This is a genomic window from Streptomyces sp. NBC_00433 (assembly GCA_036015235.1).
In the GTDB taxonomy this organism is placed as follows: Bacteria; Actinomycetota; Actinomycetes; order Streptomycetales; family Streptomycetaceae; genus Actinacidiphila.
On sequence record CP107926.1, the window covers coordinates 8,214,202 to 8,271,235 of the forward strand.

The window sequence follows — 57,034 nt, forward strand, 5'->3', positions numbered from 1 at the left end:
CTGGGCTGGTCCGACGTCCCCTTCGACATGCTGCTGCGCCCGCACGTGCCCGCGCCCCTGCACCTGGACAACTGCGCCCGCACCCTCGGCCAGGCCGAGATGTGGCGCGGCGCGGGGCGCGGCGCCCAGCGGGCCATCGTCGGCCTGCTCGCGGTCGGCGTCGGCGCCGCGGTCGCCACCGGCTCGCCCGGCGGGGTGACCAGCACCACCAGCGAGTGGGGCCACACGGTCGTGGAGGCCGGCGGAGCGCTGTGCCGCTGCGGTTCGCACGGCTGCCTGGAGGCCTACGTCGGCGCGGACGCGATCCTGGAGCGCTACGGGCGGCTGGCCGGCCTGCCGGAAACCCCCGCCGCCCCGCGAGGGTCCGGCCGCGGCGCCGACACCGAGGCGCGGCTGGCCGCGCTGGTCGCCGAGGCGGCCCGGCCGGGCCCGGCGGCCGACACGGTACGCGCCACCGCCGAATACCTCGGCATCGGGATCGCGAACCTGATCAACCTGCTCGGCCCGGACCGGGTGATCCTGTCCGGGTGGGTCAGTGCCGCCATGGGCCCGGCGATGCTGCCCGCCGTCCGCGACGCGACCCGCCGGCACACCCTGGACTACCTGGAGAAGCACACGGTGCTCGAACTGGGCAGGCTCGGCCCCGAGCAGGTCGCCCTGGGCGCGGCGACCCTCCCGGTCCACGGACTGCTCACGGCCGGCGGCCGCTGACCCGACCGCCCGCGCCGGCGCCGTGCGCTCGGGCCCTGCCGGCGTGCCCGTCGAAGTCCCCGGCCGCGCGCCGGTCGAGGCGCCCGTGCCGCCGCCGGTCCGTGAGCCCGCCGCCGGTCCGCGTGCGCGTTCCGTCGCCCCTCCGCGAGCCCATCGCGTCGCCCGTTCCGCCTCGTTGACGCCCTCGGCGTCCCCGCCTTCCGCGATCCTCGCGAGATTTGTTCGCCACGACCGTTGACCCCCCATCGGCTGCTACTTAGTTTAAGTCCTGGAAAAAGCGGCGGTCCGCCGTCACCCTCCCGCACCCTGGAGCCCGTATGCCCTCCCGACCCGGCGACGGCCGGCTGTACATCGACGGAGCCTTCGTGCCCGCCGCCTCCGGACTCACCGGAGTCGTCGAGGAGAAGGCGACCGGCAGGCCGATCGGCAGCTACGCGCTCGGCTCGGCCGTCGACATCGACCGGGCGGTGGCCGCCGCACGGGCCGCGCAGCCCGGCTGGGGAGCGCTCTCCGCGCCGGAGCGGTCCGGCTACCTGCGCGCCTTCTGCGGGTATCTGGAGGCGCACTACGACGAGTTGGTCGAGCAGAGCATGCGCGAGACCGGCGGCGTACGGGCCAAGGCGGAGGACGAGGTCGGCACCAGCATCCGGCAGCTCGCGCTGTCCGCGGTCCAGGCCGGCGAGAGCGCGGGCGACATCCTGCCGCCGTACAAGGCGGGCAAGCTCTCGCTGTCACGGGCGGTGCCGCTGGGGGTGCTCGGCCTGATCACCCCCTGGAACTACCCGATGAACCTGGCCATGCGCGCCCTCGCGCCCGGCCTGGCCTTCGGCAACACCGTGGTGCTCAAGCCCGCCGAGCTGACCCCGGTGATCGGCGGGCAGGTGCTCGCGGCCGCCGCCGACCACGCGGGCCTGCCGCCCGGCGTCTTCAACGTCGTCACCGGCGACGGCCCCGACGCGGGCTGGCCGCTGGCCCGCCACCAGGGCCTGGACATGCTGGACTTCACCGGTTCGCGCGAGGTCGGCCTGGCCATCGACCGCGCCGCGGCGGGGGAGTTGCGCGACATCCGCCTCGAACTGGGCGGCAGCAACGCCTTCGTGGTCCTCGATGACGCCGACGTCGAGACCGCCGCGAACTGCGCCATGATCGCCTCGCTCGAATTCCAGGGCCAGACCTGCATCAGCGCCAGCCGGCACATCGTGCAGCGCGCGGTCGCCGACGACTACCTCGACGCCCTGACCCGCCGGGCGGCGGCCCTCGCCGTCGGCGACCCCTTCGACCCGGGCACGGCGCTGGGACCGCTGATCAGCGCGGCCCAGCGGGACCGGGTGCACCGCGGCATCGTGGAACCCTCGCTGGCGATGGGCGCCCGGCTGGTGACCGGCGGCACCTACGACGGGCTGTTCTACCGGCCCACGGTGCTCGCCGGCGTGACCGAGGCGATGCCCGCCTTCCGCGAGGAGATATTCGGCCCGGTCATCCCGGTCACCGTCGTGGACACCGAGGCCGAGGCCATCGCCCTCACCAACGGCCTGCCCATGCTGATGAATTCGGTCTTCACCCGGGACCTGATCCGCGGCCTGTCCGTCGCGGAGCAGCTGCAGGCCGGCGAGGTGCACGTCAACGACGCGCACGCCAGGCACGGCGCCGAGAACCAGATGCCCGGCTTCACCCGGCGCCAGTGGATCGGCCTGCAGCGCACCCCGCTGGACTTCCCCGACTGGGCCACCGCGCCCGCCACCCGAGAGAGCTGAGGACGACCCCATGAGCGTGATACCGAGAAGACGGCGCGGTACGGCCGCCGTCGCGCTGCTGGCAGCCGGGCTGCTGGCCACGACCGCGGCCTGCGGGGGCGGGAATTCCGACAGGAAGGCCGACGCGTCGGACACCGCGAAGAGCAAGGGCAAGGTCACGCTGACCTTCTGGGACTGGGACCCGAACATCGACAAGGTGGTGGCCGTCTGGAACAGCAGCCACCCCGACATCCAGGTGAAGCTCTCCAACCCGGCCGGCGGCGACCAGCTGGTGGCGAAGATGATCACCGCCCACGAGGCGAAGAACGGCCCCGACATCGCCAAGGTCGAATACCAGTCGCTGCCCGCGCTGGTGTCCAAGGGCGTCGTCTCCGACATCACCGACTACACCAAGGACACCGTCACCAAATACGACGACGCCACCTTGAAGAGCACCGTCTTCCAGGGCAAGGTCTACGGCGTCCCGCAGGACGTCGCCCCGCTGATGCTCTTCTACCGCGCCGACCTCTTCGCCACATACGGCCTGAGCGTGCCGAAGACCTGGGACGAGTTCGCCGCCGAGGCCAAGACCGTACGCAGCAAGGCTCCGTCGTCGTACCTGACCAACTTCGACGCGGCCGACCCCGGCTGGTTCACCGGCCTTGCCCAGCAGGCGGGCGCCGACTGGTGGTCCACCAGCGGGGACTCCTGGAAGGTCGACATCGCCGACGCGCCGACCAAGAAGGTGGCCGGCTACTGGCAGGGCCTGGTCGACGACGGCAGTATCGCCAAGAACCCGTCGTTCTCCCCGCAGTGGAACAAGCAGATGAACGACGGCACTCTCCTCACCTGGATCTCCGGCGCCTGGGCGCCCGCCCAGCTCGGCGGCATCGCGCCCGGCACGAAGGGCAAATGGGCGGTGGCGCCGCTGCCGGCCTGGACCCCGGGCGACCCGACCACCGGCATCTGGGGCGGCTCGGCGACCACCGTCACCAGCGACTCCAAGCACCCCGCGGAAGCGGCCGAGTTCGCGTCCTGGCTGAACACCGACGACGCCGCGGTGACCGAGCAGGTCAAGCAGATCAACGTCTACCCGGCCGCCACCTCGGGCCGTTCGCTGCCGGTGCTCCAGGCCGCGCCCGCCTTCTTCCCCAACCAGCCCGACTTCTACGCCGAGGTGAAGAAGGTCGCCCCTGCGGCCCGCAGCTTCCCGATGTGGGGCCCGGACGTGACCGTCACCTTCACCGGCTACACCGACGGTTTCGGCAAGGCCTTGCAGTCCGGCGGCTCCTTCGGCGGCGCGCTGGACAGCATGCAGAGCGCGACCGTCGCGGACATGAAGAAGCTCGGATTCACGGTCGGCTGATGGCACGCACCACGACCACCGCGCGCAGGACCGGCGGATTCCCGTATCTGCTGGTCCTGCCCGCCGTGCTGCTCTTCGCCGCCTTCGTGGTGGCCCCCGGCGGCTACGCGCTGCTGCTCAGCTTCCAGCGCCGCAAGGTCAACGGCGGCCTCCTCGGCGGCGGCACCCACACCGTCTTCGCGGGAATTGCCAACTACCGTGACGTGCTGGGCGATTCCGACCTCTGGTCGGGAGTGCTGCGGATGCTGGCGCTGGGCGCCTTCACCGTGCCCGCCACGGTCTTCTTCGCCCTGCTCTTCGCGGTGCTGCTCGACCTGGAGCGGACCCGGCTCAAGAGGATCACCCGGCTGACGATCTTCCTGCCGTACGCGGTCCCCGGCGTGATCGCCTCGCTGATGTGGGGGTTCCTCTACCTGCCCGCCACCAGCCCGATCGGCGGCGACCGGGTGGACTTCTTCGGCCAGGTCGCCGTCTACTTCTCGGTCGGCAATGTCGCGGTGTGGGGGGCGGTCGGCTTCAACATGATCGTCATCTACACCGCGCTGCGCGCCCTGCCCCCCGAACTCTTCGAGTCCGCGCGGCTCGACGGGGCCTCCGAGTGGCAGATCGTGCTGCGCATCAAGGTGCCGATGGTGCTGCCCGCCGTCGTGATGTGCACCCTCTTCACGGTGCTCGCCGCGCTCCAGGTCTTCAACGAGCCCAACACCCTCAAACCGCTCTCCAACGCGGTGTCGTCCACCTGGGTGCCGCTGATGAAGATCTACGACGACGCCTTCGGCAACTCCGACGTCTACTCTGCCGCCGCCACCTCCGTGGTGCTGACCGCGGCGGCCCTCGCGGTGTCCTTCACCACCGCCCGCATCATCCAGTCCCGGGTCCAGCAGGAGGCCGCATGACCGCCATCGCAGGGACCTCGGCCCCGCCCCGCGACCGCGGCGCCCCGGCGCCGGCGGCCCGCCGCCCGCGGCGGATCGCGGTCCTGCCCACCACCGCCCTGGTGCTCGGCGCGCTCTACTGCGTCGTGCCCACGCTGTGGATCCTCGTCGCGGCCACCAAGTCCCGCACCAAGCTCTTCTCGACCGACACCTACACGCCGTCCTTCGACCTCGGCATCGTGCACAACATCCGCGACCTGTCCGACTACCAGGGCGGCATCTTCTGGCACTGGATGCTCAACAGCTTCTTCTACGCTGCCGTCGGCGGGCTGCTCGCGTCGTTCGTGTCGGCCGCGACCGGCTACGCGCTGGCCAAGTACGAATTCCGCGGCCGCGGCGCGCTGTTCAACACCATCCTCGCCGGGGTGCTGCTGCCGCAGATCGTGCTCGCGGTGCCGCAGTACCTGCTGCTGTCCAAGGCCGGCATGACGGACAGCCTGATCGGGGTGCTGCTGCCGCAGTTGTTCAACCCTTACGGCATCTACCTGTGCAAGATCTACGCCCAGTCCGCCGTCCCCGACTCGCTGCTCGAAGCCGGGCGGATCGACGGGGCGGGCGAGGGGCGGCTGTTCCTCTCGGTGGGCCTGCGACTGATGGGACCCGGCCTCGTGACGGTCTTCCTGCTGCAGTTCATCGCGATCTGGAACAACTTCCTGCTGCCGTACGTGATGCTCACCTCCGACGACAAGTTCCCGCTCACGGTGGGCCTTTACAGCCTGCTGCGGCACGGTGCCGCGGAGGCGTCGCTCTACTCACTGGTGATCACCGGGACCCTGCTCTCCGTCCTCCCGGTGATCGCGCTGTTCCTGTCGCTCCAGCGCTTCTGGCGGATCGACTTGGTGACGGGGGCCATCAAGTAGGGGACCGCGACTCGCGCCTGTGTCCGGCCCCGACCCTGTGCGGGCTCCAGGAGTCTTCATTTCTTGAAGCCCGCACAGGGGATTGACGGCGGTCAACGGTGAGGAGTTAATTCCTTCTGGATGTGGGAGCGCTCCCATTCGGATCGAAGAGCGCTTCCCCGAACGGCACTCGCGTCCGCTTCCCAAGGAGCCCACCCGCATGACCGCACGCGTCCGCGCACGTACCCGTACGCTCACCGTCGCCGCGGCCACCGCCGCCCTTGCCGCCGTCACGGCCGCCGTGCCCGCGCACGCCACGGCGCCCGGCCACCACGCAGCCGCCCCCACCACGCTGTTCACCCCGCCGGCCAACCCGGACGCGAACGCGCAGATCCTGGACCTCCTCAAGCACTGGCAGCTCAAGGACGCCGCCGGCCTGCTGGCCATGACCCTGACCCCGCAGGCCGTCTGGTTCACCGGCGGCACCAGCCCCGCGGACACCCGCAAGGCCGTCGACAAGACCGTCACCGACGCCGCCCGCAGGCACGCCCTGCCGGTGCTCGCGCTCTACAACATCCCCGGCCGCGACTGCGCCCAGTATTCGGCCGGCGGCGCCGCCGACAGCGCCGGATACCAGGCCTGGATCGACGCGGTGAAGGCCGGCATCGGCAACCGCCCCGCCGACGTCGTCCTGGAGCCCGACTCGCTGGCCCTGGTCCCCTCCGACTGCGGCATGGACGACGCCCAGGGCACCATGACGGCCCAGCGCTACGCCCAGATCCACTACGCCGTCGACGCCCTGGAGCCGCTCGCCGGCACCAAGGTCTACCTCGACGCGGGCCACAGCGGCTGGCACAGCATCAACGACATCGTGCCGCGGCTGATCGCCGGCGGCGTCGGCGACGCCACCGGCTTCTACCTCAACATCTCCAACTACCGCTCCGACAGCGAGATCGCCTGGTACGGCAAGCTGCTGTCGTCCTGCCTGGCCTACGTCTCGAACGGCGGCGCCGCGACCGCCTGCCCCAACCAGTACTGGCCGGTCAACGACGCCCAGGCCTGGCTGGACGCCAACGTCCGCACCGCTCCCTCGGCGATGAAGCACTTCATCGCCGACACCAGCCGCAACGGCCAGGGCCCCTGGACCCCGCCCGCCGGCGTCTACAGCGACGCCCAGGACTGGTGCAACCCGCCCGGACGCGGCCTCGGCGCCCGCCCGACCCTGAAGACCGGCGACCCGCTCCAGGACGCCAGGCTCTGGGTGAAGATCCCCGGCGAGTCCGACGGCCAGTGCACCCGCGGCACGGCGGGCCCCGCCGACCCCGAGCGCGGCTACCAGGACCCGGCGGCGGGCAAGTGGTTCCCGCAGCAGGCGCTCGAACTCGTCCACAAGGCCAACCCGTCGCTGCTCCCGCACTGACACACCGCCCCGGTCCGGTCCCCGGCCCCGTCCGCACCCCGCGCCGCAGTACCGGCATGCGGGGTGCGGGTGGGGCCGGTGTGACGTTTTCCGCGTCCTGTGCGCTGTGAGAATCAGGACCGTGCGCCCGAGGGCGGCGCGCGGTCCGCCAGCCAGCGGAGAGGGGGCGGCATGGCGCGACGGGCGTACCGCCCGGCTCCCGGCACCGCGCCCGGCCGGGGCGCGGTGTGACACCTGTCGCGGCCCCGGCGCTGTATCTGTCGGGACGGCCACCCCGCGGGGACCACCGCCCGGGGGGCATGGGCACGATGAGCGGTGCCGCGACGTACGAAGAGGGAACGGTGGTCGGTGCCGGTGGGCGGCGGCGTGCCCGGGCGGACGACGGGCCACTCGGCCGCGCCGTGACGCGGGCCCGCGACGGCGACGAGGCCGCCTTCGGCGACGTCTACCGCGCGGTCCAGCCGATGCTGCTCGGCTACGTACGCGGTCTCGTCGGCGACGACGCGGACGACGTGGCCTCCGACGCCTGGCACGACATCGTCCGCGACCTGGCCGCCTTCCACGGCGACGGCGCCGCCTTCCGCGGCTGGGCGGCGACCATCGCCAGGCACCGCGCGCTGGACCACCTGCGCAGGCTCGGCTCCCGCCCGCGTACCACCGCCCTCGACACGGTCGCGGCCGAACCCGCCGCCGCGCCCGACTCCGCGGGCGTCGCCCTGGAGAACCTGTCCACCGCCCGAGCCCTGGCCATGATCGCCGCCCTGCCCCCCGACCAGGCGGAAGCCGTCCTGCTCCGCGTGGTCATCGGCCTGAGCGGGCCGGCCGCGGCCGAAGTGCTCGGCAAGCGCCCCGGCGCCGTCCGCACCGCCGCCCACCGCGGCCTGCGCCGTCTCGCGGAGCAACTCGCCCCGACGCGCGTCACTGACGCGCCGAACCCGACCTCCGCCCCGGCGGACGGGCGGGCCGAGCCGGATACGGAGGGCGAGCCGGAGGCGCCGACGGCTCCCGATGGGCTGGCCGGACCGGATGTGGCGGACGCGCGTGCCGTGGTGGATCCGGCGGGTGCGGGAGGTGGCGGCGGGCCGCCGGGCGGGGTGGGCGCCGGGGGGTCGGAATGCGATGGCGACAGGGAGGCGTGAGGTGCTGGGCGGGAGTGAGCCTGGGGGGACGGACGTCGAGCGGCTGGTGGACCGGGTGGCCGACGGCGAGGTGGGGGAGCCGCGGTGGAGCGCTCTCCTGGTGGTGCTGAACGCCGCGGCCCGCGGGAGCGCCGTCGATCCCGAGCGGGAGCAGGCCGCGGTCGCCGCCTTCCAGGCCGCCGCGACCGGCAGGCCGGCCCGGCCTGGCCGGTGCGGACGGGCGCGGCGGCGCAGGCCGCTGCGGTCCGCGCGGGCGCTCGCGGGCGGCCTGGCGGCGGTCTTCGCGCTGTGCGGTGTCGCGGTCGCCGCGGGCGCCGATGTCCTGCCGGCCCGCGGCCACGCCGCCCACAGCGGACCGCCGCCCGCGCCCGTCGCCCGTACGGCGCTCCCGGCGCCGACCGCGGCCGCCCCTTCCGCCGGTGCCCGCCCGTCGGCGTCCCCTTCGCCGGCGCCCCGCCCGCCGGCGTCCCGCCCGCCCGACACGGCCGTGCCGCCGCCCCCGCACAGCCGGGCCGCCGCGCCGCCGCGCGCGGTCAGGGCGCTGTGCCGGGCGTACGCGGCGGCCGTACGGAACGGCCGCACGCCCGGGGCGAAGCTGACGGCCCGGCTGCAACGGGAGGCAGGCGGGAGCCACCGGGTCGCCGCCTACTGCCGCGCCCTGCTGGCGGCCGCGCCCGGCGCGGCGGCGAAATGACCCGGCTTCCCGGGGCGCCAGGGGCCCATCGGGCAGAGTGGGCCGCATGCAGCCAGAGGTCCCGTCGCCGAACGACCCGCATGTGCGCCACATGCGGGCGATGTTCCTCGCCGTCATCACCGGAAGCTTCCTCTTCCTGATCCCGTGGATCGCCTACCTGTCGGTGAGCCTGCCGACCCACCGCACGGTCGCGAACTGGCGCTACGCCTGGGTCGGCTTCGACGGCGCGCTGATCGTCGCGCTCGGTGTCACCGCGCTGTGCGCCTGGCGCCGGCTGCAGATCTTCATCCCGTGGGCGGTGGCCACCGCCACACTGCTGTGCTGCGACGCGTGGTTCGACATCGTGCTCGACTGGAACAGCGACGATCTGACCGGCGCCGTCGTGACCGCCGTGGCCGCGGAACTGCCGCTGGCCGCGCTGCTGCTGTACGCGGCCAGGAAGATGATCCGGCTGACCGTGACCATCGCCTGGCGCCGGGCGGGCCGCTGCGGGCCCGTACCGCCGCTTTCCCGGCTCTCGCTGATCGTGCTCACCGACCGCGAGGAGCACGAGCGGGCGCGGGACCGGGAGCGGGAGAGCGACTGGCAGCGCGTCCACGGCGAGCCGCGGTCCGGTGGCCCGGACGACCGCCGCGCTCCATGATCCCTTGCGGGGCGGGTCCGTTCGGTAATATCTTGCAGCAAGTTACAGCGCGGTGAACCGCGTTGGACGGCGACGGGGAGCACGGATGACCAGCACCGCACCGGCCGGGCCTGCCTACGACGTGCTGGTGGTCGGCGGCACCGGGGTCGACACCATCGTCCTGGTGGACGAACTGGCCGTCCCCGGCGGCGACTTCCTCGCCGTCCGGCCGATCAGGGACTACGTGGCGCACACCGGCAACGGCGTGGCGCTGGGCTTCCACGCCCTCGGGCTGGCCACCAAATTCATCGACTTCCTCGGCGACGACGCGCAGGGCCGGATGATCCTGGACCGCTATGCCGCCACCGGCCTCGACTTCAGCCATCGGCCGGCGCCGGCCGGCACCCCGCGCAGCGTCAACCTGGTGGACCGCGAGGGGCGCCGCTTCTCCTTCTACGACGGCCGCCACCCGCACGACCTCGCGCTGCCCCGCGACTTCTACCTGCCCTACCTCGAAGCCGCCCGGCATGTGCACGTCTCCCGCTCACCGCACGCGGAAACCGTCTTCGCCGACGCGGTCCGGCTCGGCCGCACCGTCTCGACCGACCTGCACGCCTGGGACGGCGAGGACAGCTCGGCGCACCCCTGGGCCTACGGCGCCGACCTGGTCTTCCTCAGCGCCGCCACTGTCGGAGAGCGCATTCCCGCGGTCATGCGGCAGATCCTGGAGCACGGCAGAGCGGCCCTGGTGGTGGCCACGGACGGCGCCGCGGGCTGCCATGTCATGGAGCGCGGCGACAACGGGCCGCGCCACTTCCCGGCCGTCGCACCCGAGCGCCCGGTGGTGGACAGCAACGGCGCCGGTGACGCCTTCCTCACCGCCTTCCTGCACAGCCGCTTCTCCGGCGCCACGCTGGAGGCCTGCGTGCTGGCCGGATCGGTCTCCGGCGCCTACGCCTGCGGCAGCCCCGGCACGCACGAGGAGCTGATCAGCGCCGCGGCACTGGCGGCGGCCGTCGACAGGGCGGGGCGCACCGCCCCGGGCCTGCCGGTGCGCTGACCGGTTGCCGGCTGCTCAGCCGTCAGGCCCAGGCCGGGCCCAGCCGCCCAGCCCCAGCCGCCCAGCCCCGGCCGTCAGCCCGCCTCGATCCGCCGGATCGCGGTGTCCAGCGCGGCGTCCTGCGACGGGTAGACCTCGCACACCGGGTCGCCGCTCGGCGTGCGGGTGTGGTCGATCTCCCACAGGCTCACCTCGCTGCCGTCCAGCAGCAGGAAGGCGTGCTCGTACAGCGACCACGACACGTGGCGGCCGGCGACCAGCGCCGTCCCGCGCGTGACGATGCTGATGTCGTGCGCGATGGCCGCGCGCAGCCGGATCGCGACATCGCTGCCCGGCGCCCCGGCGTTGACGTTGGCGGCCCTGCGTAGCAGCCGCCTGGCGTGTTCGGCCGAGTCGCCCTCGGTGTAGGCCCGCCGGAGAGCGGTCTCCGAGCCCGGGGCGAGCAGCGCGTCCACGTCCTCGCTGCCGCGCTCCAGCCGCAAACCGCCGCTCCGCGTGTCGTACGGCATCTCCTGCGGGCCCGTCGACCCGCCGAAGGCCGTGTCGACCTCCCACTCGGCGAGCGTCAGCCCCTCCTGCCCGGTGAAGACCGAGCGGTGCGGCAGCCCGTCCGGGCCGGTGTCGTGCTCCAGCTCCCACAGCACCCGCACACTGCCGTCCGGCAGCAGGAAGCTGTGCCGGAAGGTCCGCCGGTTCATCCGCCGCGGCGGGCCCTTGGTGTGGCGGCACGACTGGAGCCCGCAGTAGTGCATCAACGCAAAGCGCACGGCGCCCAGTTCACGTGCCGCCGCGGCGCCGTTGTCCGCCCTTTCGAGCAGCCGGGCCAGCTGTTCGGCCGGCGCACCGCCCGCCCGCTCGGGTTCTGCCGTGTCCGCGCCTTCCACGTCCATACGGTCCTCCCGGCCTTCGCCGTACCCCAACCCCACCGGCGACTCAGGGTAGTAGCGTCGTCGCCGATTGCGCCCGCGAACGACGACATTTCCGGGCGTGCGGCCGAATTTCGCGCCCCCCTGCGACCGGATCAACCCTGCGCGCGCCCGGCCGACCACAGCAGCGCGCCCCGCAGATGCGCGCGGAAGCGCGGGTCGGCGTAGGCCGACGCGGTGTGCCCGAGAGCGGTGTAGAACGACCGGCCGGCACCGACCTGCCGGCACCAGACCAGCGGATGGTCGGCGCCCATCGTGCCGCCTTCATACCGCCGTTCGTCCACCGACGCCAGCACCCGCACCCCGGTGCCGCGCGGGCCGGCGCCGAAGTCGTACCACTCGTCGGTCCACTCCCACACGAGCGGCAGGTGCGCGGTCGCCGGATGGCCCCGGTCCTCCACCGTCACCGCGGCGGTCTGCACCGCCGGATGCCCGATGAAGCGCGCCCCGGTCAGCTCGCCGTACCAGGGCCACTCGTATTCGGCGCAGGTCGCCGCATGCACCCCGAGGAAGCCGCCGCCCCCGGTGACGTACGCCCGCAGCGCGCGCCGGGCGTCGTCGTCGAGCACCTCACCGGTGGGGGAGAGGAAGACCACCGCGGCGCAGCCCGCCGCCAACAGGCGGGCCAGCTCCCGCGGATCCTCGGTGTGCCGCACCGACAGGCCCTCGGGGGCGGCGAGTTCGGCGAGCGCGGCGGCGCCGGCGCCGATCGAGTCGTGCCGGTAGCCGGCGGTCGCGCTGAAGACGGCGACGTCCTCGGGCATGTGCGGTTCGCTCCTGCGGTACGGGTGAAGGGGGTTCGGACGTCGAACAGTCGGTGCGGGCTGCCGCCGCGGAGATCCAAACGACAGGCCCTAGCTAGTCTGCGGCGCCCGGAAAGGGGGTGCCGCAGCGGGGGCAGCGGGCGGCTCTCATGTCCTCGCGCATCGCACCGCACGCGTCGCAGACCCGGTCGAGCCGGCAGACCGGGTCGCCCCCCTCGGTGTGCTCCTCGTGCTCCGGCCGGTCGTCGTGGCCGTCGGTCATGCGGTCACGACTCCTGTCCCGGCCGGGGGACGGGCCCCGCCGCCGGGCCGGTGTCACGGGCGTCCCACCGGTTCATCGCCCGCCGCAGCGACCGCGTCTCGGCGAAGCCGAGCCGGGTGGCGGCGCGTTGGGCGGATTCGGCGCCGGAGCGGCGCAGGCCGGCCGAACGCTCCCTGCGTACGGTGTCGAGTTCGGCCCGCCAGGTGGTGCCGGACTCGGCGAGCCGGCGCTGCAAGGTGCGCGGGCTGACCGCGAGCCTTCGGGCCGTGCTGTCCAACGACGGTCGGCCGTCGGCCAGTTGCGCGAGGATCGCGGTCCGCAGACCCGGCAGCGGGTCGGCCGGGCCCCGCCGTGGCGGCGGGAAGGCGGCGGCGGACCGCTTGATGATCGCTGCGAGTGCCGGGTCCGCGGTGACCATCGGCAGCGCCAGGTCCCTGCGGTGCAGGGTGATCGTGTCGGCGGGGGCGCCGAAGTCGACCCTGGCGCTGCCGAAGCTGTCGGCGTACGCCGTGGTCCGGCGCGGTGCCTGGTGGGCGAAGGACACCCGGGTCGGCGAGAGCGCTCTCCCGGTGCCGTGCCGGAACTGCCCGGTGAGCACCGCGAGGACGAACTCGGCCACCACACCGTGCATTTCGTGGTCCGGGCGCAGGATGTCGTAGGTGACGGTGACCTCGTCGCCCGACACCTCGGTGGTGAGCCGGGAACTGCTGCTCACCAGGTGCACGTGCCTGGCGCCGAGCGCGAGGCCCTCGCCCAGGGTGGGCGCGGTGCTGATCAGATAGTCGACCAGGTCGAAGAATCCGTGGCGGTAGCGCATGGCGGTCAGCAGGCCCGCGTCCGGCCGCCCGGTGCGGGTCAGCACCTCGCGCCACAGCCGGAAGGTGCCGGCCGACGGCATCCGCGCGGTGGCCGGGGCGCGCAGCGCGGTCGGCAGGCCCGCGGCCCTCACCAGCGCGTCGGCCTCCGCGCCGTCGCGCGCGGCGGCTCTGGCGATGAATCTGGGCACCACGACGCAGTCGGTCAGCGGGGCGGTCGCGGCCGGCTCGGCGGCGCTCGGCGGCGGAGGCTCGGAGTGCGGCATGCCAGTCACCTCGGCAAGTCTGCGGTCTGCGGCGGTCTGCGCAGGTGGGGGAACGAACAGGGGACAGCCGGTGCGCGCCGCGTCGGGGCGCCCCCGGCAGCCTACGCCCGAGCTGGCGCGTTCTGTCCGCTGTCTGGCGCGTTCCGTCCTCCCGCGGGCGACCCGCCGGGGCCAAGATCGGGGCAATGGTGCTCAAGGGTGCCGGGTCGCTCGCGCGGGGGAGGTGCGGCGACAGTAGGGGGAGGGCGCCGGCGCGAGCGGGTCACCGTTCGCGCCGGCGAAAGCACGCGCCTTGTCGCTGATGCCGCGGACGGCGTGTTCCTGCTGTCTGTGCCGCTTCTTGCCGCCCGTGCCGCGCAGAGTGCCCTGCTCGTCGCGCACGCCGAATCGGGAGCGCACGCCTTGCCGCGCACGCCGGGCGGGAGCGCCGGCCTCGTCGCCTGTGCCGCCGAGCACGACGCCGCCGGGCGTGCTCACGCCCGCTTCTCCGCCCAGTGGCTACGCCCGAGGCTGATGATCTGCATTTGCAGCCGGGCCGCGCGGACGATCTCCTGCCGCGCCGCCGGATCGTCCTGCGGAACCTCCATGACGGCCGCGGCCGTCAGCACCATATGGTCGACGTAGAGCCCGGCCAGCACCCGCAGGTCCGCCGTGCTCCAGCCCGCCGAGACCGGCTGCGCCGCGAGCCCGGCCGCCACCTCGTCGGTGAAGCGCCGCAGTTCGGCGGCGATCGCCTCGCGCACCGGCCGCACCCCGCCGTAGCGCTCGCGCGCGATGAAGCGGACATGCGCGCGGTGCTCGTCCACGTAGGCCGCGGTGATCGCCACCGTGCGGTCGATCAGCTCGTCGGAGTCCTGCCCGCCGGCGGCCATCGCGTCCCTGATCACCGCGTGCAGGCTGCCCAGCGCCTCGCCGACGAGGGCCACGCCCAGCGCCCCCATGTCGGGGAAGTGCCGGTAGAAGGCGGCCGGCGCCACCCCGACCGCCCGGGTGACCTCGCGCAGCCCCAGGCTGCTCAGGCTCTGCCGGTCGAGCAGCCGCAGCCCGGCGTCCAGCAGTGCCTGCCGGGTCTGCTCCTTCTGGGCCTGCCGGACGCCCGGTGTGTGACTCATGTCATTCAGTAAACAACCGTTCGCCCGATCCCGCCACTGTAAAATCGGACTCAGTGAACAAGTGTTATCCCAAACCCCAACTCCTCGGAGGTGCGGTCGACATGAGCCTCGTCGTCCTGCTGCTCTGCTTCGGCGTGATCATGGGCACCAGTGCCCACATCTCGCTCACCGCCTTCACCGCCGCGTCCGCCGCCATCGCGGTCTGGCTGCTGGCCTTCGCCGTACGCGAGGCCCTCGCACGGCACCGCGGCTGACCGGCCGCCGCGCCGCTTACGCGGCACGACCGAACCGCACGCACATCCCCAAGCTCTCCGGAGAGGACACCGTGAACACCGCAGCCCACCCGGTCGCGACCGGCACACCGGCCGCGACCAACCGTGACGCCGACGGCATGGCCGTCGCCTCCTTCCTGCTCGGCCTGCCCGGCCTGCTGGTCCTCAACCTGGTGCTCGGCCCGGCCGCGATCGTGCTGGCCCTCACCGCACTGACCCGCGGCACCCGCCGCCGCGCCCGCGCCTTCCTCGGCCTCGCCCTCGGCGTCGCGGCCCTCGCGATCCAGGTCGGGGTGGTGGTCGCGGGCCACGGCGTGCTCTGGTCCTTCACCTGACCCGTACGCGTATACGGCGAAGGCCCGGCCGGACCGGCCGGGCCTTCGCCGTATACGCGTACGTGCGTCAGCTCAGGTCGATGCCCGGGTAGAGCGGGAAGCCGGACAGCAGGTCGGAGGCCCGCTTGGCGACCTGGTCGGCGACCGCCGAGTCCAGCACGTGGTGCGCCTTGGACAGCCCGCCCTTGGGCGCCGCCGCGGCCGTCGTGCCCGACAGCACCGTGTCGATGAGCCCGGCGATCTCGTCCATCTCCTGGGCGCCGAGGCCGCGGGTGGTCAGCGCCGGGGTGCCGATCCTGATGCCCGAGGTGTACCAGGCGCCGTTCGGGTCCTGCGGCACCGAGTTGCGGTTGGTGACGATGCCCGCGTCCAGCAGTGCCGCCTCGGCCTGCCGCCCCGTCAGGCCGTAGCCGGAGACGTCGATCAGCACCAGGTGGTTGTCCGTGCCGCCGGTGACCAGCTTCGCGCCCCGGGTGAGCAGGCCCTCGGCCAGCGCCCGCGCATTGTCCACGATCCGCTGCGCGTACGCCCCGAACTCCGGCCGGGACGCCTCGGCCAGCGCCACCGCCTTCGCCGCCATCACATGCGGCAGCGGGCCGCCGAGCACCATCGGGCAGCCCCGGTCCACGTGCTCGGCCAGTGAGTCGTCGCACAGCACCATGCCGCCGCGCGGGCCGCGAAGCGACTTGTGGGTGGTGGTGGTGACGATGTTCGCGTGCGGCACCGGGTCGAAGTCGCCGGTCAGCACCTTGCCGGCGACCAGGCCCGCGAAGTGGGCCATGTCGACCATCAGGGTCGCGCCCACCTCGTCGGCGATCTCCCGCATGATGCGGAAGTTCACCAGCCGGGGGTAGGCGGAGTAGCCCGCCACGATGATCAGCGGGCGGAACTCGCGGGCCGTCGCCCGCAGCGCCTCGTAGTCCAGCAGCCCGGTCACCGGGTCGGTGCCGTAGCTGCGCTGGTCGAACATCTTCCCCGAGATGTTCGGCCGGAAGCCGTGCGTGAGGTGGCCGCCGGCGTCCAGCGACATCCCCAGCATCCGCTGGTTGCCGAACTCGGCCCGCAGTTGCGCCCAGTCCTGCTCCGAGAGGTCGTTGACCTGCCGCACCCCGGCCCTGGCGAGACCCGGCGTCTCCACCCGCTGCGACAGCACCGCCCAGAAGGCCACGAGGTTCGCGTCGATCCCGGAGTGCGGCTGCGCGTAGGCGTGCGCGGCGCCGAAGACGTTGCGCGCGTGCTCGGCCGCCAGCGCCTCGACGGTGTCGACATTGCGGCAGCCCGCGTAGAAGCGGCGGCCGATCGTGCCCTCGGCGTATTTGTCGCTGAACCAGTTGCCCATCGCCAGCAGGACGGCGGGGGAGGCGTAGTTCTCGCTGGCGATCAGCTTCAGCATCTCGCGCTGGTCGCCCAGCTCCGCGGCGATGGCGTCGGCCACCCGCGGCTCGACCCCGCGGATCACCTCCAGCGCGCTGCGGAAGGCGATCGACTCTGTGCTGTACGCGTCTGCTGCCATGGCGGTCCTCCGGTTGTCGTCAACGGACGGCCCAGGCGCACGGCTCTCATCTCCCGCCGAGCCGCTCCCCGATGGTTGACCCCATCCCAGCGCGCCAGTCACGACCCGCCCGCACCTTATCAATTCCCCGGTGCCCCCGCCCTGCCCCGTCCACCTGCCGCGGGACCCTCCCCAGGCGGCGGCCGCGCGGCCGCCGCCCGCCGGCCGACGGTCCGGCGGCCGGCGGAAAGTCCCGGAGGGCCGGGTGTTTTCATGGAGCGCGGCCCGCGAAGGGCAGGCCGTTCGACGCAGGGAGCCAGCATGCACTCGCCGGACCGGGCCGAGCCCGCAGCCTCCGTGCGGACCCGGGTCGGCAGGGCCGGCACCGCCGTCCTGGAGCTGACGCGCCCCTCCGCGCTGAACGCCCTCGACCTCACGATGGTCCGCCTCATGACCGAAGCCCTCACGGCGTGGCGGGACGACCCCGCCGTCAAGTCCGTGGTCGTCCGCAGCACCTCGCCGAAGGCTTTCTGCGCGGGCGGCGACATCCGGGCCGTGCGCGCGGCCGGGCTGGCCGGCGACGACACCGCGGTCCGCGGCTACTTCTCCGCCGAATATGCGCTCAACGCGCTGATCGCCCGCTATCCCAAGCCGTACACCGCCCTGATCGACGGCTACGCGATGGGGGGCGGTCTGGGCATCTCCGTGCACGGCTCCGCGCGGGTGGTGACCGAGCGCGCCGTGCTCGCCATGCCGGAGACCGGCATCGGCTTCTTCCCCGACATCGGCGCGAGCTGGTTCCTGCCCCGGCTGCCGGGCGCCTTCGGCTGGTATCTGGGGCTGACCGGGGCGCGGGTCACCGGGCAGGACGCCGTGGCGTGCGGGCTCGGCACGCACTATGTCGCGGCGGCCGACCTGCCCGCGCTGGAGTCCGCGTTGACGGCGGCCTGCGACGGGCCCGACGCCGTACTGCGGGACTTCGCCGCGCAGGCGGACGCCCTGCCGCCCGCCGCCCATGCGGACGCGGTCGCCCGCTGCTTCTCCGTACCCGACCTCGCGCGGGTGCGGGCCCAGTTGGCGGCGGAGACGCGGGCGCGGGAATGGGCGGCGGACACCCTGGCCCTGCTGGACGCGGCCTCGCCGGCGAGCCTGGCGACGACCGTGGACCTGCTGCGGGCCGGCGCAGGCTCGACGCTGGAGCAGTGCCTGGAACGGGAGCTGGACCTGGCCTGCCGCACCGCGCGCACCGCCGACTTCCACGAGGGCGTCCGCGCCGCCCTGGTCGACAAGGACCGCAAGCCCACCTGGTCGAGCGCACCCTAGATCACATGGCGAGACGGCGGTATCATCATGCGGACACGCGGGCGTAGCGTGATCCCCGAACCCTCCGACGACGAACGGGAGATCACACCATGTCTCGGGAATGGGACGCGAAGGCCTACGACGCCCTGCCGCTGCCGCACCTCGGCTGGGGGCGGCGCACGCTGGCCAGGCTGCCGCTCAAGGGCGACGAGCGGGTGCTCGACGCGGGGTGCGGCACCGGCCGCGACACCGAGGGCCTGCTCGACCTGCTGCCGGAGGGCAGGGTGGTGGCGGTGGACGGTTCCGTCCGCATGCTGGACCAGTTGCGTGACCGGCTGGCCGGCCGGCTGGACCGGGTCGAGGTCGTGCACGCCGACCTGACCGAGCCGCTGCCCTTCGAGGGCGAGGTCGACGCGGTCTTCAGCGTCGCCGCCTTCCACTGGATCGAGGACCACGCCGCGCTCTTCTCCGCGCTGGCCGCCCGGATGCGCCCCGGCGCCCGCCTGGTCACCGAGTGCGGCGGCCGCGGCAACATCGCCGCGGTCGACGCGGCCGCCGCCGACATCCTCGGCGGCGCCCGGGACAGGTGGGAATTCGCCGGCGAGGAGGACACCCGGCAGCGGTTGGCGGCGGCCGGCTTCGTCGACGTCGAGGTGGCGCTGCGGCCCGACCCGGCCAGGTTCGAGCCCGGCGAGCAGTTCGAGGCGTATCTGGCCACGGTGATCCTGGGCGCGTATCTGGACGCCATGGCGGACGCCGACCGCGAGTCGTTCGTGAAGGCGGTGGCCGCCCGCCTCGCCGAGCCGGTCGCGGACTACGTACGGCTGGAGATTTCGGCCACCCGGGCATGACCGGCTCGCGCTCAACCGGTTGAGCGCGAGCGGCCGGGCAGGGGGCGGAGCGGCCGTGCCGGAGCGGGTTCGGCGTTGTTAAGGTGTGCGGGCCGATCACCTGAGGCAGCGGGCCGAACCCGCCCGTCACCGACCGAAGTCCGCTCATCCCCCCACGCCGCACCCGCCGTTCACGGCCCGCGGGCCGCCCTGCCGTATCGAGGCCGACATGAGCCCCAAGAAGCGTCCCACCATCGCCGACATCGCCGAGGCCGCCGGCGTGTCCAAGGGCGCCGTCTCCTACGCGCTCAACGGCAAGGCGGGAGTCTCCGAGCAGACCAGGGCCAGGATCCTGGAGATCGCCGCGCGGATGGGCTGGCACCCCAGCAGCGCGGCCCGCGCCCTGTCCGACGGGCGCAGCGGCGCGATCGGGCTCGTGGTGGACCGGCCCGCGTGGGTGCTGGGCATCGAGCCGTTCTTCATGCAGCTGATCTCCGGCGTCGAGGCGGGCCTCGCCCCGACCGGCACCGCGCTGCTGCTCCAGGTCACCGACGACGCCAGGGCCGAGGAGATCGCCTACCGGCGGTGGTGGGGCGAGCGCCGGGTCGACGGTGTGCTGCTGGTCGACCTGCGCGAGCAGGACCACCGGCTCGGCCTGGTCGCCGAACTGGGCCTGCCCGCGGTCGTGGTCGGCCACGCGGCCCTCTCCTCGGGTGTGCCGTCGGTGTGGATCAACGACGGCGCCGCGGTGCGCGAGACGCTGGCCTACCTGGCCGCGATGGGGCACCGCAGGATCGCCCGGGTGGCGGGCCCCGCGCACTTCGTGCACACCAGGGAGCGCGGCGAGGCCTTCGACGCCGCCACGGCGGAACTGGGCATCGACGGCGTGCCGTGCGTCTACACCGACTACTCCGGCGAGGACGGCGCGCGGGCGACCCGGCGGCTGCTGTCCGGATCGCTGCGGCCCACCGCGATCGTCTACGACAACGACGTGATGGCGGTGGCCGCGCTGAGCGTCACCCAGGAGATGGGCGTGTCGGTGCCCGCGGAACTGTCCCTCGTCGCCTGGGACGACAGCGAGCTGTGCCGGCTGGTGCACCCCGCGCTGACCGCGGTCAGCCGGCGGGTCATGGAATACGGCGAGCGGGCCGCCACCGCGCTGCTCTCGCTGATCGACGGCACCCCCGTTCCCGACATCCTGCTGCCGCCGCCGGCCCTCGTGCCCCGCGGCAGCACCGCGCCCTGCGGGGCGTGACCGGCCCGCCCGAAGCGCGTCCGCACGCGTCCCGCACTCACGCGGCGCACCTGCTGTGCGCACGCCCGCCGGCGTGCCCGTGCGGCCGGCCGCGGCATCCGCTGAAGCGGTCAACCGCCTTTCGTTACATGGTGTTTCACCCCGGCGCCCGCCGTTCGATCCCTTGACGGCCGTGATGCGCCCTAGTTAAATCACGTCGCGATATAAGTCGTGAAACAAGGTGTGAAACAAGGCGTGCGGACCCCCTCACCGCACGACTGACCATGTCAGGCCCATGCCATCGTGCCGTGCCGAGAAAGGCAACGACCCATGAGCGCAGCAACCCGGCCCCACACGGGCAGATCCTCCGGATCCCGACTACGACGCGTCATCGTCGGGACGCTCACCGCCGCAGCCGCGGCGATCACCCCCATGCTCGCCGTACCCGCGACCGCGCACGCCGCGGGCGAGAGCGTGCAGGTCTACCTCACCACCACCGGCGACTCCGGCGGCCGCAACGTCGTCAAGGGCCTGGAGCAGCAGGCCCCGCTGTCCTTCGCGTCCGGCACCGGCGGATCGGGGCAGAACGTGACGGTGGACGAAGGCACCACCTACCAGCAGTTCACCGGCGGCGGCGCGTCCTTCACCGACACCGCCGCCTGGCTGATGAACAGCAGCGGCGCCCTGTCGGCGTCGACCCGCAACACCGTCATGCAGAAGCTGTTCGACCCGGTCAACGGGATCGGCCTCGGCTTCCTGCGCAACCCCATGGGCGCCTCCGACCTGGCGCGGGGCAACTACACGTACGACGACATGCCCGCGGGCCAGACCGACCCGACGCTGGCGCACTTCTCCATCGCCCACGACCTGGCCGACGTCGTCCCGCTCACCAAGCAGGCACGGCAGCTCAACCCCAACGTCAAGGTCATGGCCACCCCGTGGACCCCGCCGCCGTGGATGAAGGACAGCGACGCCTACAGCCAGGGCTGGCTGGAGTCGCAGTACTACGCCGCCTACGCGCAGTATTTCGTCAAGTACCTCCAGGCCTACCAGGCGCAGGGCGTCCCGGTGGACTACATCACCGTGCAGAACGAGCCCACCTGCTGCAGCGGCTACCCGTCGGCGCAGTGGAACGGCTCGGGCCTGGCGTTCTTCACCAAGACCAACCTGCTGCCCGCGCTGCACGCGGCCGGGCTGTCCACCAAGGTCCTGGCGCTGGACTGGAACTGGGACACCTACGACAGCTACGCGGCCCCCACCGTCACCGACGCCGCCGTGCGCAACGACCCCAACTTCGGCGGGATCGCCTGGCACGGCTACGGCGGCAACGTCGCCGAGCAGACCACCGTCCACAACCAGTACCCGAACCTGCCCGCCTTCGACACCGAGCACTCCGGTGGCACCTGGATCGCCAACCAGCAGAAGGAGGACATGGAGAACCTGATCGACTACACCCGCAACTGGGGCCAGAGCTGGGTCAAGTGGAGTCTGGCGGTCGACCAGAACATGGGGCCGCACAACGGCGGCTGCGGCACCTGCACCGGACTGATCACCGTGCACAACGGCGACAGCCGCAGCGGGCAGGTGGACTACACGATCGAGTACTACACGATGGGCCAGCTCACCAAGTTCGTGAAGCCCGGCGCCACCCGGATCGCCTCCACCGACAACGCCACCGTGCGCAATGTCGCCTGGCGCAACCCCGACGGCTCCAAGGCGCTCATCGCCTACAACGAGTCGTCCTCCGCCCAGACCGTGCGGGTCGACTGGGGCAACGAGAACTTCTCCTACTCGTTGCCCGGCGGCGCCTCGGCCACCTTCACCTGGGCCGGCACCCCCGGGACCGGCGGGAGCACCGGCGGCCACACTGGCACCATCACCGGATACGGCGGCAAGTGCGTCGACGTCGCCGGAGCCGCCTCGACCAACGGCGCCGCCGTGCAGCTCTACGACTGCAACGGCACCGCCGCCCAGTCCTGGACCGCCTCCGGCAGCACCTTGCAGGCGCTCGGCAAGTGCATGGACGTCGCCGCCGCCGGCACCGCCAACGGCACCAAGGTGCAGCTCTACGACTGCAACGGCACCGGCTCGCAGGTCTGGACCAGAGGCGCCAACAACACCCTGGTCAACCCGCAGTCCGGCAGATGCCTGGACGCGACGGGCCCCAGTTCCGCCAACGGCACCCGGCTGCAGATATGGGACTGCACCGGTGCGGCCAACCAGCAGTGGACCGCGCCCGCCGGGTGATCCGCTGACCCCGTGAACGGCCGGTCGCGGACCTCTCACCGCGCCCGGCCTCGCCGAAGGAAGAGGAAGACGGCCGCCGGTCCCGCGCAGTCGGCGCGGGCCGGCGGTCCGGCGTGCCCGGAAGCGGAATGTCCGGGCCGGCCGGGAGCCGAGTCGTCGACAGCTGTTTGTCAGACGTTGACCCAGGTGGCCGTGTGTGAAGGGGACGCGGTGGCCGCAGCCGCCTAACCTGGGCTGGAGCGTCCGCCCGCCGTGCCCCACGCGACGAGGAGTCCCCGTGTCCATCGCCCGCAACGAGGGTGCCGGCTGGCAGCGCACTTCCGTGCGGTCGATGGCCGTGGTGCTGCCGGTGGCCGCCGTGGCGGCCCTGGTGGCCGGCAAGTGGACGATGATCAACACCAGCGCCGGGCAGCTGGGCTCCGCGGACGGCGAGTGGATCGCGGTGGCCTGCCTGGCCGCCTTCATGACCTGGGTCTTCTCGGCCACCGCGCTGCAGGGCGCGGTGATCGAACGGATGCCCCCCGGGCTGCTGCTCGCGGCGCAGTTCGCGGCCTCCGCGGCCAACCACATCCTGCCCGCGGGTGTCGGCGGCAATGCCGTCAACCTGCGCTTCCTGGTGCGCAGGGGGCTGACCCCGACGCGTTCCGTGGCGGCGCTCGCGGTACGCGCCTGCGCCGCGGCGATCGGCCGGATCGTCCTGCTGCTCGCGGTGCTCGGGCTCTTCCCCGGCGCCCTGCACCTGCACCGGGTCACCGGCGGCGGACCCGAGATCCCCGACCATCCGCTGCTGATCGCCGGTGTGGGGGCGGCGATCGCGGCGGGCGTCGTGGTGCTGGTCCGGTGCGCCCGCCGGCTGCGGGAGCGGCTGCGGGACTTCCTCGGCTCGGTCGCGCACGACGTCCGGGTGCTGCGCGGCAACCGGGCCCGGATGGCGGCGCTGTGGGGTGGCTCGCTCGCCTTCCCGGCCATGCACGCGGCGGTGCTGGTCTCGGTGGCCCGCGCGGTGCACGCTCCGGTGCCGGTGAGCGGCGTCGTGGTGGCGTATCTGTTCGCCAGCACCGCGGCCGGCTGGCTGCCGACGCCGGCCGGGCTCGGCTCGCTCGACGCGGCTCTCGGCCTGGCCCTGATCACCGCGGGCGCCTCCGCGGTCGCGGCCACCTCCGCGGTCCTCGGCTACCGGCTGGTCACGACCTGGCTGCCGCTGATGCCGGGCGTCCTGGTGCTGGCGATGCTGGTGCGACGCCGCGAACTGTGAGGGGGCCGCGGGAAGTTCTTGGTACAGACCTTTGTCGGAAGTATTGACGGCACTTCTCCCCGCCATTTAAATCACGTCCTGAACTAAGGCGTGGGCGAAGTGCGCCCCCGATGCATGCGACTCGCCGGGGGTGCGGTTCGGCCCGCTGTCTGTCAGGAGCATGACCTCCCCGTGTGCTCCGGTCCCGTGTTTCCGCCGCCCCTACCGAGGAGCCCGGCATGCCGGCATCACCCCCCACCCGACGGATCAGACGGATACGCCCCCTCCCGCTGCTGGCCGCCGCCGCCCTGCTGCTCGGCGGGCTGCTGCAGCAGACCGCGTCGCCCCACCGGGCCGCCGCCGCGCCCGCCGTGGCACCCGCGGCCGCCACCGCCACCTTCACCGACGACTTCAACGGCCCCGCGGGCAGCGCGGTCGACGGCTCCAAATGGGGCTATGAAACCGGTGACAACGTCAACAACCACGAGCGCGAGTACTACACCAGCGGCACCCACAATGCCGCGCTCGACGGGCAGGGCGACCTGGTCATCACCGCCCGCAAGGAGAACCCGGCCAACTACCAGTGCTGGTACGGCACCTGCCAGTACACCTCGGCCCGGCTGTCCACCCCGCAGAAGTTCAGCCAGGCCTACGGCCACTTCGAGACCCGCATGAAGCTGCCGCGCGGCCAGGGCATGTGGCCCGCGTTCTGGATGCTCGGCGGCGGCAACTGGCCGACCGACGGCGAGATCGACATCATGGAGAACGTCGGCTTCGAGCCCGGCAGCGTGCACGGCACCATCCACGGCCCCGGCTACTCCGGCGCGAACGGCATCGGCGCCGGATACACCCTGCCGAACGGCCAGAGCTTCTCCGACGCCTTCCACACCTTCGCCGTCGACTGGGCGCCGAACTCGATCAAGTGGTCCGTCGACGGCAACGTCTACGAGACCCGCACCCCCGCCGACCTGAACGGCAACCGCTGGGTGTACGACCACCCCTTCTACCTGATCATGAACCTCGCGGTCGGCGGCTACTGGCCCGGCGACCCGGACGGCGGCACCACCTTCCCGCAGCAGCTCGTGGTCGACTACGTCCACGTGACGACCTCCGACACCTCGGGCGGCGGCACCGGCGGACACGCCATCACCGGCCTCGGCGGCAAGTGTGTCGACATCGCCGGCGCCAGCACCGCCAACGGCGCCGCGGTCCAGCTCTACGACTGCAACGGCACCGCGGCGCAGTCCTGGACGGTCGGCTCCGACGGCACGATCAGGGCCCTCGGCAAGTGCCTGGACGTCACCGCGGCGGGCACCGCCGACGGCACGAAGGTCCAGCTCTACGACTGCAACGGCAGCAACGCCCAGAAGTGGACCGTCTCCGCCGCCCACGACATCGTCAACCCCGCGGCGAACAAGTGCCTCGACGCGACCGGCAACAGCTCCGCCAACGGCACCCGGCTGCAGATATGGACCTGCGCCGGCACCGCCAACCAGAAGTGGACGGTGACCGGCTGATGAGAAGGCAGCACGCCGTCATCCTCGCCACCGCCCTGGCCGCCGGCACCCTGGGCACCTTCGGCATCACCCAGGCCGCCGGCGCCGACCCCGCGGGCGCCATCACCGGCTACGGCGGCAAGTGCGTCGACGTCGCGAGCGCAAGCAGCGCCAACGGCGCGGCCGTCCAGCTCTACGACTGCAACGGCACCGCGGCGCAGTCCTGGACGGTCGGCTCGGACGGAACGCTCCGGGCGCTCGGCAAGTGCATGGACGTCACCGCGGCGGGCACCGCCAACGGCGCCGCGGTCCAGCTCTACGACTGCAACGGCACCAACGCCCAGAAGTGGACCGCGAGCGGCGGCGAACTGGTCAACACCGGCTCCGGCCGCTGCCTGGACGCCACCGGCCCCAGCTCCGCCAACGGCACCCGGCTGCAGATCTGGGACTGCGCCGGCTCCGCCAACCAGACCTGGACGCTGCCCACCGGCACCGGCACCGGCACCCCTCCGCCGACCGACCCGCCGCCCGCGAGCGGTGTGCGGGCCGTGGCGCCGTACCTCTACAACGGCTGGGGCAATCCGCCCGACCCGACCACGATCATGAACGCCACCGGCGTGAAGTGGTTCACCCTCGCCTTCGTGCTCAGCAACGGCACCTGCAACCCGCAGTGGGACGGCGGGCGCGCGCTGACCGGCGGCGTCGACCAGGCCACCATCACCAAGATCAGGGCCGCGGGCGGCGACGTGGTCCCGTCCTTCGGCGGCTACAGCGGCAACAAGCTGGAGGAGTCCTGCACCAGCGCGAGCGCGCTGGCCGGGGCGTACCAGAAGGTGATCAGCGCCTACGGCCTCAAGGCCATCGACATCGACATCGAGGCCAGTGCCTACAGCAACGGCACCGTCCAGCAGCGCACCGTCGACGCGCTCAAGACCGTCAAGGCCAACAACCCCGGCATCGCGGTCTACGTCACCATCGGCACCGGGCAGAGCGGCCCGGACACCGGGCTGATCAACAAGGCGGCCGCCTCCGGGCTGACCGTCGACAGCTGGACGATCATGCCGTTCGACTTCGGCGGCGCGGGCCAGAACATGGGCACCCTGACCACCAGGGCCGCCGACGGCCTGAAGAACGCGCTCAAGAGCGCCTACGGCTACACCGACGACCAGGCCTACCGGCACAGCGGCATCTCCTCGATGAACGGCATCACCGACAACAGCGAGACCGTCACCCTGGCCGACTTCCGCACGATCCTGGCCTACGCGCAGACCCACCACCTGGCCCGGCTGACCTTCTGGTCCGCCAACCGGGACCGGCCCTGCCCCGGCGGCTACCCCAACGACGACACCTGCTCGGGTGTCTCGCAGCAGGCCTGGGACTTCACCCGCACCTTCGCGCAGTACGGCGGATGAGACCCCGGTGACAGCACTCCGCCCCCCGGCCGTGTAGGCATGGTTCTCGCGATGCACCATGCGACGGCGGCCGGGGAGCGGAGGCAGGGCGGACATGACGGGCACCACAGGCAGCGCGGGACCCGGCGGCGGTGACGCGCGCGGGCGGGTCCTGGTGGTGGACGACGACGCCGCCATCCGCCGCTCGCTCGGCCGCGCCCTGCGGCTGCGCGGCTTCACCGTCGGCGAGGCGGACGGCGGCGCCGCCGCCCTGGAACAGCTCCGCGGCCCCGGCGCCCCCGACGTGCTGGTGCTCGACATCTCCATGCCCGGCGTCGACGGCATCGAGGTCTGCCGCACCCTGCGCGCCGCCGGCGACGACCTGCCGGTCCTGGTGCTCTCCGCACTCGACGAGGTGGCCGACCGCGTCGCGGGACTCCAGGCCGGCGCCGACGACTACCTCGTCAAACCCTTCGCACTGGAAGAGCTGGTGCTGCGGCTGAACGCCCTGCTGCGCCGCCGCCCGCCCCGCCCCGAGGACCAGGTGCGCGCCTGCGGCCTGGTCCTGGACCCCGCGGCCAGGACCGCCACCAGGGACGGCGAGCCGCTCGACCTGACCCGGCGGGAGTTCGAGCTGCTGGAGACCCTGGCCCGCAACACCGGCATCGTGCTGACCCGCGACCAGTTGCTCGACCGGGTGTGGGGCTACGACTTCGAGGTCCGCACCGACGCCGTCGACACCTTCGTCAGCTACCTGCGGCGCAAACTGGAGGCCGGCGGGCGCTCCCGCGTCCTGCACACCGTCCGCGGCGTCGGCTTCGTCCTGCGCCGGGGCGACGGCGCCGGGAGCGGCACATGAGACTGTCCGCCCGTATCGCACTGGCCGTCGCCGTCGTCGTCCCGCTGCTGGTCCTCGGCTCCGGCTGGATCATGGTCAGGCTCGTCGGCCGGGACGTGCACGCCGCCGGCGACGCCCACCTGCGTGAGCGCGCCACCGCGGTACGCCCGGAAGCCCTCGGACTGCTGCGGGCCATGGCCAACGACCGCCCGGCGAACGTCGAGCAGGCCAGGCAGCGCAAGCTCTTCACCGCCGCGCTCGACGTCGGCATCCGGGTCACCGGGCCGGGCGGCACCGTCACCGGCGGCCCGCAGCCCGCCGCCTCGGCGACCCTGCCCCCGGCCGCGGACGCCGCCCGCCCGGTCACCGTGGCGGCCGGGGCGCAGAGCTGGCGGGTGCTCGCCGTGCCCCTCACCGCCGTCCGGCCCGCCGCGAGCGGCACCCTGTGGCTGTTCTCCACCGACAGCGCGGGCCGGCGGCAGATCGCGCAGGTGCGCCGCCGGGTCGTAACCGTGGCCCTGCTGACCGCACCGGCCGCAGGCCTGCTCGCCTGGCTCGCCGCCGTACGCCTGGCCCGCCCGCTGCTCGCGCTCCAGCGCCGCGCCGCCGGCATCGACCCGCGGACCAGCGCCACCCGCCTCGACCACAGCCGCACCGGGGTGCCCGAGGTCGACGACCTGGCCCGCACCCTGCAGACCGTCCTTGCCCGCTACGACGAGCAGGCCGCCCGCACCGCCGAGGCCCTGGTCACCGCGCGCTCCTTCTCCGCCGCCGCCTCGCACGAACTGCGCACCCCGCTGATGAGCATGCGGATCAACCTCGACGTGCTGGACGGCGACCCGGCGCCGGAAGGTGCCGAGCGCGCCGAGGTCGTCGCCGACCTGCGGGCCGGCCACGAAAGGCTGCTGGGCCTGCTGGTGATGCTGCGCACCCTCGCGCAGGGCGACCTGGTCGGGGCCGACGCCTTCGTGCCCGTCGACCTCGCCGACCTGCTCGACTCCGCGGTACGCGACCTGCGCCGCGACCACCCCGCGGCCCGGATCACCGCGCACACCGCGGGACCCTGCGTCGTACGCGCCTGGCCGCAGGGCCTGCGCTCCGCCGTCGACAACCTGCTCGCGAACGCCGTCGTGCACGGCTCGGGCCCGGTCGAGGCGGCGCTGGCGCCCACCGCGGACGGCGCCGCCGTGCGGCTCACCGTCGGCGACCACGGCCCCGGGGTGCCTCCCGGGGCGCGCGCGTCGGTCTTCACCCGCTTCCAGCGCCGCCAGGACAGCCCTGGCTCCGGCCTCGGCCTGGCCCTGGTCGGCCAGCAGGCCGCACTGCACAGCGGCGCCGTCACCGTCACCGACCGGCCCGACGGCGCACCGGGCGCCTGGTTCGTCCTCGACATCCCGCACATGGAGCAGGGCCCCGCGCTGCCCAGGCAACGCGACTGGCTCACCGCGCAGACCCCCGCTCCCACCGGTCCGGGTGCCGGGCCACAAGATTTCCACAAAGACCGCTCCTAGCCTCCCGGCGAACCGGCACCGCACAGCAGCCGGTGCCGTCACCGAGGAGGTCAACCATGCGCACCACCCGTACCGCGGTCGCCGTCACCGCGGCGGCCGCGGCCCTGCTCGCCGCGGCCGGGACAGCCGCCGCCGACACCACCGCACCCACGCCCTCCGCCGCCGCCCACGCGGCGGGCAAGGCGCCGACCGGGGACGGCGCCCGCGCGCTGTGCAAGCGGCTGCCGACCGTCGACGCGCGCATCGACCGCGCCCTGGCCAGGCTGAACGGCCCGGTCACCGAACGCGGCTCCGTCGCCCGGCTCCAGCAGCGCGTCACCAATGCCGACGCCAAGGGCGACACGGCCGTGTCGACCCTCCTCAAGGACCGGCTGACCTTCCGCCAGTCGCTGGTCCCCACCCTCACCAAGCGCTCCACCGACCTGGACGCCGTCCGCACCTGGTGCGGCACCCAGCACTTCCCGGCCAAGGCCAAGAAGGGCGCCGGCAAATGACCCGGGCGCACCGGAGGGCCCTCGCCCTGCTGCCCGCGGGAGCGCTGGCCGCGCTGCTGCTCACCGGCTGCGGCGGCCACAGCGGCGCCGACGGCTCCGCCGACCCGGGCAGCACCTCGCCGGCGCCGGCCGCCTCCGATCTGGCCCACATGCAGAAGCTGGTGGACGACGCGGACTCGGCCGCGTCCGTGGCCGACTCCGACGCGGCAGCCGACAAGTGACCGCGGCCGGCGACTGACGGCGCCCGCACACCCCCGGCGGGCTACTTCGCGTCCGCGTAGCGCTCCACCGCGTGCGTCTCCAGCGGGAAGGGCACCGGGGTCGCACCGAAGACCAGGCGGCGGGCCTCGTCGGCCGCCGCCGCGACCGCGGACTCCACGGCGGGCGCGAGGTCCGCCGGGGTGTGCACGACCACCTCGTCGTGCTGGAAGAACACCAGCCGCGGGGCGGGACCGATCCCGGCCAGCTCCCTGCGCAGTGCCGCCAGCATCGCCAGCGCCCAGTCCGCGGCGCTCGCCTGGATCACGAAATTCCGCGTGAAGCGCCCCCAGGACCTGGCCGCCCTGCGGTCCGGCGACGCCCCGTCCGCCGGGTCCGCCGCCTCGTCCAGGAAGCGGTCGGCGGACGGCGCGGGGGACGTACGGCCGAGCTGCGAGCGTACGATCCCGCCCGCCTCGCCGGTACGGGCCGCGGCCTCCACCAGCGCGAGCGCCACCGGGAAGCGCCGTCGCATCACCGCGAGCAACTGGCCCGCCTCACCGCTGGTCTGCCCGTACATCGCGGCGAGCAGGGCGATCTTGGCCCGCGGCCGGTCGCCGCCGAAGGCGTCCTGGGCGACGGCCGCGTAAAGATCGCCGCCGGCCGCCGCGCGCGCCAGGCCCTGGTCGCCGGACATCGCGGCAAGCACCCGCGGCTCCAGCTGGCCCGCGTCCGCGACCACCAGCAGATGGCCGGGGTCGGCGACCACGGCCGCCCGCAGCGGCCGCGGAATCTGCAGCGCCCCGCCGCCCCGGGTCGCCCAGCGCCCCGACACCACACCGCCGACCACATATTCGGGCCGGAAGCGCCCGTCGCGCACCCAGGCCTCGCGCCACGCCCAGCCGTGCGCGGCATGGATGCGCGACAGCTCCTTGTACCGCAGCAGCAGCCCGGCCGCCGGGTGCTCCACCTTGCGCAGCTCGTGCGAACGGGTCGACGCCAACGGCACACCGACCCGCGCGAAGGCGGGCAGCAACTGGGCGGGGGAGTCGGGGTTGACCGGGCGGCCCAGCTCGTCCTGGATGCGCTGCGCCAGCTCGCCGAGCCTGGCCGGCCTGGCACCGCCGGCAGGGCGCGGCCCGAGCAGCCCGGTCAGCAACTCGTCGTGCGCCCGCGCGCTCCACGGCAGGCCGTCCCTGCCCATCTCGACCGCCGCCAGCGCCCCCGCGGACTCCGCCGCGCACAGCAACCGCATCCGGTCCGGCCGGTCCCCCGCGGCGATCCGCCGCTGCTGCTCGGCGTGCACCTCGACCAGCGCGGCCAGCGGGTCCACGTCCTGCGGCAGGTGGTGCCGGTCGGCGGCGAAGAGCACCGGCTGGTCGTCGGCGCCCGCCTCCGGCGCGTCCGGCGGCTCGGGCAGCCCGTGCAGCCGCGCCCAGGCCGCCCCCAGCGAGCGCGGCCTGCCGTGCCTGCCCTCCTGGCCGAGCAGCAGCGACTCGACCAGCTTCACGTCATGGCACCGCCCGACCCGGACCCCGCCCCGGTCGAGCAGCCCCTGGTAGACCTCCTCCGTCCCGCCCCACACCCAGCGCGGCGCTGCCGCCGCCTCGACCTCCCGCACCGCCCGGGCCAGATCCGCCACCACCGCGGTCCCGCCGACCGCCCCGCCGTCCTCCCCGACGCCGCACAGCCGCCCGCCGCCGCCGACCGCATCGGCCACGACGGCGACCCGCCCGGCTCCGGCGCCAACGGCTGCACCCACTCCTCGAGAGTAGGTCCGACCACCGACAATGCCCCCGGCGGCCGCTTTCGGGATCGCCGAAGAGCCCGGCGGCGCATGGCGCCTACCGGGCTCGGGGGCGGGGGTCAGCCCTGCTGCGCCTGGGACTCCTCGACGGACTTGTGGACCTCCGCCATGTCCAGCGCGCGGGCCTGCGCGATGACGTCCTCCAGGGCCGGCTCGGGCAGCGCGCCCGGCTGGGCGAAGATCGCCACCTTGTCCCTGACGATCATCAGCGTCGGGATCGACTGGATCTGGAAGGCCGCCGCAAGCTCAGGCTGGGCCTCCGTGTCGACCTTCGCGAAGACCAGGTCCTGGTGCTTCTCGGAAGACTTGTCGTAGACCGGCGCGAACGACCGGCACGGCCCGCACCAGGCGGCCCAGAAGTCGATGAGGACGAAGTCGTTGGCAGACACGACCTCGTCGAAATTCTCCTTGGTCAGCTCCACAGTGCTCATGCCCTCCCCAACGGGTGGCGGCGCCGGGAAATTCCACCCTTCACTCGTCCGGGTGGAGCGGACCGCGCCTCCATGGCGTGGGGCCCCGCACACTCGTTGTCCGCGTATGGCACCGATGCAGAGGAACGCGCAAGCCGCCGCGGAGCCGGCCCGAGGTGGAACGGTTCTGCACCACACCCGCGCGGACGCCCCGGTCTTCGCCGCCCTGGCCGACCAATGGCGCTCCGCCGGCCGCATGGTCCCCGGCCAGACCGACACCGAATGGTCCGACCTGATCACCCGCATCCCCCACGTCACCCTCCCCTGACCCCCACGACGCGCGCGGGGAACTGCCCGCCCCACCACGTCACGGGGTCAGCCGACCACCCACCGCAAGGGGCACCCACCCCGGGGGCGCGGGGAACTGCGCGACAAGCCCCCACCGGGCAGCAGGCGCGGCGCGCCCCCACTCACCCCCGCGTCAGCGGTAGCGGCTGGGGCGCCGCCGCCCCGACGTAAACCCCCGTCGGCCGCAAGCGCAGCGCCTGTTCCCCGTACTCCTCAAGCGCATGCGCGATCCACCCCGCGGTCCTGCCCACGGCGAAAACCGCTTCGCCGGCTTCCGGCGGCATCCCGGACGCGACCGACAGGACGCCGAGCGCGAGGTCGACATTGGCGTGCAGCGCCGTGTGCCGCGCCGCCGTGGCGACGACGTCGCGCGCCGCGGCGAGCGCGTCCGCCGCAGCGGGCACGTCGGCGAGGAGCGCGAGGAGCAGCCGCGCCCGCGGGTCCTCGCCGCGGTAGAGCCGGTGGCCGAGCCCCGGCACGCGCTGCCCGGCGCGCAGCTGCGCCGCGACGACGGGGCCGGCGCTGCCGCCGGCCAGGACGTCGGCGAGCATCCGGTGGGCGAGCGCGCTGGCCTGCCCGTGCAGCGGCCCGTCGAGCGCCCCGAGCCCGGCCGAGACCGCGGCGTAGGGGTGCGCGCGGCCGGTGGCCGCGACCCGGACCGCGAGGGTCGACGTGGCCAGGTCGTGGTCGATGAGGAGCGCGAGCGCGGCGTCGAGTACCCGCAGCGACGCCGGGTCCGGCTCCCGGGCCGTGAGACGGGGCCACAGCCGCCGGGCGATGGGCGCGTCGCCGGGGGTGTCCGCTCCGCCGGCGGGCGGCGGCGCGTCGCGGGGGACGTCCGTCCGCCCGGCCGGCGGCAGCGCGTCGACCAGCGTCGGGATCAGCCCGCGGGCGCAGCCGAGCACCGCCTCCCGGGTGAGGTCGAAGCGCAGCGGATCGGCCGCGCCGGCGGCGATCACCGCGACCCGCATCCGGTCCATCGGCCCGCTGCCGGCGGGCAGTGACCCCGCCGCGGCCCGGGCCGCGGCCAGCGGCAGCGGGGGAGCGCCGAAGCGCATGCCGACCCGCAGCTCACCGGTCCACAGCCACTGCGCGACCTCCTCGTAGGCGTAGGCCTCCGCCAGGGCGACCGCGTCGACGCCGCGGAAGGCGTAGGTGTCGGTCGCCGCGTCGATGAGGGTGATGCCGGTGCGGATCCGGCCCCATCCCTCGGCCGGGCCGTCGGAGGTGGAGGAGGCGGAGGAGGCGGTGCCCGGCGCACCCGCACCCGCCCGCCCCCTGGCGGCGAGCGCCGCGACCTCGGCCGGGTCGAAGGTGCTGCCCCGCCCGCCGGCGGCCCGCCGGCTGCCGAGCAGCCCCCGGCTGACGTAGGCGTACAGCGTCTCCGGCTTGACGCCGAGCCGCGCCGCCGCCTCCCGCGTACCGATGCGGCCGTCGCCGCCGCCCGCTGTCCCGTCCGTCATGGGCGCCACCGTATCCGCCTCGCGTCAACCCTTGCTCACATTGATCAATCAATGTTGACACGCTACGAATCAATCATGGACAGTCAAGTGAAGAGTCAAGGAGGAAACCGATGCCCACCACCGCACCCCCCGCCGCCTCGAAGTCCGCCCCGCCGCAGCCGGCACCGCCGGCGCCGCTCGACGTCCCGCGCGGCCTCAAGGGCGTGATCGTCACCGATACCGTGCTCGGTGACGTCCGCGGAGCCGAGGGCTTCTACCACTACCGCGAGTTCTCCGCGGTCGAGCTGGCGGCGAGCCGCAGCTTCGAGGACGTGTGGCATCTGATGTTCCACGGCACATTGCCGACCGTGGAGGAGCGGGCCCGCTTCACCCGGGAGACCGCGCGGCTGCGCCACCTGCCCGCCGCCGTGCGGGACGCGCTGCCCGCCGTCGCCCGCGCCACCGGCGGGTCCGGGCCGCTGGCCGGGCTGCGTACGGCACTGTCGCTGACCGGTGCCGCCGCCGGATTCCGGCCGCTGTACGACCTCGACCCCGAGCAGCGGCAGGCCGACGCGCTGGCCGCCTGTGCGGCCGTACCGACGCTGCTGACCGCGCTGCACCGGCTCGGCCGCGGCCTGGCGCCGATCGAGCCGCGCGACGACCTGCCGTATGCCGCGAACTACCTGTACATGCTCACCGGCGAGGAGCCCGACCCGGTCCGGACGCGGGCCGTCGAGCAGTATCTGATCTCGACCGTCGACCACGGCTTCAACGCCTCCACCTTCACCTCCCGGGTCATCGCCTCGACCGGTGCGGACCTGGCGGCCTGCCTGGTCGGGGCGGTCGGCGCGCTGTCCGGGCCGCTGCACGGCGGGGCGCCGAGCCGCGCGCTGGACACGCTGGACGAGATCGGCACCCCGGACCGCGTCGACCCCTGGCTGCGCGAGCACATCGCGGCCGGCGAGCGGATCATGGGTTTCGGCCACCCCGTCTACCGCACCGAGGACCCGCGCTCCCGGCTGCTCAAGGGCATAGCCCGGGACATCGGCGGCGACCTGGTCGACTTCGCCGTGCTGGTCGAGGCGCGCGCGGAGGCGCTGCTCGCCGAGCTGAAGCCCGGACGGGAGCTGCACATCAATGTGGAGTTCTACGCCGGCGTGGTCATGGAGCTGTGCGGGCTGCCGCGGGAGATGTTCACCCCGACCTTCGCCGCGGCCCGGGTGGTCGGCTGGAGCGCCAACATCCTGGAGCAGGCCGCGGACAGCAAGATCATCCGCCCGTCGGCCCGCTATGTGGGTCCGCCGCCGCCCCGCCCGGTCCCCGCGGCCTGACCGCGGAGCCCGGCGGCACGGGGTGGAAGGGGGGAGTCGCGGCACATTGCCGCGGCTGGTCTCCATACCGACCAGTCGGTAATGTGTGGTCGGTGCCGGGTCCCCGGCACCGACCCACCCCCGGAGGAGCCGGCGTGCGCGCGATCCAGATCACCGAATTCGGCGGACCCGAGGTCCTGCGGGAGGCGGAACTGCCCGACCCGGTCGCCGGCGAGGGGCAGCTGCTGCTGGACGTCGACTCCGCCGGGGTGAATTACGCCGACACGCACACCGTGGAGAATTCGTACCTCTCCCGCTCCACCCTGCCCATGGTGCCCGGCGCCGAGGTCGTCGGCCGCACCGCCGACGGCCGCCGGGTCGTCGCCCTCACCGACAACGGGGGATACGCCCAGAAGGCCGCCGTCCAGTCGTACCTGGCGCACGACCTGCCCGACGGGGTCACCGACGGGCAGGCGCTCGCGCTGGTCGTCCAGGGCCTGACCGCCTGGCACCTGCTGCGGACGTCGGCGCGGCTGGCGCCCGGCGAGAGCGTCGTGGTGCACGCCGCGGCCGGCGGCACCGGCTCGCTCGCGGTCCAGCTCGCCCGGCATTTCGGCGCGGGCCGGGTGATCGCCACCGCCTCGTCGCAGGACAAGCGCGACCTGGCGCTGGAAATGGGCGCCGACGTCGCGGTCGACCCCGACCCCGACGGGCTCACCGAGCGGCTGACCGCGGCCAACGGCGGGCGCAAGGTCGACATCGTGCTGGAGATGACCGGCGGCCCGGTCTTCGACGCCTCGCTCGCCGCCCTGGCCCCCTTCGGCCGGCTGGTCGCGTACGGCATGGCCTCCAGGACCGCCCCCACCCCCGTCGAGCCCGCGCAGCTCATGGGCCGGTCGCGGTCGGTCGTCGGCTTCTGGCTGATGCACTGCCTGGGCCGCCCGGGGATGTACCGCGAGCCGATGGCGGAGCTGATCGCGATGACCGCGGACGGCCGGCTGCGTCCGCGCGTCGGCGGCGTCTACGACCTGTCGGAGGCGGCCAGGGCCCACGCGGACCTGCGCGCCAGGCGCACGACGGGCAAGCTGGTGCTCGATGTGACCCGATGAGCGGAACCGGAGGGGTCGTCCCGGTCGTTGGATCGGTGCAACAGTTGGAGTAGCACGCACCATCATGACCAGTGGAGCACGCAGGGCCGCCGCCCGCGACCCGCGCCCCCGCACAGCTCGGGAGGGGCCACATGCCACGCAACCGCTTCGCACAGGACCGGGGACTGACGACCCGCATGGCCGTCACGATGTTCCTGATCGGACTGCTCTATGTCGTCTTCGTCGGAGCGCTGCTCGCACTGCTGCGCGGCGCCTGGCCGATGATCCTGATCATCGCCGGACTGCTCTTCGTCGTCCAGTTCTGGTTCAGCGACCGCATCGCCGCCTTCAGCATGGGCGCGCGCGAGGTCACCCCCGAGCAGCAGCCGGAGCTGCACGGCGTGGTCGACCGGATCTGCGCGCTCGCCGACCTGCCCAAACCGAAGGTCGCCGTCGCCCAGTCCGACGTGCCCAACGCGTTCGCGACCGGCCGCAACCACAAGAACACGGTGGTGTGCGTGACCACCGGGCTGCTGCGCCGGCTGGAGCCGGACGAGCTGGAGGGCGTCGTCGCCCACGAGCTGTCCCATGTCGCGCACAAGGACGTCGCCGTGATGACGATCGCCTCCTTCCTCGGCATCCTCGCCGGTGTGATCACCAGGATCGGCCTGTGGGGCGGCTTCCGGCGCAGCCGCGACCCGGGCACCGCCGCGCTGTTCATCCTGGTGCCGCTGGTCAGCGCGGTGGTCTACGCGATCAGCTTCCTGCTCACCCGGATGCTGTCGCGCTACCGCGAGCTGTCCGCCGACCGCAGCGCCGCCCTGCTGACCGGCCGCCCCTCCGCGCTGGCCTCCGCCCTCACCAAGGTCAGCGGCGACCTGGCCGCGATCCCGACGAAGGACCTGCGCGCGGCCGAGCCCTTCAACGCGTTCTACTTCGCCCCCGCGCTCACCACCAGCCCGACCGTCTCCAAGCTGCTCGCCACCCACCCCAGCCTTGAGCAGCGGCTGGCGCAGCTGGCCGCCATCACCGTCGAGCTGGACCGCCGCTGATGGGCCTGCTCGATGTGCTGCTCGGCCGCAGCAGACCCGTCCGCCCCGACCTCGACCAGCTCTTCGGCCTGTCCTCCGCCGCCATCACCCTTGAGGCGGCGAGCGAGCTGCGCCCGACGGGGTCGGGCGCGGTGTGCTTCGCCGCCGTCGAGGGCGGCGCCTTCGCCGAGATCCAGCAGGACCTGCGCAGCCTGCTCTCGGTCGAGGACAGCCGCGACAGCTACGGCTACACCTGGCTGCGGTCCCGGCACGACCCCGGCGAGGTCACCGACCTCGTCACGGACCTGCACGCCGTCAATTCCGCGCTGGAATCCGGCGGCTTCGGACCGCAGCTGCTGTGCTCGCTGGTCGCCTTCCAGGACCCGCAGGGCCACCGCATCGCCCTGGTCTACCTCTACAAGCGCGGGTCGTTCTACCCTTTCGCCCCGCTGCCCGGCGAGAAGCGCGACCACGCGCTGGAGCTCCAGGTCAGGGCCCTGGTCGCCAACGACCTGCGACTGGAGGCCGACCTGTCCCGCTGGTTCCCGGTGTGGGGAGCGCCCGGCATGACGGACTGAGAGGCGCTCGGACCGAAGAGGCGCCGGGCCGGCCCGAGACGGCGGTGCGGTGTGCCGCCACGGCGGCCGGGAGGCGGCCGTCCGGACTCGCACACGGAATCGAACCGCAGTGCGTCGAAAGGCGGTTGCCGGGCAGACGGTCGGTGACGGGCGCCGCCGGCGTCCGGGGTCCGACCGCCGCCCGCACGGGCGGCCCGTAGCCGAGGAGATTTCACATGCTGGCAGCCGTGGGCGCCGTCATCTTCGCGATCGCCTATCTGATCAACGTCACGAGCACCGACACCGACGCGGCCTTCACGCCGATAAGCCTGATGATCGCCGGACTGTTCTTCGTGGCCCTGCACTTCGCCGGAGTCGGCTCCGGATGGTCGTACCCCAGCAGACGGCGCCGTCGCTGAGCAGGGACAGGGCGGCGATCTACAGTGGGGGAGCGTTGCCGACAACACCCCCCAGGAGGCATACGGATGACTGTGTACGACCCCGCCGCGGTGAAGATCAGCCCCGAGTCGTGGGTGGCGGATCAGGCCAGGCGGTACGAGGAGTCCAACGGGACCGAGGGCACCGACCTCAAGGGCGCGCCCTGCCTGCTGCTCGACTACCAGGGCTACCGCACCGGGGAGTGGCGCCGCACGGTGCTGATCTACGGCCGGGACGGTGAGGACTTCCTGGTCGTGGCGTCCAAGGGCGGCGCCCCCGAGCACCCGAACTGGTTCCGCGGCCTGCTCACGTATCCCGAGGTCCACGTCCGCGTGCTCGGCGAGCGGTTCACCGCCAGGGCCGAGCCGCTGACGCCCGACGAGAAGAACGAGGTCTGGGCGGACCTGGTCGAGATCTGGCCGCCCTACGCCGAATACCAGCAGAGCACCGACCGCGACATCCCTGTCGTCCGCCTCACCCGCGGCTGACAGCGCGCCTCTCCTCGGCGCGTACGGACCGCGGCCCCGGGGAATCCGGCACCGGGCCGCGGCACTATGCACAGGTAAGGGGCGCCCATCCAGGACGGGCGCCCCTTACCGCTGTGTGTCCCTCACCTCTCGGTCCCCGGGCCGCGGACAGTCAGCGCCGCCAGCACCAGTTCGAGCGCCAGCAGGAAGGCCAGGCCGAGCCCGAAGGCGTACGGGTAGCGGTCCTGCGCCCCCGCGCCCACGGCGCCGTAGAAGACGATGCCGATCAGCGCGATGCCCAGCGCGCCGCTGACCTGCTGGACGGTCGCCACCACCCCGGAGGCCGCGCCCACCAGGCGCGCGGGGACCGTGCCGAGCGCGTCATGGGTGAGCGGGGCGATCACCGCGCCCATTCCCACCCCGTCGAGGAACAGCCCCGGCACCAGCTCCCACAGGCTGCCCGTGGTGCCGGACGCGTGCACGGCGGCCCACAGCGCGCCGAGCCCCGCGGCCATCACCAGCGCACCGGCCGGGACCGTACGGCGGCCCAGGCGTTCGGCGATCCGGTGCGCCGTGGTCGAGGTGAGCAGGTAGCCGCCGCCGATCGCCAGGAAGACCACACCCGAGGCCAGCGCGTCCAGACCGCGTCCCGCCTGCAGATACAGCGCGAGGATCAGGAAGAAGGACCCCTGCCCGGCCCAGAAGACCAGCTGCGCCGGCGCCCCCGCGCGAAAGCCGCGCTGCCGGAAGAGCGCGAGGTCGAGCACCGGGTCGCCGCCCGCCGCGCCCAGCCGCCGCTGGTGCGCCACGAAGACCGCGAAGAGCACCGCGGAGCCCGCGAGGCACAGCCACGTCCACACCGGCCAGCCCAGCGACCTGCCCTGGATCAGCGGCAGCACAAGGGCGACGACCGCGGCGGTGGACAGCGCCACCCCGGTGTTGTCCAGCCGCGGCCGCCGCGGCGCCCGCGACTCGCGCAGCGCCCGCGGGGTCGCGGCCAGCGCGGCGAGTCCGACCGGCAGGTTGATCAGGAAGCATGCCCGCCAGTCGAGGCCCAGCAGGTCCGCCCTGATCAGCAGGCCGCCGATGAGCTGCCCGAAGACCGCCCCGACGCCCATCGTCAGCCCGTACATGCTGAACGCGCGGGCCTGCGCCTTGCCCGTCCACTCCGTCTGCAGGATCGCCAGCACCTGGGGACCCGTCAGGGCCGCGGACAGCCCCTGGAGGACCCGTGCCGCCACCAGTGTCCCGGCGGTCGGCGCGAGACCGCATGCCGCCGACGTCGCGGTGAACAGCGTGAGCCCCACCGCGAACATCCGCCGGCGGCCGAAGATGTCACCCAGCCGGCCCGCGGTGATCAGACCGGTGGCCACGGCCAGGCCGAAGCCGGCCACCACCCACTGGATCGCCGCGGAGCCGGCCCGCAGATCGCTCTGCACCGCGGGTATCGCCACGTTGACGATGAAGAGGTCCAGCGAGGTCATGAAGGTGGCGGCCAGCAGGACCAGCAGGCCGAGACCGGACCGCCCGGCGTCCGGAGCCGCGCTCCGGGGTGCGGACGGGGAGAGCGTGGAGGAGGCCGAGGCCATGGCGGAACTCCTGTCGTGAAAGTCGGAGTGGGAAGTGGGCTGGGGGCCTGTCCGGCGGATCCCGTCCGGACGACGGGGGCGGGCAGGCCCCGGGGCGGGCCGCCGGTCAGGCGGCGGCCGGCACCTTGTCGAGGAAGCCGACGACGCGCTGCACGAGCCCGTCGTCGCCGGTGGTGACCACGTCGAAGCCGATGACCAGCGACTCGCCGCCGGCCGGCCCCAGCTCCCAGGTGAAGCGGGCGACGCCGTGGTGCGCGTCGACCGGGCCGAGCGTGAAGACCAGGCCGGTGAACTGCGCCTGCACCGCGGCGACGACCGCGTCGAGCGCGGCCGGCCCCGTGACGTCGGCCAGCGGGTCGGTGTAGCGGGCGTCGGCCGCGAAGACCGCGTCGATCCCGCGCCGCCTGGCGGCCGGGTCGGTCTCGTTCCACACCGCGATGTACTGCTCGACCAGCTGCTGGATGTCGCTCATGACTGTCGTCTCCCTGCTGCGGCCGGCGCCGGGTTGCGCCGTCTCCTTGCAGGTCACGAAGTTACGGAGCCGGTCGAGCGGGGGAATCGGTCATCGTTAGGCAAGAGCCTGCCGGTCCCGCGGGCCGTCCTGGTCCAGGCACGCCTTGAGCGCGTCGAGCGCGGCCGCCAGCCGCGGCGAACCGCACTGCCTGGACAGCCGGGCGGCCTCCCGGCCGAGCGCCAGCGCGCCGTCCCGGTCCCCGGCGCGGGCATGGGCCTCGCCGGCGCGGGCGCAGTAGAGGCTGCGGTCGCGGACGAAGGACGGCCCCATGCGGTCGAGCGCCCGGTCCAGCAGCGGCGCCGCCTCGGCCCCCCGGCCGAGCGCGAGCAGCGCGAGCCCGTGCTGCGCGGTCAGCTCGGCGCCGTCCAGCCAGTAGAGCCACGCGGGCCCCGGGTCCGCGCCCCCCGCCGCCAGCTGCCGCTCCGCCTCGGCCGCGGCCCGCAGGCAGGCGCCCTCGGCGCCCGCCGCCGCGTGCGCCCTGGCCAGTCGGGAGGCGGCGAGCGCGCGGACCGAGGGCGGAGCGCCGCCCGCGGCCCGTACCGCCGCCTCCGCGGCGGCCACCGCGTCCCCCGGCCGCTCCGCGATCACCGACTGGAGCGCGAGGCCGGCCCAGACCGCGACCGCCAGCGACCGGTCGCCCGCGCTGTGCGCGAGCCTGAGCGCCGTCAGGTAGTGCCGCTGGGCGGCCCCGTGGCGCCCGGAGTCGGTGGCGGCCCAGCCGCCGAGCTGCGCCAGGTCCGCGGCGATCCGCAGCAGCCGCCGCTCCGCGCCCCGTCCGCCGGGCCCGGGGGCCTCGCGCCGCAGCAGGCCGCCGACCAGCCGCAGATCGGCGTCCACCCGGTGCCGTACGGCCGCGCCGCCGAGCCGGTCGTCCAGCTGCCGCAGTCCGGTCACCCCGGACTCCAGCCAGTCGAGCACCGGCCCGTCGACGCCGTGGGCCCCGGCCACGGCCTGCGCCGGGACCCGTTCGCGGGCCGCCGCACCGCGGTGCCCGGCGTCCTCCGCGCCGGCCGCGTCCCAGTCGGCGATCGCGTCGAGCAGACCCTGCTCGTCGGCGATCGGGAAGCCGCGGGGGTCGGCCGCCGCGTCGGCCAGGACCGACGACAGCGCGGTCAGGCTGCCCTCGGTCGTCCACGGCAGCCCGTCGGGCATGCCGCCGTGCGCGGGCAGCCAGCGCGGCCACGGGCGGGCGTCGACCTCGCGCGCCGGTATGCCCAGCGCGCGGGCCAGCGCGCGCTGGCTGTCGGCCTCGGGGACGACACCCCAGTGCTCCCAGCGCCACACCTTCTCCCGGCGGGCCGCCATCGGCACGCCGAGCGCCCGCGCGTGCTCGGCGATCACCCGGGCCACGTCCTGGTAGCTCCAGCCGTGTCTGCGCCGTACGTAGGCCAGCGGATGTGTCGACGCGGCGGAGTCCTCGCGTGCCACGTTTGTGCCGTCCATTCACCGGTCCCTGCCGCGCCGCCCACGCCGGCGCCACTTCGTAGCGGAATCGCCTATTCGAATACCAGTCCGGTGGCTGTCCGCGCAGCAGATCACCCGAATCCGCGGTTCGCACGTTCCAAACCGACGCCACCCTACGGGACTACAGCGAGACAACAGGACCGGACTTGTCCCCGACGGCCGCAAACCGATTGGCTGTTGGCGATCACATGACGTAACGCGCGCCGTGGAGGGCTGCCCGCGGATGACCCCACCGCCGCCACCCTTCCGCTTTTCGCGTGGCAAGGACGACGTGGCATTTGATACCGCCCTCGGCGACGAGGAGCTCATCGCCGTTCGCGCTGCCCTGATCCAGGGCCGCTGGACGGAGGTCCGCGCGCTGCTCGCGCGTACCGGAGACGACTGGGACCTGCGCGGCCACCGGCTGGTCGTCCTGGGTGAGGGCCGCTCGGCCGCCACCTGGGCCGACGAGTGGCGGCTCGCGGAGCCCGAGAGCGCCGACGCCGCCGCTCTGTATGCCACCGCCGCGGTCTTCCGTGCCGCGGCCGGCCGGCAGAGCGTCGAGTCGGCACGCGACGCCTGCCTGCGCGCGGCCCGGATGACTCCCGCCGACCCCTCGCCGTGGCTCGGCCTGCTCATCCTGGCCCGGCACACCGGCAGCGACGACGAGCAGGTCCGCGCCTTCGACCAGGTCCGCGGCCGGCACCGCGGCCACCACCACGGGCACTACCTGATGACGCGCTGCCTGGCGGAGCGTCAGAAGACCGACGGCGACGACCCCTTCCACGAGGTGTACGAGTTCGCCGAGTGGGCCGCGGACGAGGCGGGACCGGGCTCGCCGCTGGGCGCGCTGCCGCTGGTCGCCCTGGTCGAGCGCTACCACGCGCTGGCCGCCGCGGGCGCGCTGCCCGCCGACCCGGGCCGGCTGGCGTACTGGACCAGCCCGCGGGCCAGGGCGAATCTGCGCAGCGCCTTCGACTGGTGGCTGGACTGGGACGGCCGCAGCCACCCGCGGCTGCTGCTCGACCTCAACCACCTGGCCTTCGTGCACGTCCACGCGGGCGACATGGTCGCCGCCGCCGCACTTTTCAACCGGATCGGTCGTGACGCGACCCGCATCCCCTGGTCGTACTTCGACCGCGACCCCAAGAAGTCGTTCCGTGCCGCGCGCAACACCGCGCTCGGTTTCGGTACCTCGTAGGCCCCGCTCCCTCAGGCACCACCCCACGGAAGGACACACACAGCCATGCTGACGGGCAGTACGACCGGCATCAGCACGTTCAAGGGAGAGCAGCGCGCGCTGCGCGCGGATCGGATCGGCGCGCCGGCCCTGCTGCTCTCGGTTCTCGCAGCCACCGCCCCACTGCTCGTGGTCGCGGGCGTCATCCCGACCACCTTCGCCACCATGGGCATCGTCGGGGTGCCGCTGCTGTTCGTCATCGTCGGCGCCGTGCTGATCCTGTTCAGCTTCGGCTACGCCGAGATGAGCCGGCACGTCCACAATGCCGGCGCCCTCTACGCGTACATATCCCGCGGCCTCGGCGGCACGGTCGGCGCCGGCGCGTCCTATGTGGCGCTGTTCGCGTACAGCCTCATGCAGTGCGGCAGCTACGGCCTCTTCGGCTTCGAGATATCCAGCCAGATCGCCCAGCACTGGCAGCACAACGTCTCCTGGTGGATACCGGCGCTCGGCGGCGTCGCGATCACCGCGGTCTTCGGCGCCCTGAAGATCGACCTCAACGCGAAGACCCTGGGTCTGCTGCTGCTCATCGAGACCACGATGATCGTGGTCTTCGACGTCGGCTTCCTCAGCGACCCGGGCACGCAGGGTGTCTCGGCGCACGCCTTCGACCCCAGCACCCTCAGCGGCGCGGGCCTGGGCACCGCGCTGTGCTTCACCATCGCCGGCTTCCTCGGCTTCGAGCAGGCCCCGGTCTACGCCGAGGAGACCAGCGACCCGCAGCGGGTCGTGTCCAAGGTGATGTTCCTGGCCGTCGGCTTCGCCACCGTCTTCTTCGCGCTGAGCGCGTGGGCGATCACGGTCGCCACCGGCCCCTCGGGCGTCATCGCCGGGGCGCAGAAGGAAGGCCCGAACCTGATCTTCGCGCTCACGCAGGACCGGCTCGGCACCGCCTTCACCGACGTCCTCAACGTCTTCTTCATCACCGGCATCTTCGCCTCGATGCTGAGCTTCCACAATGTGGTGGCCCGCTACGCCTTCGCCATGGGCCGCGACGGGCTGCTGCCCGCCGCGGTCGGCCGCACCTCCAAGACCAGCGGCGCACCGGCCATCGGCTCGTTCCTGCAGTCCGCGGTGGCCCTGGTGGTCGTCGTCGTCTTCGCCGTCACCGACGACAAGCCGGTGGGCGACCCGACGGCGCCGGTGCTGCGGCTGTTCACCTGGCTCGGCAATGTGGGCGCGCTCGGCGTGGTGCTGCTGATGTGCACCGCCGCGATCGCGGTGATCGCCTTCTTCGTCAAGCGCGGCGCCGCCCGCGTCCAGGGCTGGCGGCTGGCCACCTCCGCCATCGCCGCCCTCGCGCTCGGGGCGATCTTCGTCTACTCGGTGAAGGACTTCTCGGTGCTGCTCGGCGCCAACCCCGGCCACGGGCTGCGCTGGATCCTGCCCGGCGTCATCGCGCTCGGCGCCGTCATCGGCCTGGTCTACGGCTTGGTGCTGCGCAGCACCAAGCCCGAGGTGCACGCCAGGATCGGGCAGGGCAACGAGGCCTTCCAGCTGGAGAAGGCGGCCGCCGCCGCAGCCGACTCCTGACCGTCCCGTCCAGCTTCGCAAGCGCGGCCCGCTCCGCCCGCCCGGGCGCGGCGGGCCGCTGCCGTTCAACCGGCCCCACCCGCCCTTTTCGTCGTCAGGACCCGCCATGACCTGCTGCTCAACGGACGCCGAGACCGCACCCGCCGCCGCCCCGCACCCGCTCGACCCGCTGACCGCCGCCGAGATCGACGCCGCCCGCGCCGCCCTCCAGGCCGAGGGCAAGGTCACCGAGGCCACCCGCTTCCCGCTGGTGCTCCCCGACGAGCCCGACCGGCACGCGGTGCTCGCGCACCACCCGGGCGACGCGGTGACCCGCCGGATCCGGGTCACCCTGCTGGACTCCGGCACGGGCCGGGCGGCCGAGGCGGTGGTGGACGTCACCGACACCACCGCGGGCGTGCTGCTGTCCTACCGCGACCTCGACCCGGCGGCCGACGGGCAGCCGCCGCTGCTCTTCGAGGAGTACGAAACCTGCGACGAGATCGTCAAGGCCGACGCCGGCTGGCGCAAGGCGATGGCCGAACGCGGCGTCACCGACCTCTCGCTGGTCATCGCCGCCCCGCTGGCGGCGGGCAACTTCGGCGTCGCCTCGGAGGCCGGCCGGCGGATGCTGCGGTCGCTGACCTTCCTGCGCTGCAACGCGAGTGACAACCCGTTCGCCCACCCGGTCGGCGGCCTGGTCGCCGAGGTCGACCTCACCGACCGCCGGGTGGTGCGGCTGATCGACACCGGTGTCGTACCCGTGCCCGCCGAATGCGGGCGCTACGACGCCGAGACCACCGGGCCCGCCCGCACCGACCTGCGCCCGCTGGAGATCAGCCAGCCGGACGGGCCGTCCTTCGCCCTGGAAGGGCCGGTGCTGCGCTGGCAGAACTGGCGGCTGCGGCTGGACTTCAACGCCCGCGAGGGCCTGGTGCTGCACGAGATCACCCACCGCGACGGCGACCGCGACCGGCCGGTGCTGCACCGCGCCTCGATCGCCGAGATGGCCGTGCCCTATGCCGAGCCGGACCCGGCGCGCAACTGGGTCTGCTACCTGGACGCAGGCGAGTACCTGCTCGGCAGGAATGCCAACGCCCTGCGGCTGGGCTGCGACTGCCTCGGCGAGATCACCTACGTCGACGCGGTCCTCGCCGACGACCTCGGCCGCCCCGAGACGCTGCACAACGCGATCTGCATCCACGAGGAGGACATCGGCCTGCTCTGGAAGCACACCAACATCTTCGACGACTTCGCGGCGGACTCCCGCCGCGCGCGCCGCCTGGTGATCTCCTACATCGCCACTCTCGGCAACTACGACTACGGCTTCTACTGGTATCTGCACCAGGACGGCACGATCGCCTTCGAGGCCAAGGCCACCGGCCTGCTGCAGACCTCCGCCGGGCAGCCGGGCGCCGGGTCGCCGTACGCCACCGAGATCGCCCCCGGCCTGCTGGCGCCCTTCCACCAGCACCTCTTCTGCGCCCGCCTCGACGTGACCGTGGACGGCCCCGGCAACACGGTCGAGGAGGTCGACGTGGTCCGGCTGCCGACCGGCCCCGACAATCCCAACGGCAACGCCTTCACCGCCAAGGCCACGCCGGTCGCCGACAGCGGCGAGGCCGGGCGGGTGGCCGACCCGTCGGTGGGCCGGCGCTGGCGGATCGTCAACCCGGGCGCGCGCAACCGGATGGGCGCGCCGGTCGCCTACACCCTGGTGCCGGACAGCGGGCCGCTGCTGCTGGCGCAGCCGGGCTCGCCGGTCGCCGAGCGGGTCGCGTACGCCACCAGGCACCTGTGGGTGACCCGCTACCGGCCCGAGCGGCACTACCCGGACGGCGACTACCCCAACCAGCACGCGGGCGGCGAGGGGGTGGCCGCGTGGTCGCGGCCCGGCGAGGCGCTGGAGGACACCGACCTGACGGTGTGGCATTCCTTCGGGCCGACCCATCTGCCGCGCCTCGAGGACTGGCCGGTGATGCCGGTCGACGTGTGCGGCTTCAGCCTGCGGCCGACCGGCTTCTTCGACCGCAACCCGGCACTGGACCTGCCGAAGGAGACCGGCGACGGATCCGGCGGACACTGCCACGTCTGAGCGGGCACTGCCACGCCCGGAACGCCGCACCAGGCGCAGGGCGTGGCAATGTACGGCGGCGACCCGCGACACCTAAGCGGTTGCTCAGCCGGGGCCTTGCGAAAACTGGAACACGTTTCTACCATCACGGGTGTGACATCACCACTGTCAAACCGGCCGCCGCAGGCCCCGGCCGCACCCGGCCCGCTGGCCGGTGTGCGGGTGGTCGAACTGGCCGGGATCGGTCCCGGACCCTTCGCGGCGATGCTGCTCGCGGACCTCGGCGCCGACGTCGTACGCGTCGACCGGCCGGGCGCCCCGGCGCTCGGCATCGAGCCGGCCACCGACCTCACCAACCGCAACAAGCGGTCCGTGCTGGTCGACCTCAAGTCGCCGCAGGGCCCCGCCGCCGTGCTCGACCTGGTGGAGCGCGCCGACCTCCTCATCGAGGGCTACCGGCCGGGCGTCGCGGAACGCCTCGGCGTCGGCCCGCGGGAGTGCCTGGCCCGCAACCCGCGGCTGGTCTACGGGCGGATGACCGGCTGGGGCCAGGAAGGGCCGCTGGCCGCGACCGCCGGGCACGACATCGGCTACATCGCGATCACCGGCGCGCTGGGCCTGGCAGGACCGGCGGACGGCGCCCCGGCGGCCCCCGCCAACCTGCTCGGCGACTACGCGGGCGGCTCCCTCTACCTGGTCACCGGCCTGCTCGCGGCGCTGCACCACGCCCGCGAGCACGGCGAGGGCCAGGTCGTGGACGCCGCCATCGTCGACGGCACCGCCCATCTGAGCACGATGCTGCACGGCATGCTCGCCGCCGGCACCTGGCAGGACCGCCGCGCCGGCAACCTCCTCGACGGCGGCGCCCCCTTCTACGGGGTCTACCCGACCGCCGACGGCGGCCACATGGCAGTCGGCGCCCTGGAACAGCGCTTCTACGACACCTTCGCCGCCCTGCTCGGCCTGACCGCGGACCAGGCCGCGCTGCGCGACGACCCCGCCCGCTGGCCGGAGTTGCGCGCCGCCGTCGCCGCCCGCTTCCTGACCCGGACCAGGGACGAGTGGGCCGCCGTCCTCACCGGCACCGACGCCTGCGCGGCGCCCGTCCTGTCGCTGACCGAGGCGCCGCTGCACCCGCACCTGGCCGCCCGCGGCACCTTCACCGAGGCGTACGGCACGACCCAGCCCGCCCCCGCGCCCCGCTTCTCGGGGACACCCGCCGCGCTGCGCCGCCCGCCGGCGCTGCCGGGCGCGCACACTGCGGAGGTGGCCCGCGACTGGGACACGCCCGCCCTGACAGACCCCGCCGCCAGCCCGCACAGAAAGGTATGACGTTGAGCACCGACGCCTACGTCTACGACGCCGTCCGCACCCCGCGAGGGCGCGGAAAGGCCAACGGATCCCTGCACGGCACCAAGCCGATCGACCTGGTCGTCGGCCTCATCCACGAGCTGCGCGACCGCTACCCGGACCTCGACCCGGCCGCGATCGACGACATCGTGCTCGGCGTGGTCAGCCCGATCGGCGACCAGGGCTCCGACATCGCCCGCATCGCGGCGGTCGCCGCCGGCCTGCCCGACACGGTGGCCGGCGTCCAGGAGAACCGCTTCTGCGCCTCGGGCCTCGAAGCGGTCAACATGGCCGCGGCCAAGGTGCGTTCCGGCTGGGAGGACCTGGTGCTGGCCGGCGGGGTCGAGTCGATGTCCCGCGTCGCGATGGGCACCGACGGCGGCGCCTGGGCGATGGACCCGATGACCAGCTTCGAGACCGGGTTCGCCCCGCAGGGCATCGGCGCCGACCTCGTCGCCACCATCGGCGGCTTCTCCCGCCACGACGTCGACAACTACGCGGCGCTGTCGCAGGAGCGCGCCGCCGAGGCCTGGAAGGACGGCCGCTTCGCCCGCTCGGTGGTGCCGGTGAAGGACCGCAACGGGCTCGTGGTGCTCGACCACGACGAGCACCTGCGCCCCGGCACCACCCCCGAGTCGCTGGCCGCGCTCAAGCCGTCCTTCGCCGACATCGGCGACCTCGGAGGTTTCGACGCGGTCGCGCTGCAGAAATACCACTGGGTCGAGAAGATCGACCACGTCCACCACGCGGGCAATTCCTCCGGCATCGTGGACGGCGCCGCCCTGGTTGCCATCGGCAGCCGGGAGATCGGCGAGCGCTACGGCCTCACCCCGCGCGCCCGTATCGTCTCCGCGGCCGTCTCCGGCTCCGAGCCGACCATCATGCTCACCGGGCCGGCCCCCGCCAGCCGCAAGGCGCTCGCCAAGGCCGGGCTGACCATCGACGACATCGACCTGATCGAGATGAACGAGGCCTTCGCCGCCGTCGTGCTGCGCTTCGCCGCGGACATGGGCGTCGGCCTGGACAAGGTCAACGTCAACGGCGGCGCCATCGCCATGGGCCACCCGCTCGGCGCCACCGGCGCGATGCTGCTCGGCACCCTCATCGACGAGCTGGAGCGCCGCGACCTGCGCCGCGGGCTCGTCACCCTCTGCGTCGGCGGCGGCATGGGCGTCGCCACCGTCGTCGAACGCGTCTGACCGCCCTGCCCCCGCCCCGACCCGCCGCTAACGGAGCCAACCCGACATGAGCGAGCCCACCACCATCCGCTGGGAGCAGGACGCGGACGGCGTCGTCACCCTCGTCCTCGACGACCCCGCGCAGTCGGCCAACACCATGAACGCCGCCTTCGCCGACTCCCTCGACGCCGTGGTCGACCGGCTGGAAGCCGGCATCGACGACATCCGCGGTGTCGTCATCACCTCCGCGAAGAAGACCTTCTTCGCCGGCGGCGACCTGCGCGACCTGATCCGCGCCACCCCCGAGGACGCCGAGCAGGTCTTCGCGGGCACCATGCGCATCAAGCGCCTGCTGCGCCGCCTGGAGACCCTCGGCAAGCCCGTCGTCGCCGCCGTCAACGGCGCAGCGCTGGGCGGCGGCTACGAGATCGCGCTGGCCTGCCACCACCGGATCGCCCTCGACACACCCGGCACCAAGATCGGCCTGCCCGAGGTCACCCTGGGCCTGCTGCCCGGCGGCGGCGGTGTCGTCAGGACCGTACGCCTGCTCGGCATCGCCGACGCCCTGCTCAAGGTGCTGCTGCAGGGCACCCAGTATTCGGCGCCCCGCGCCCTGGCCGCCGGCCTGATCCACGAGGTCGCCGCCGACCGCGACGCCATGCTCGCCGCCGCCCGCGCCTTCATCGACGCCAACCCGCGGTCGCAGCAGCCCTGGGACGTCCCCGGCCACAAGATCCCCGGCGGCACCCCGAAGACGCCCGCCTTCGCCGCCAACCTGCCGGCCTTCCCCGCCAACCTCAGCAAGCAGCTGGCCGGCGCCCCCTACCCCGCGCCGCGCAACATCCTGGCGGCCGCCGTCGAGGGCTCCCAGGTGGACTTCGAGAACGCCTCGGTCATCGAGGCGCGCTACTTCACCGAGCTGGCCTGCGGCCCGATCTCGAAGAACATGATCCAGGCCTTCTTCTTCGACATGCAGGCCGTCAACTCCGGCGCCGGCCGCCCCGCGGACGTACCCGCCCGCCAGGTCACCCGGGTCGCCGTGCTCGGCGCCGGCATGATGGGCGCGGGCATCGCCTACTCCTGCGCCAGGGCCGGCATCGACGTCGTGCTCAAGGACGTCACCCTGGAGTCCGCCGAGCGCGGCAAGGCCTACTCCGCGAACCTGCTGGACAAGGCGCTGGCCAAGGGGCGTACGACCGCACAGAAGCGGGACGCGCTGCTGGCCAGGATCACCCCCACCGCCGAACCCGCCGACCTGGCCGGCTGCGACGCGGTCATCGAGGCGGTCTTCGAGGACGCCGCGCTCAAGCACAAGGTCTTCCAGGAGATCGAGCACATCGTGGCGCCCGACGCGCTGCTGTGCTCCAACACCTCCACGCTGCCCATCTCGCAGCTCGCGGAAGGCGTCGCCCGCGGCGCGGACTTCGTCGGCCTGCACTTCTTCTCACCGGTCGACCGGATGCCGCTGGTGGAGATCATCAAGGGCGAGCGGACCGGCGAGGAGGCGCTGGCCCGCGCCTTCGACCTGGTGCGGCAGATCCGCAAGACACCGATCGTGGTGAACGACTCGCGCGGCTTCTTCACCTCCCGGGTGATCAGCAACTTCATCAACGAGGGCGTCGCGATGATCGCCGAGGGCGTCCCGGCCGCCTCCGTCGAGCAGGCGGCCGCGCAGGCCGGCTACCCGGCGAAGGTGCTGTCGCTGCTCGACGAGCTGACCCTGACGCTCTTCGTCCGGATCAGCCGGGAGACCCGCGCGGCGGTCGAGGCGGCGGGCGGCGAGTGGCGCGCGCACCCGGCCGAGGCGGTCATCGACCGCATGGTCGAGGAGTTCGGCCGCACCGGCCGCAGCGGCGGCGCCGGCTTCTACGACTACGCCGACGGCCGCAGGACCGGCCTGTGGCCGGGGCTCGCCGAGCACTTCGGCCGGCCGGACGCCGAGATCCCCTTCGCCGACCTGAAGGAGCGGATGCTCTTCTCGGAGTCGCTCGACAGCGTGCGGCTGCTGGAGGAGGGCGTGCTCACCTCGGTCGCCGACGCCAACGTCGGCTCGGTGCTCGGCATCGGCTTCCCCGCCTGGACCGGCGGCGTCCTGCAGTACGTCAACGGCTACCCGGGCGGCGTCGCCGGCTTCACCGCCAGGGCGCGGGAGCTGGCCGCGGCCTACGGCGAGCGCTTCACCCCGCCGGCGCTGCTGGTGGCCACGGCGGAACGCGGCGAGACCTTCACCGACCGCAGGGCCGCCGGCTGACAGCCCGCCCCTTCCCGGCGCGGCCCGCCGGGAAGGGGCTCGACCGGGCCGCTGCCGGCCGCCCGCGGTCCGGTCAGGACTTCTCCGCGGCGGGCGCCGGCCAGGCCCGCAGCTGCTCGCCCAGCGACCGCTGGAAGGTCGTCACCAGCGCCTGCACCACCAGCGGCTGCATCTGCGCCGACAGCGACCGCATCGCCGTGTCGGGCTCGGACTCCCGCGCCGGCTCCCACACCGACTCGCGGAAGATCCGGCTGATCGCCGACGCCGCCGCCCGCGCGTGCCGCTGCATCGCCTCCCTGGCGGCCACGATCGCCTCCAGCGGGATCGGCATGTCCAGCAGCCGCATTCCCAGGTGCAGGGTGCCGGGGTCGACCACGAAGACGTCCGGATCCGCGGTCGGCTCCAGGACGTTCATCGCCGCGAGCCGCTCCACGTCGGCGTCGCCCAGCGGGCGGCCCGCCCGCTGCTCCAGCTGCTCCCGGCCGAGCCGCGCGCTGCCCTCGGGCAGCCAGGACGCCACCAGCGCCCGGTGGATCGCCAGGTCGTGCTCGCTGATCGACTCGGGCAGCTGCGCCAGATAGCGCTCGATGGCCGCCAGTGTCAGGCCCTGCTGCTGCAGATCCCCGATCAGCGCCAGCCGCGCCAGGTGCCGGCCGCCGTAGCGCCCCACTCGGCGCGGCCCGATCTCGGGCGGCGGCAGCAGGCCACGGGCGCTGTAGAAGCGGACGGTGCGCACGGTCACCCCGGCGCGGGCGGCCAGCTCGTCAATGGTCAGGGCGGTCTGCGGCACCGCAACAGTATCGCTGTGCCACCGGCACTGTGAAAGACGCCGCCGCGCCCCGCCTGCCGCGCGCGACCCCTCCCCACCTCGTACGCTGGCCCGCGTGCCCCTGCGCAGAACCGCCCCGCGCACCGCCTCGCGCACCGCCCTGCGGCCGCTCTCGGCCTGCCTCGCGGGCGCCGCACTGGCCTGCCTGCTGTCCTGCTCCGGCGGCGGCGGCACACCGTCCGCCGGCGCCCCCGGACTGGGCGACCGGCTCTTCCCCGCCGCGGGCAACGGCGGCTACGACGTGACGCACTACGGGCTCGACCTGTCCTACGACCCCGGCTCAGGGAGGCTGTCCGGCACCGCGGTCATCACCGCCACCGCGACCCAGGACCTCAGCCGCTTCAACCTCGACCTCGCCGGCCTGACCGTCGGCCGGGTCGGCGTCGACGGACACCCGGCCCGCGCCACCCGCTCCGGCACCGAGCTGACCGTGCGGCCCGCCGGTACATTGCGGCGGGGCGCCAGCTTCGAGACCACCGTGGCCTACGCGGGAGTGCCCCGGCTGCTCACCGACCCCGACGGCTCGCACGAGGGCTGGTTCCGTACCGACGACGGCGCCCTGGCGCTCGGCGAACCCGTCGGCTCGATGGCCTGGTTCCCGGGCAACGACCACCCCTCGGACAAGGCCGCCTTCGACCTGGCCATGTCGGTGCCCCAGGGGCTGACCGCGGTGTCCAACGGCGAGCCGGCCGGCACCCGTACCACCGCGGGCCGCACCTCCTTCCGCTGGCACAGCGCCGCGCCCATGGCCACGTATCTGGCCACCGTCGGCATCGGGCACTTCACCGTCACCCGCTCCCGCACCCCCGACGGGGTGCCGCTCTACACCGCGGTCGACCCGCGCTCCGACGACCCGCGGACCGCGGCCGCGCTGCGCCGGATGCCGGAGATCCTGGACTGGGAGAGCGGCCTCTTCGGCAGCTACCCCTTCGGCTCCGCGGGCGCCGTCGTGGACCACCTGCCGCCCGGCCTGGTCGGCTACGCGCTGGAGACCCAGAACCGCCCGGTCTTCCCCGGCGACGGCGACGGCCCCGCGGTCGACGTGCCGACGCTCGTGCACGAGCTGTCGCACCAGTGGTTCGGCGACTCCGTCACCCCGGGCAGTTGGCAGGACATGTGGCTCAACGAGGGCTTCGCGACCTATGCGACGTGGCTCTGGCAGGAGCGCGAGGACGGCGTCCCGGTCTCCCGCAGCGCCGCCGCCGCCTTCGCCGACCCCGCCGCCTGGGCCTTCCCGCCCGCCACGCCGCCCACGGCCGCCGACGTCTCCGCGCAACCCGTCTACGACCGCGGCGCCCTGGTCCTCTACCAGCTCCACCAGGCCCTCGGGGACGCCGCGTTCGCGAAACTGCTGCGCGGCTGGCCCGCCGCCCACTTCCACGGCAATGCCACCACCGCCGACTTCACCGCCTACTGCGCCGGACTGACCACCCGTGACCTGAAGGGGCTGTTCGCGACGTGGCTGTACGGGACGGCCAGACCCGCCCGGCTGTGAGCCCGGCGCGCCGCCGTACCGGCTCCGCGGCCACCTCGGGAATTCAGCGCAGGGGAGCGCCGACCGCGTGCATGTGACGGAGCGCCTGCGCGTAGGAGTCGTACAGCCCCGTCTCGGTGTACCTGACGCCGACGCGGGCGCAATGGGCGCGCACCAGCGGACGGGCCAGCCGCAGATGCGGGCGGGGCAGGCTCGGGAAGAGGTGGTGCTCTATCTGGTAGTTGAGCCCGCCGAGGAGGAAGTCCACCACCGGATTGCCGCGCACATTGCGGGAGGTCAGCACCTGGCGCCGCAGATGGCCCCAGCGGGCGCCCTCCTCCGGCATCTCCATGCCCTTGTGGTTCGGGGCGAAGGCGCAGCCCAGGTGCAGCCCGAACAGCGCGTGGTGCAGCGCGGCGAAGGCGATGGCCTGCGGCAGCGGCAGCGCGATCAGCAGCAGCGCCGCGTAACCCGCCAGATGCGCGACCAGCAGCGAGCCCTCGATCAGCCGCCCCCTGCGGTCCAGGCGACGCAGGTCCTGGAAGCTGGCCACCTTCAGCGCCAGCCCTTCGAGCAGCAGCATCGGGAAGAACAGCCGCGCCTGGTGCCGGGTCAGGAAGCGGGCGAAGCCCCGCCGTTCGACCGCCTGGGCCCGGGTCCACACCAGCGCGCCCACCTCCACGTCAGGGTCCTTCCCCACGTGGTTGGGATTCGCGTGGTGCCTGTTGTGCTTGTCGGTCCACCAGCCCGCGCCCATACCCAGCATCAGATTGCCGTGGAAGAGCGCGATGACCCGGTTCGTGCGGCGGCCCGCGGCTATCTGCTGGTGCCCGGCGTCATGCCCGACGAAGCCGCTGCGCGCCGACAGCACCGCGGCCGGCAGCGCCAGCGCGAGCACCCACCACGACCCGGTGCCGCCGACCAGCACCACCGCGGTCCACACCGCGGCCATCGCCAGCAGGTTCACCGCGATCGACGTCACATAGTGCCCCCGGCGCCGCCGCAGCAGCCCGGCTTCCCTTACCGCGCGCAGCAGGGGGGTGAATTCACTGGACCCGGTGTCGGGGATCCGCTCGGGAGGTTCGACGGTGGTCAGAACGGTTGGCATGAGCGCTCCTCGGTGACGGGCGGTGTCCGGCATGACGGCCCGGCCGGGCCGTACTGCGACGCTACGAACCACCGCCCGTCGCGGACCATGGCGCCATCACCCGGCTTACCGGGGTGCCAGACCCCCGGAAATCCGGGGGATATCCCCACCCGACTGCTGCCAGGATGGACCGCATGACCACGGACGATCTCTGCCCGGCCGACTGGACGGCCGCGCCCCTTTCAGTGTCGCACCCCGACTCGGTTACTCTGATCCGCCGGTATTACGCGGAGTTGATCAGCCGTTACTACGGCAGGCCCACCGATGACGCGGAAGTGTCCGAGGTGATCGCGGAGGAGCCGAGCGACGACCTGGTACCGCCCACCGGGATCTTCGTCGTCGCCAGGATGGGCGGCGCCGCGGTGGGCTGCCTGGGCGTGCGGGTGCTGGACGCCGACACGGCGGAGCTGACCCGGATGTACGTCGGCCCCGAGGCCCGCAGGCGGGGCGTGGCGGGCGGTCTGATCGCCGCAGCCGAGGGCTTCGCCCGCAGCCTCTTCGGCGCCAGGACCGTCCGCCTGGACACCCGTACGGACCTGGTGGAGGCCCGTGCGCTCTACGCCAGGCACGGCTACCGCGAGATCGAGCCGTACAACGAAAGCCCCTACGCCGGCCACTGGTTCGAGAAGGCGCTGGCCTGACCGGCCGGCCCGCCGCCGGCCGACCCGCGGCCGCCTTGCGGCATACGGGCGCCCGGCGGCGTCTACGATGCTGGCAATGCCGAGCGTCACGCGTCTCGGCCCGGGTCTGAGGAGCGGCATCATCAGCGGCAACGTTTCGGTCGAACGCAGGATCGCCGAGGAGTTGGGCGTACGCGAAGGTCAGGTGCGGGCGGCCGTCGATCTGCTCGACGGCGGGGCCACCGTGCCGTTCATCGCGCGCTACCGCAAGGAAGCCACCGGCACCCTGGACGACGAGCAGCTGCGCAACCTGGAGGAGCGGCTGCGCTATCTGCGGGAGTTGGACGAGCGGCGGGCCGCCGTCCTGGAGTCCATCGAGGCGCAGGGCAAGCTCGACGACGCGCTCAAGGCGCAGATCATGGCCGCCGACTCCAAGGCCCGCCTTGAGGACATCTACCTGCCGTACAAGCCCAAGCGGCGCACCAAGGCGCAGATCGCCCGCGAGGCCGGCCTGGAGCCGCTCGCGGACGCCCTGCTCGCCGACCCCGGGCTCGACCCGCAGGCCACGGCTGCCGCGTATGTGTCCGCGGACAGCGGGGTGGAGGACGCGGCGGCCGCCCTGGAAGGCGCGCGGGCCATCCTCACCGAGCGCTTCTCCGAGGACGCCGACCTGGTCGGCGAGCTGCGCACCCGGATGTGGAGCCGCGGCCGGCTGATGGCGAAGGTGCGCGACGGCAAGGAGGAGGTCGGCGCGAAGTTCGCCGACTACTTCGACTTCGCGGAACCCTTCACCAGGCTGCCCTCGCACCGCGTGCTGGCGATGCTGCGCGGCGAGAAGGAGGAGGTCCTCGACCTGACCCTGGAGCCCGAGGAGCCCGCCGAGGGCCCGACGAGCTTCGAGCGGCGCATCGCCCAGCAGTTCGGCGTCACCGACCGCGGCCGCCCCGGCGACAAGTGGCTCGCCGACACCGTCCGCTGGGCCTGGCGCACCCGCTTCCTGGTCAGGCTCGGCATCGACCTGCGGGTCCGGCTGCGCCAGGAGGCCGAGGACGAGGCCGTCCGCGTCTTCGCCACGAATCTGCGCGACCTGCTGCTGGCCGCCCCCGCCGGCACCCGGGCCACCATGGGCCTCGACCCGGGCCTGCGCACCGGCGTCAAGGTCGCCGTGGTCGACGCCACCGGCAAGGTGGTCGCCACCGACACGATCTACCCGCATGTGCCGCGCAACCGCTGGGACGAGTCGCTGGCGACGCTGGCCCGCCTCGCCGCCGCCCACCGCGTCGACCTGGTCGCGATCGGCAACGGCACAGCGTCGCGCGAGACCGACAAGCTCGCCGGCGAGCTGATCAAGGCGCACCCCGAGCTGGACCTGACCAA

At 73.6% G+C, this 57,034-nt stretch carries 54 protein-coding genes (2 of these 54 running past the window's edge); 39 read left to right on the forward strand and 15 right to left on the reverse strand.

Annotated elements, in window-relative coordinates:
* The 10 genes from OG900_35455 to OG900_35500 all read left to right on the forward strand — a co-directional run.
* Nucleotides 1-711 carry the 3' portion of an ROK family protein gene (locus OG900_35455; GenBank protein ID WUH94924.1) on the forward strand. The gene continues 444 nt to the left of window position 1, outside the view, so the window shows 711 of its 1,155 coding nt (coding positions 445-1,155); its start codon lies off the left edge, out of view; the stop codon is at nt 709-711.
* Nucleotides 712-1,028: 317 nt separating this feature from the next.
* The gene (locus OG900_35460; protein WUH94925.1) at nt 1,029-2,465 is read left to right on the forward strand and encodes an aldehyde dehydrogenase family protein; all 1,437 of its coding nucleotides are present in this window, start codon (nt 1,029-1,031) and stop codon (nt 2,463-2,465) included.
* 10 nt (nt 2,466-2,475) lie between these two features.
* On the forward strand, nt 2,476-3,810 hold the full coding sequence (locus OG900_35465; protein ID WUH94926.1) for a sugar ABC transporter substrate-binding protein: 1,335 nt from the start codon (nt 2,476-2,478) through the stop codon (nt 3,808-3,810).
* Nucleotides 3,810-4,706, forward strand: a complete 897-nt coding sequence (locus tag OG900_35470; protein WUH94927.1) for a sugar ABC transporter permease — start codon at nt 3,810-3,812, stop codon at nt 4,704-4,706. The genes OG900_35465 and OG900_35470 overlap by 1 nt, the downstream gene beginning before the upstream one ends.
* Complete coding sequence (locus OG900_35475; protein ID WUH94928.1) at nt 4,703-5,605, forward strand: carbohydrate ABC transporter permease; 903 nt, start codon at nt 4,703-4,705, stop codon at nt 5,603-5,605. The genes OG900_35470 and OG900_35475 overlap by 4 nt, the downstream gene beginning before the upstream one ends.
* A gap of 199 nt (nt 5,606-5,804) precedes the next feature.
* A complete protein-coding gene (locus OG900_35480; protein ID WUH94929.1) occupies nt 5,805-7,004 on the forward strand; it encodes a glycoside hydrolase family 6 protein in 1,200 nt (399 codons plus the stop codon).
* Between the two features lie 308 nt (nt 7,005-7,312).
* The gene (locus tag OG900_35485) at nt 7,313-8,143 is read left to right on the forward strand and encodes an RNA polymerase sigma factor (protein WUH94930.1); all 831 of its coding nucleotides are present in this window, start codon (nt 7,313-7,315) and stop codon (nt 8,141-8,143) included.
* Between the two features lies 1 nt (nt 8,144).
* The gene (locus OG900_35490; protein ID WUH94931.1) at nt 8,145-8,837 is read left to right on the forward strand and encodes a hypothetical protein; all 693 of its coding nucleotides are present in this window, start codon (nt 8,145-8,147) and stop codon (nt 8,835-8,837) included.
* Nucleotides 8,838-8,883: 46 nt separating this feature from the next.
* Nucleotides 8,884-9,480 (forward strand): hypothetical protein, encoded by a 597-nt coding sequence (locus OG900_35495; GenBank protein WUH94932.1) that lies wholly within the window; start codon nt 8,884-8,886, stop codon nt 9,478-9,480.
* Nucleotides 9,481-9,565: 85 nt separating this feature from the next.
* Complete coding sequence (locus tag OG900_35500) at nt 9,566-10,519, forward strand: carbohydrate kinase family protein (protein WUH94933.1); 954 nt, start codon at nt 9,566-9,568, stop codon at nt 10,517-10,519.
* Between the two features lie 74 nt (nt 10,520-10,593).
* Here OG900_35500 and OG900_35505 read toward each other — a convergent pair whose 3' ends face one another.
* The 6 genes from OG900_35505 to OG900_35530 form a co-directional block, all read right to left on the reverse strand.
* Nucleotides 10,594-11,409 (reverse strand): DUF6227 family protein, encoded by an 816-nt coding sequence (locus OG900_35505; protein WUH94934.1) that lies wholly within the window; start codon nt 11,407-11,409, stop codon nt 10,594-10,596.
* 131 nt (nt 11,410-11,540) lie between these two features.
* Nucleotides 11,541-12,209: a ThuA domain-containing protein gene (locus OG900_35510; protein ID WUH94935.1), complete on the reverse strand. Its 669-nt coding sequence runs from the start codon at nt 12,207-12,209 to the stop codon at nt 11,541-11,543.
* Nucleotides 12,210-12,303: 94 nt separating this feature from the next.
* Nucleotides 12,304-12,471 (reverse strand): hypothetical protein, encoded by a 168-nt coding sequence (locus OG900_35515; GenBank protein WUH94936.1) that lies wholly within the window; start codon nt 12,469-12,471, stop codon nt 12,304-12,306.
* Nucleotides 12,472-12,475: 4 nt separating this feature from the next.
* Nucleotides 12,476-13,552, reverse strand: coding sequence for an AraC family transcriptional regulator (locus tag OG900_35520; protein ID WUH94937.1), 1,077 nt, complete (start codon nt 13,550-13,552; stop codon nt 12,476-12,478).
* Between the two features lie 192 nt (nt 13,553-13,744).
* Nucleotides 13,745-14,029 (reverse strand): hypothetical protein, encoded by a 285-nt coding sequence (locus tag OG900_35525; protein ID WUH94938.1) that lies wholly within the window; start codon nt 14,027-14,029, stop codon nt 13,745-13,747.
* On the reverse strand, nt 14,026-14,664 hold the full coding sequence (locus OG900_35530) for a TetR family transcriptional regulator (protein WUH94939.1): 639 nt from the start codon (nt 14,662-14,664) through the stop codon (nt 14,026-14,028). The genes OG900_35525 and OG900_35530 overlap by 4 nt, the downstream gene beginning before the upstream one ends.
* 53 nt (nt 14,665-14,717) lie before the next feature.
* Between OG900_35530 and OG900_35535 the strand changes: the two genes are divergently transcribed.
* Both OG900_35535 and OG900_35540 read left to right on the forward strand, forming a co-directional pair.
* Nucleotides 14,718-14,918: a hypothetical protein gene (locus OG900_35535; GenBank protein ID WUH94940.1), complete on the forward strand. Its 201-nt coding sequence runs from the start codon at nt 14,718-14,720 to the stop codon at nt 14,916-14,918.
* A gap of 71 nt (nt 14,919-14,989) precedes the next feature.
* Nucleotides 14,990-15,271 (forward strand): DUF4190 domain-containing protein, encoded by a 282-nt coding sequence (locus tag OG900_35540; GenBank protein WUH94941.1) that lies wholly within the window; start codon nt 14,990-14,992, stop codon nt 15,269-15,271.
* 67 nt (nt 15,272-15,338) lie between these two features.
* Here OG900_35540 and OG900_35545 read toward each other — a convergent pair whose 3' ends face one another.
* Nucleotides 15,339-16,784 carry a glycine hydroxymethyltransferase gene (locus OG900_35545; GenBank protein WUH94942.1) on the reverse strand — a complete coding sequence of 482 codons (1,446 nt, stop codon included), beginning with the start codon at nt 16,782-16,784 and terminating at the stop codon, nt 15,339-15,341.
* Between the two features lie 300 nt (nt 16,785-17,084).
* Between OG900_35545 and OG900_35550 the strand changes: the two genes are divergently transcribed.
* The 11 genes from OG900_35550 to OG900_35600 all read left to right on the forward strand — a co-directional run bounded on the left by OG900_35550 (nt 17,085) and on the right by OG900_35600 (nt 29,561).
* On the forward strand, nt 17,085-18,086 hold the full coding sequence (locus OG900_35550; GenBank protein ID WUH94943.1) for an enoyl-CoA hydratase/isomerase family protein: 1,002 nt from the start codon (nt 17,085-17,087) through the stop codon (nt 18,084-18,086).
* Between the two features lie 89 nt (nt 18,087-18,175).
* On the forward strand, nt 18,176-18,916 hold the full coding sequence (locus tag OG900_35555; protein WUH94944.1) for a class I SAM-dependent methyltransferase: 741 nt from the start codon (nt 18,176-18,178) through the stop codon (nt 18,914-18,916).
* Between the two features lie 208 nt (nt 18,917-19,124).
* A complete protein-coding gene (locus OG900_35560; protein ID WUH94945.1) occupies nt 19,125-20,150 on the forward strand; it encodes a LacI family transcriptional regulator in 1,026 nt (341 codons plus the stop codon).
* A gap of 411 nt (nt 20,151-20,561) precedes the next feature.
* Entirely contained in the window at nt 20,562-22,376 is a 1,815-nt protein-coding gene (locus OG900_35565; GenBank protein WUH96043.1) for a ricin-type beta-trefoil lectin domain protein, read from the forward strand.
* Between the two features lie 277 nt (nt 22,377-22,653).
* Nucleotides 22,654-23,631 carry a flippase-like domain-containing protein gene (locus OG900_35570; GenBank protein WUH94946.1) on the forward strand — a complete coding sequence of 326 codons (978 nt, stop codon included), beginning with the start codon at nt 22,654-22,656 and terminating at the stop codon, nt 23,629-23,631.
* 218 nt (nt 23,632-23,849) lie between these two features.
* Complete coding sequence (locus OG900_35575; GenBank protein WUH94947.1) at nt 23,850-25,127, forward strand: family 16 glycosylhydrolase; 1,278 nt, start codon at nt 23,850-23,852, stop codon at nt 25,125-25,127.
* A complete protein-coding gene (locus OG900_35580) occupies nt 25,127-26,518 on the forward strand; it encodes a ricin-type beta-trefoil lectin domain protein (protein WUH94948.1) in 1,392 nt (463 codons plus the stop codon). The genes OG900_35575 and OG900_35580 overlap by 1 nt, the downstream gene beginning before the upstream one ends.
* 94 nt (nt 26,519-26,612) lie before the next feature.
* Entirely contained in the window at nt 26,613-27,356 is a 744-nt protein-coding gene (locus tag OG900_35585) for a response regulator transcription factor (protein ID WUH94949.1), read from the forward strand.
* On the forward strand, nt 27,353-28,846 hold the full coding sequence (locus tag OG900_35590; protein ID WUH94950.1) for a HAMP domain-containing histidine kinase: 1,494 nt from the start codon (nt 27,353-27,355) through the stop codon (nt 28,844-28,846). The genes OG900_35585 and OG900_35590 overlap by 4 nt, the downstream gene beginning before the upstream one ends.
* Before the next feature lie 56 nt (nt 28,847-28,902).
* Nucleotides 28,903-29,340, forward strand: a complete 438-nt coding sequence (locus OG900_35595) for a hypothetical protein (GenBank protein WUH94951.1) — start codon at nt 28,903-28,905, stop codon at nt 29,338-29,340.
* A complete protein-coding gene (locus OG900_35600; protein WUH94952.1) occupies nt 29,337-29,561 on the forward strand; it encodes a hypothetical protein in 225 nt (74 codons plus the stop codon). The genes OG900_35595 and OG900_35600 overlap by 4 nt, the downstream gene beginning before the upstream one ends.
* Nucleotides 29,562-29,602: 41 nt before the next feature.
* Here the strand turns inward: OG900_35600 and OG900_35605 are convergent, their stop codons facing one another.
* Entirely contained in the window at nt 29,603-31,300 is a 1,698-nt protein-coding gene (locus OG900_35605; protein WUH94953.1) for a bifunctional 3'-5' exonuclease/DNA polymerase, read from the reverse strand.
* Between the two features lie 104 nt (nt 31,301-31,404).
* A complete protein-coding gene (trxA, locus tag OG900_35610) occupies nt 31,405-31,776 on the reverse strand; it encodes a thioredoxin (GenBank protein WUH94954.1) in 372 nt (123 codons plus the stop codon).
* A gap of 106 nt (nt 31,777-31,882) precedes the next feature.
* Here trxA and OG900_35615 point away from each other — a divergent pair, with 106 nt between their 5' ends.
* Nucleotides 31,883-32,083 carry a hypothetical protein gene (locus tag OG900_35615; protein WUH94955.1) on the forward strand — a complete coding sequence of 67 codons (201 nt, stop codon included), beginning with the start codon at nt 31,883-31,885 and terminating at the stop codon, nt 32,081-32,083.
* 142 nt (nt 32,084-32,225) lie between these two features.
* Here the strand turns inward: OG900_35615 and OG900_35620 are convergent, their stop codons facing one another.
* Nucleotides 32,226-33,566, reverse strand: coding sequence for a citrate synthase (locus OG900_35620; GenBank protein ID WUH94956.1), 1,341 nt, complete (start codon nt 33,564-33,566; stop codon nt 32,226-32,228).
* A 110-nt stretch (nt 33,567-33,676) separates the two neighbouring features.
* Here OG900_35620 and OG900_35625 point away from each other — a divergent pair, with 110 nt between their 5' ends.
* The 6 genes from OG900_35625 (at nt 33,677) to OG900_35650 (ending at nt 38,457) form a co-directional block, all read left to right on the forward strand.
* Nucleotides 33,677-34,876, forward strand: a complete 1,200-nt coding sequence (locus tag OG900_35625; GenBank protein ID WUH94957.1) for a citrate synthase/methylcitrate synthase — start codon at nt 33,677-33,679, stop codon at nt 34,874-34,876.
* A gap of 134 nt (nt 34,877-35,010) precedes the next feature.
* On the forward strand, nt 35,011-35,964 hold the full coding sequence (locus OG900_35630) for an NADPH:quinone oxidoreductase family protein (GenBank protein WUH94958.1): 954 nt from the start codon (nt 35,011-35,013) through the stop codon (nt 35,962-35,964).
* 131 nt (nt 35,965-36,095) lie between these two features.
* Nucleotides 36,096-36,995, forward strand: a complete 900-nt coding sequence (htpX, locus tag OG900_35635; GenBank protein ID WUH94959.1) for a zinc metalloprotease HtpX — start codon at nt 36,096-36,098, stop codon at nt 36,993-36,995.
* Nucleotides 36,995-37,552 (forward strand): hypothetical protein, encoded by a 558-nt coding sequence (locus tag OG900_35640; protein WUH94960.1) that lies wholly within the window; start codon nt 36,995-36,997, stop codon nt 37,550-37,552. The genes htpX and OG900_35640 overlap by 1 nt, the downstream gene beginning before the upstream one ends.
* A gap of 215 nt (nt 37,553-37,767) precedes the next feature.
* Nucleotides 37,768-37,950, forward strand: coding sequence for a hypothetical protein (locus OG900_35645; protein WUH94961.1), 183 nt, complete (start codon nt 37,768-37,770; stop codon nt 37,948-37,950).
* 66 nt (nt 37,951-38,016) lie between these two features.
* Entirely contained in the window at nt 38,017-38,457 is a 441-nt protein-coding gene (locus tag OG900_35650) for a nitroreductase family deazaflavin-dependent oxidoreductase (GenBank protein ID WUH94962.1), read from the forward strand.
* A gap of 122 nt (nt 38,458-38,579) precedes the next feature.
* Here the strand turns inward: OG900_35650 and OG900_35655 are convergent, their stop codons facing one another.
* From OG900_35655 to OG900_35665, 3 genes are all read right to left on the reverse strand, one after another.
* The gene (locus OG900_35655) at nt 38,580-40,025 is read right to left on the reverse strand and encodes an MFS transporter (protein WUH94963.1); all 1,446 of its coding nucleotides are present in this window, start codon (nt 40,023-40,025) and stop codon (nt 38,580-38,582) included.
* Between the two features lie 106 nt (nt 40,026-40,131).
* Complete coding sequence (locus tag OG900_35660) at nt 40,132-40,497, reverse strand: nuclear transport factor 2 family protein (GenBank protein ID WUH94964.1); 366 nt, start codon at nt 40,495-40,497, stop codon at nt 40,132-40,134.
* A gap of 96 nt (nt 40,498-40,593) precedes the next feature.
* A complete protein-coding gene (locus tag OG900_35665; GenBank protein ID WUH94965.1) occupies nt 40,594-41,982 on the reverse strand; it encodes a hypothetical protein in 1,389 nt (462 codons plus the stop codon).
* Between the two features lie 244 nt (nt 41,983-42,226).
* Here OG900_35665 and OG900_35670 point away from each other — a divergent pair, with 244 nt between their 5' ends.
* From OG900_35670 to OG900_35695, 6 genes are all read left to right on the forward strand, one after another.
* Entirely contained in the window at nt 42,227-43,183 is a 957-nt protein-coding gene (locus OG900_35670; protein WUH94966.1) for a hypothetical protein, read from the forward strand.
* Nucleotides 43,184-43,228: 45 nt separating this feature from the next.
* The gene (locus OG900_35675; GenBank protein WUH94967.1) at nt 43,229-44,755 is read left to right on the forward strand and encodes an APC family permease; all 1,527 of its coding nucleotides are present in this window, start codon (nt 43,229-43,231) and stop codon (nt 44,753-44,755) included.
* Between the two features lie 106 nt (nt 44,756-44,861).
* Entirely contained in the window at nt 44,862-46,829 is a 1,968-nt protein-coding gene (locus OG900_35680) for a primary-amine oxidase (GenBank protein ID WUH94968.1), read from the forward strand.
* A 132-nt stretch (nt 46,830-46,961) separates the two neighbouring features.
* Nucleotides 46,962-48,140 carry a CoA transferase gene (locus OG900_35685; GenBank protein WUH94969.1) on the forward strand — a complete coding sequence of 393 codons (1,179 nt, stop codon included), beginning with the start codon at nt 46,962-46,964 and terminating at the stop codon, nt 48,138-48,140.
* A 2-nt stretch (nt 48,141-48,142) separates the two neighbouring features.
* Nucleotides 48,143-49,357 carry an acetyl-CoA C-acetyltransferase gene (locus tag OG900_35690; protein WUH94970.1) on the forward strand — a complete coding sequence of 405 codons (1,215 nt, stop codon included), beginning with the start codon at nt 48,143-48,145 and terminating at the stop codon, nt 49,355-49,357.
* A gap of 46 nt (nt 49,358-49,403) precedes the next feature.
* A complete protein-coding gene (locus OG900_35695; protein ID WUH94971.1) occupies nt 49,404-51,587 on the forward strand; it encodes a 3-hydroxyacyl-CoA dehydrogenase NAD-binding domain-containing protein in 2,184 nt (727 codons plus the stop codon).
* A gap of 73 nt (nt 51,588-51,660) precedes the next feature.
* On the opposite strand, the gene OG900_35700 is transcribed toward OG900_35695, so the two are convergent.
* Nucleotides 51,661-52,377 carry a MerR family transcriptional regulator gene (locus OG900_35700; protein ID WUH94972.1) on the reverse strand — a complete coding sequence of 239 codons (717 nt, stop codon included), beginning with the start codon at nt 52,375-52,377 and terminating at the stop codon, nt 51,661-51,663.
* A gap of 100 nt (nt 52,378-52,477) precedes the next feature.
* On the opposite strand from OG900_35700, the gene OG900_35705 reads away from it, so the two are divergent.
* Nucleotides 52,478-53,911 (forward strand): M1 family metallopeptidase, encoded by a 1,434-nt coding sequence (locus OG900_35705; GenBank protein WUH96044.1) that lies wholly within the window; start codon nt 52,478-52,480, stop codon nt 53,909-53,911.
* A 43-nt stretch (nt 53,912-53,954) separates the two neighbouring features.
* Here OG900_35705 and OG900_35710 read toward each other — a convergent pair whose 3' ends face one another.
* On the reverse strand, nt 53,955-54,998 hold the full coding sequence (locus OG900_35710; protein WUH94973.1) for an acyl-CoA desaturase: 1,044 nt from the start codon (nt 54,996-54,998) through the stop codon (nt 53,955-53,957).
* Nucleotides 54,999-55,171: 173 nt separating this feature from the next.
* Between OG900_35710 and OG900_35715 the strand changes: the two genes are divergently transcribed.
* Both OG900_35715 and OG900_35720 read left to right on the forward strand, forming a co-directional pair.
* Entirely contained in the window at nt 55,172-55,678 is a 507-nt protein-coding gene (locus OG900_35715) for a GNAT family N-acetyltransferase (protein ID WUH94974.1), read from the forward strand.
* A gap of 76 nt (nt 55,679-55,754) precedes the next feature.
* A protein-coding gene (locus OG900_35720) for an RNA-binding transcriptional accessory protein (protein ID WUH94975.1) crosses the window boundary here: on the forward strand, nt 55,755-57,034 show its 5' portion. The gene runs 1,141 nt beyond the window's last position; the window shows 1,280 of its 2,421 coding nt (coding positions 1-1,280); it begins with the start codon at nt 55,755-55,757; its stop codon lies off the right edge, out of view.

Excerpts from the sequence above, each read along its gene's own strand:
- OG900_35460 (WUH94925.1), top strand. The coding sequence starts at position 1,029 with ATGCCCTCCCGACCCGGCGACGGCCGGCTGTACATCGACGGAGCCTTC.
- OG900_35465 (WUH94926.1), top strand. The coding sequence starts at position 2,476 with ATGAGCGTGATACCGAGAAGACGGCGCGGTACGGCCGCCGTCGCGCTG.
- OG900_35470 (WUH94927.1), top strand. The coding sequence starts at position 3,810 with ATGGCACGCACCACGACCACCGCGCGCAGGACCGGCGGATTCCCGTAT.
- OG900_35475 (WUH94928.1), top strand. The coding sequence starts at position 4,703 with ATGACCGCCATCGCAGGGACCTCGGCCCCGCCCCGCGACCGCGGCGCC.
- OG900_35480 (WUH94929.1), top strand. The coding sequence starts at position 5,805 with ATGACCGCACGCGTCCGCGCACGTACCCGTACGCTCACCGTCGCCGCG.
- OG900_35485 (WUH94930.1), top strand. The coding sequence starts at position 7,313 with ATGAGCGGTGCCGCGACGTACGAAGAGGGAACGGTGGTCGGTGCCGGT.
- OG900_35495 (WUH94932.1), top strand. The coding sequence starts at position 8,884 with ATGCAGCCAGAGGTCCCGTCGCCGAACGACCCGCATGTGCGCCACATG.
- OG900_35500 (WUH94933.1), top strand. The coding sequence starts at position 9,566 with ATGACCAGCACCGCACCGGCCGGGCCTGCCTACGACGTGCTGGTGGTC.
- OG900_35505 (WUH94934.1), bottom strand. The coding sequence starts at position 11,409 with ATGGACGTGGAAGGCGCGGACACGGCAGAACCCGAGCGGGCGGGCGGT.
- OG900_35510 (WUH94935.1), bottom strand. The coding sequence starts at position 12,209 with ATGCCCGAGGACGTCGCCGTCTTCAGCGCGACCGCCGGCTACCGGCAC.
- OG900_35515 (WUH94936.1), bottom strand. The coding sequence starts at position 12,471 with ATGACCGACGGCCACGACGACCGGCCGGAGCACGAGGAGCACACCGAG.
- OG900_35520 (WUH94937.1), bottom strand. The coding sequence starts at position 13,552 with ATGCCGCACTCCGAGCCTCCGCCGCCGAGCGCCGCCGAGCCGGCCGCG.
- OG900_35530 (WUH94939.1), bottom strand. The coding sequence starts at position 14,664 with ATGAGTCACACACCGGGCGTCCGGCAGGCCCAGAAGGAGCAGACCCGG.
- OG900_35545 (WUH94942.1), bottom strand. The coding sequence starts at position 16,784 with ATGGCAGCAGACGCGTACAGCACAGAGTCGATCGCCTTCCGCAGCGCG.
- OG900_35550 (WUH94943.1), top strand. The coding sequence starts at position 17,085 with ATGCACTCGCCGGACCGGGCCGAGCCCGCAGCCTCCGTGCGGACCCGG.
- OG900_35555 (WUH94944.1), top strand. The coding sequence starts at position 18,176 with ATGTCTCGGGAATGGGACGCGAAGGCCTACGACGCCCTGCCGCTGCCG.
- OG900_35560 (WUH94945.1), top strand. The coding sequence starts at position 19,125 with ATGAGCCCCAAGAAGCGTCCCACCATCGCCGACATCGCCGAGGCCGCC.
- OG900_35565 (WUH96043.1), top strand. The coding sequence starts at position 20,562 with ATGCTCGCCGTACCCGCGACCGCGCACGCCGCGGGCGAGAGCGTGCAG.
- OG900_35575 (WUH94947.1), top strand. The coding sequence starts at position 23,850 with ATGCCGGCATCACCCCCCACCCGACGGATCAGACGGATACGCCCCCTC.
- OG900_35580 (WUH94948.1), top strand. The coding sequence starts at position 25,127 with ATGAGAAGGCAGCACGCCGTCATCCTCGCCACCGCCCTGGCCGCCGGC.
- OG900_35585 (WUH94949.1), top strand. The coding sequence starts at position 26,613 with ATGACGGGCACCACAGGCAGCGCGGGACCCGGCGGCGGTGACGCGCGC.
- OG900_35590 (WUH94950.1), top strand. The coding sequence starts at position 27,353 with ATGAGACTGTCCGCCCGTATCGCACTGGCCGTCGCCGTCGTCGTCCCG.
- OG900_35595 (WUH94951.1), top strand. The coding sequence starts at position 28,903 with ATGCGCACCACCCGTACCGCGGTCGCCGTCACCGCGGCGGCCGCGGCC.
- OG900_35600 (WUH94952.1), top strand. The coding sequence starts at position 29,337 with ATGACCCGGGCGCACCGGAGGGCCCTCGCCCTGCTGCCCGCGGGAGCG.
- trxA (WUH94954.1), bottom strand. The coding sequence starts at position 31,776 with ATGAGCACTGTGGAGCTGACCAAGGAGAATTTCGACGAGGTCGTGTCT.
- OG900_35615 (WUH94955.1), top strand. The coding sequence starts at position 31,883 with ATGGCACCGATGCAGAGGAACGCGCAAGCCGCCGCGGAGCCGGCCCGA.
- OG900_35620 (WUH94956.1), bottom strand. The coding sequence starts at position 33,566 with ATGACGGACGGGACAGCGGGCGGCGGCGACGGCCGCATCGGTACGCGG.
- OG900_35625 (WUH94957.1), top strand. The coding sequence starts at position 33,677 with ATGCCCACCACCGCACCCCCCGCCGCCTCGAAGTCCGCCCCGCCGCAG.
- htpX (WUH94959.1), top strand. The coding sequence starts at position 36,096 with ATGCCACGCAACCGCTTCGCACAGGACCGGGGACTGACGACCCGCATG.
- OG900_35640 (WUH94960.1), top strand. The coding sequence starts at position 36,995 with ATGGGCCTGCTCGATGTGCTGCTCGGCCGCAGCAGACCCGTCCGCCCC.
- OG900_35645 (WUH94961.1), top strand. The coding sequence starts at position 37,768 with ATGCTGGCAGCCGTGGGCGCCGTCATCTTCGCGATCGCCTATCTGATC.
- OG900_35650 (WUH94962.1), top strand. The coding sequence starts at position 38,017 with ATGACTGTGTACGACCCCGCCGCGGTGAAGATCAGCCCCGAGTCGTGG.
- OG900_35655 (WUH94963.1), bottom strand. The coding sequence starts at position 40,025 with ATGGCCTCGGCCTCCTCCACGCTCTCCCCGTCCGCACCCCGGAGCGCG.
- OG900_35660 (WUH94964.1), bottom strand. The coding sequence starts at position 40,497 with ATGAGCGACATCCAGCAGCTGGTCGAGCAGTACATCGCGGTGTGGAAC.
- OG900_35665 (WUH94965.1), bottom strand. The coding sequence starts at position 41,982 with ATGGACGGCACAAACGTGGCACGCGAGGACTCCGCCGCGTCGACACAT.
- OG900_35670 (WUH94966.1), top strand. The coding sequence starts at position 42,227 with ATGACCCCACCGCCGCCACCCTTCCGCTTTTCGCGTGGCAAGGACGAC.
- OG900_35675 (WUH94967.1), top strand. The coding sequence starts at position 43,229 with ATGCTGACGGGCAGTACGACCGGCATCAGCACGTTCAAGGGAGAGCAG.
- OG900_35680 (WUH94968.1), top strand. The coding sequence starts at position 44,862 with ATGACCTGCTGCTCAACGGACGCCGAGACCGCACCCGCCGCCGCCCCG.
- OG900_35695 (WUH94971.1), top strand. The coding sequence starts at position 49,404 with ATGAGCGAGCCCACCACCATCCGCTGGGAGCAGGACGCGGACGGCGTC.
- OG900_35710 (WUH94973.1), bottom strand. The coding sequence starts at position 54,998 with ATGCCAACCGTTCTGACCACCGTCGAACCTCCCGAGCGGATCCCCGAC.
- OG900_35715 (WUH94974.1), top strand. The coding sequence starts at position 55,172 with ATGACCACGGACGATCTCTGCCCGGCCGACTGGACGGCCGCGCCCCTT.